Genomic DNA, 55388 nt, shown 5'->3' with positions numbered 1-55388 from the left:
GGTGGAAACGCTCAAACGTTCCCACTCGCCGTGGGGGCGAGGTTGTGGGTCGTCTGACCGCCGGCGGGGGCTGGTCGCGCCCCGCGGCGGAGCCGCAAATGTCACGGCCCCGCGCCCCTTACGTGGCGCTCCTCACGCCGCTTTCCTTTCCACGTACTCCTCGATGTCCGCCATCGGCGGCCTCTCCTCCATGTCCACCGAGTACGTGCGCGGCTCGAAGCCGTGCTCGCCGCGTTCGAACTGGGTCAGGGAGGGGCGGATCATGTGGCCGCGGGCCAGGCGGAGCTGGGCGGTGCGGTAGATCGCGGCGGACATGCGGCCCAGGGCCTGGCCGTCCTGGTGGCGGTGTTTGCGGACGCCGACGTCGACCTGGGCCAGGGCGTCGAGGCCCACCAGGTGCAGCGCGTCGACCAGCATGCCCAGCTCGACGCCGTACCCGACGGGGAACGGGAGCTGTTCGAGGAGGGAGCGGCGGGCCGCGTACTCCCCGCCCAGCGGCTGGACGAAGCCGGCCAGCTGCGGCCAGTGCATGTTCAGGAGCGGGCGGGCCATGAGTTCGGTGACCCGACCTCCCTGACCTGCGGCGGAGCCCAGCGGGCGGTCGTACATCGCCTTGACGAGGTCCACGCCCGGTTCGGTGAGCAGCGGGCCGACGATCCCGGAGACGAAGTCCGCCGAGAACTCCTTCAGGTCCGCGTCGACGAAGGCCACGATGTCCCCGCCGGTGACGAGCAGCGAGCGCCACAGCACCTCGCCCTTGCCGGGGACGGCCGGTATGCGGGGCAGGATCTCGTCCCGGTGCACGACGCGGGCGCCCGCCTCGGCGGCGACCTCGGAGGTGCGGTCCGTCGAACCCGAGTCGATCACCACGATCTCGTCGACGAGCGGCACCTTCCTGGTCATCAGCTCACGGCGGATGATCGCGACGATCTCGCCGACGGTCTCCTCCTCGTTGAGCGCGGGCAGTACGACACTCACCGTGGAGCCGGTGGCACGCTTCGCGGCGATGAGTTTCTTGAGCGGGCGGTCCTCGACGGACCAGGAGCGCGTGCTCAGCCAGCGCTCGACGTCTTCCAGCACGTGCGGCTCTCCCTTGCGTTCTTCGGGATGCGTGTGCCCGCCGCGCGGCAGTGTCGGTTGTGTCACTGTCATCTCGCGGTTCGGACGGCTCTCTCCACCATCCAGGCCTTCGGTTACAGTCTTGAACAACGCTGATGACCATCGCATGTCGGGGGTCGTTGCGTGCACAACCAAAACCACAACCGAATAGCGCTCATCCAGAGGGGCAGAGGGATACGGCCCGTTGAAGCCCCGGCAACCCTCCGGCCGGTCTCGTCCTGATCATCGTCGATCAGCGCAGCGAGGCTCCCGGCTCGGGAAGGTGCCAAATCCGTCTCACGGCGAAGTGCGTCGTGAGGAAGATGAGGAAAGGGCCTCGCCTCCATGGCTGCGCAGACAGTTGCAAGCACCACGAACTCCACCCCCGCCGCGAACTCCGTCGACCTCGGTCCGGCCGCCGCGCTTTCCTGCCGCGAGTGCGGCCACCGCGTCCCGCTCGGCCCGGTCTTCGCCTGCGAGGAGTGTTTCGGCCCGCTGGAGATCGCGTACGACTTCTCGGCCTACGACACCGAGGAACTCCGCAAGCGGATCGAGGCGGGCCCCGCGAACATCTGGCGGTACGCGCCGCTGCTGCCCGTCCCCGCGGACGTGGCCGACAAGCCCAACATCAACCCCGGCTGGACCAAGCTCGTCCAGGCCGACAACCTGGCGCGCGAGCTGGGTGTCGAGGCCGGCAAGCTCTTCGTCAAGGACGACTCCGGCAACCCGACGCACTCCTTCAAGGACCGGGTCGTCGCCCAGGCGCTGGAGGCGGCGCGTGCCTTCGGTTTCACCACCCTCTCCTGCTCCTCCACCGGCAACCTCGCCGGCGCGGTGGGTGCCGCCGCCGCGCGGGCCGGCTTCCGTTCCTGCGTGTTCATCCCGCACGACCTGGAGCAGGGCAAGGTCGTCATGGCCGCGGTCTACGGCGGTGAGCTCGTCGGCATCGAGGGCAACTACGACGACGTGAACCGCTTCTGCTCCGAGCTGATCGGCGACCCGGCCGGCGAGGGCTGGGGCTTCGTCAACGTCAACCTGCGGCCGTACTACGCGGAGGGCTCCAAGACCCTCGCGTACGAGATCTGCGAGCAGCTCGGCTGGCAGCTGCCGGACCAGCTGGTCGTCCCGATCGCCTCCGGCTCGCAGCTCACGAAGATCGACAAGGGTCTGCAGGAGCTGATCAAGCTCGGGCTCGTCGAGGACAAGCCGTACAAGATCTTCGGTGCGCAGGCCGAGGGCTGCTCGCCGGTGTCCGTGGCGTACAAGGCCGGGCACGACGTCGTACGGCCGCAGAAGCCGAACACGATCGCGAAGTCGCTTGCGATCGGAAACCCGGCGGACGGTCCTTACGTTCTCGATATCGCCCGGCGTACGGGTGGCGCCGTGGAGGACGTGAACGACGAGCAGGTGGTCGACGCGATCAAGTTGCTTGCGCGGACCGAGGGGATCTTTGCGGAGACCGCCGGTGGTGTGACGGTGGGGGTGGCGAAGAAGCTGATCGAGAATGGTCTGCTGGATCCGAGTCTGACCACTGTTGTGCTCAACACCGGTGATGGTCTGAAGACCTTGGACGCGGTTGCTTCCGACACGGGGCTGACCGCGACGATCCGGCCGAACCTGGATTCCTTCCGTGAAGCTGGGCTCGGCTAGTCGTTGTTCCTTCGCTGCGGGTCGGCGGGGGCTGGTCGCGCAGTTCCCCGCGCCCCTAAAGACAAAGACTGCGCAGTTCCCCGCGCCCCTGACGGGGCGCTTCGCACCCCGACCGGAGGTCTTACCCCATGAGCGTCAACGTTCGTATCCCCACCATTCTGCGTACCTACACGGGCGGCAAGGCCGAGGTCGCTGCCGAGGGGGCGACTCTTGGTGAGGTCATCTCCGATCTGGAGAAGAACCACACCGGGATCGCCGCCCGGGTCCTGGACGACCAGGGGCAGCTGCGGCGGTTCGTCAACGTGTACGTGAACGACGACGACGTCCGCTTCGAGCAGGGGCTGGAGACGGCGACGCCCGACGGGGCCGGGGTGTCGATCATTCCCGCCGTCGCCGGCGGCTGACCGACGGGAGCGTTGCCGGAGGCTGATCATTACCTTCGGTAACTGCCGTCACCGAGAGTTCATCGAATTGCCCCCTCCGTGAGAGAAGCGGAAGGGGCAATTCTGTATGGTTGAGCGCGGTACAGTTGGGGAACCTGCTTCGATCCGCACGCCGGGCGCATTGAGATCCCGCCCGAAGCCCGACAAGAAGTAGCCAAAGTGCCCCGCCTTTTTGAGCCTTTTATGGCATTCATGGGGCCCGACTTGCCCTGAATCTTCGTGAATTCTTCACATATTCCCGATCGGTCGTGCCCGGAATTCTCGTCGGATTGACCTGTTGCAGACGGCAGTTGGACGGATACATTCAGCCGCGGTCGACGCGTTCCGGCGCACACCCCCAACCGTTGGGGGGTGAGGTCTGACCCGGATCCGCGAAGTGCGGGTCTGTGCAAGGGCCAGTAATAGGGGAGTTAGGCATGGCTCAGGGCACCGTCAAATGGTTCAACGCGGAGAAGGGGTACGGCTTCATCGCGGTCGACGGTGGTGCGGATGTTTTCGTCCACTACAGCGCGATTCAGATGGACGGCTACCGCACCCTGGAAGAGGGTCAGCGGGTCGATTTTGAGATCTCGCAAGGCCAGAAGGGGCCGCAGGCGGACATGGTCCGACTGGCGACCGGCTGAAGCACGCGCCGACTTACTGCAGCGACGTTCTTCTTCCGAAGGGCTCGTACCCCCCGGGGTGCGGGCCCTTCGGCACGCTCACGCGCCGTGTATGCGCTCTCTTCTCACCTGCTCCCACCTGCGGATCATCCTGAGCCGCTTGCACTCGCATGGGTCGAGTGCTAATCATTGGCGTTAGCACTCTGAAGGTGAGAGTGATAACGAGGACCGGGTCGGTGAGGCCCGCAGGCCGGGTGGGGCAAGGAACCACGAGGTCGGCAGGCCGTCCGTCGCGGGCGCGGGCGCGGTCCTGGAGATTCCACCCCAGTCCGGGAGGACCACTTCACATGGCCAAGATCATCGCGTTCGACGAGGAGGCACGGCGCGGTCTCGAGCGCGGGATGAACCAGCTCGCCGACGCCGTCAAGGTCACCCTTGGTCCCAAGGGTCGCAACGTCGTCCTCGAGAAGAAGTGGGGCGCCCCCACGATCACCAACGATGGTGTTTCCATCGCCAAGGAGATCGAGCTCGAGGACCCGTACGAGAAGATCGGCGCTGAGCTGGTCAAGGAAGTCGCCAAGAAGACGGACGACGTCGCCGGTGACGGTACGACCACCGCGACCGTTCTGGCGCAGGCGCTGGTCCGCGAGGGCCTTCGCAACGTAGCCGCCGGCGCCAACCCGATGGCTCTCAAGCGCGGTATCGAGAAGGCCGTCGAGGCCGTCTCCGGTGCCCTGCTGGAGCAGGCGAAGGATGTCGAGACCAAGGAGCAGATCGCTTCGACGGCCTCCATCTCCGCCGCCGACACCCAGATCGGCGAGCTCATCGCCGAGGCGATGGACAAGGTCGGCAAGGAAGGCGTCATCACGGTCGAGGAGTCCCAGACCTTCGGTCTGGAGCTCGAGCTCACCGAGGGCATGCGCTTCGACAAGGGCTACATCTCGGCGTACTTCGCCACCGACATGGAGCGTATGGAGGCCGTCCTCGACGACCCCTACATCCTGATCGCGAACTCGAAGATCGCCAACGTCAAGGACCTGCTCCCGCTCCTGGAGAAGGTCATGCAGTCGGGCAAGCCGCTGCTGATCATCGCCGAGGACGTCGAGGGCGAGGCCCTGTCGACCCTGGTCGTCAACAAGATCCGTGGCACCTTCAAGTCCGTCGCCGTCAAGGCCCCGGGCTTCGGTGACCGCCGCAAGGCGATGCTGAACGACATCGCCATCCTCACGGGCGGCGAGGTCATCTCCGAGGAGGTCGGCCTCAAGCTCGAGAACACGGGCCTTGAGCTGCTCGGCCGCGCTCGCAAGATCGTCATCACCAAGGACGAGACGACGATCGTCGACGGCTCGGGTTCGGCGGACCAGGTTGCCGGTCGCGTCAACCAGATCCGTGCCGAGATCGAGAACAGCGACTCGGACTACGACCGCGAGAAGCTCCAGGAGCGCCTGGCGAAGCTGGCCGGCGGCGTGGCCGTCATCAAGGCCGGTGCCGCCACCGAGGTCGAGCTCAAGGAGCGCAAGCACCGCATCGAGGACGCCGTTCGCAACGCGAAGGCGGCCGTCGAGGAGGGCATCGTCGCCGGTGGTGGCGTGGCCCTGCTCCAGGCCTCCTCGGTCTTCGAGAAGCTGGACCTGGAGGGTGACGAGGCGACCGGCGCCAACGCCGTGAAGCTCGCCCTGGAGGCCCCGCTCAAGCAGATCGCCGTCAACGGTGGTCTCGAGGGTGGCGTCATCGTCGAGAAGGTGCGCAACCTGCCCGTCGGCCACGGCCTGAACGCCGCGACCGGTGAGTACGTCGACATGATCGCCGAAGGCATCATCGACCCGGCGAAGGTCACGCGCTCTGCCCTGCAGAACGCCGCGTCCATCGCCGCGCTGTTCCTCACCACCGAGGCCGTCATCGCCGACAAGCCGGAGAAGGCCAGCGCCGGCGCCGGCGCCGGTGGCGGCATGCCGGGCGGCGACATGGACTTCTGAGCCCCGGCGCAAGCAGCCAAGGCTCGGTAGTTCATCGCGGTAGGCAGTACTTCGCAGTACGCGGTACTTCGCATTGCGCGAACGAGGGCGGCATCCCATTCCAGGGGTGCCGCCCTCGGGCGTTCCGCCGTTCCCGCAGGGTTAGGACGGTGCCGTGATCAGGCGTTCTTGAACGCGTCCCGCAGGCGCATCTCGTTGTGGCCGTTGCCGTCGTAGTCGTCCGAGTACGTCAGCGCCAGCCGGCCGTTCGCGGCCAGGGCCACGGCCGGGCCGCCCTGGCCCCCGCCGGTCACCACGTTCATCCGGGTCGGGACGAGCCGGTCGGCCGTCGTCCCGTCCGCGTTGAAGCCGCGGGCCCAGACGTCGTCCTGGCCGGCGTGCAGGGTCGCGGGGTTGCCGACGACCACGTCGAAGGCCTCCTTCCACGCCACGACGAAGCTGCCGTCGTCGGCGACCGCCACATCGGCGTCGGCCTGGTCGGAGATCGGCCGCTTGGCATCGACGTAGGGGCCGGTCCCGGTGGGCTCCTCGGTCGTCCGCCGGTCCGCGGCCGCGGGCGTGCCGGTCGCCGAGAAGACGCGGTGCTGGATCCGCTGGTCCCGGACCAGGGTGCCGGTGCCGGTGGTGTACTCGTCCGTCCACGCCACGACGAACCGGCCGTCACCGGCCGACGCCACCGCGGGCCTGGTCTGCTGCCCGTCCGTGAGCGAGTTGGCCACCTTGCGGGCCACGGCGAAGCCGCCCGAGGCGGTCAGCTTCGCCACCCCGACGTTGAGGCCGCCGTTGCCGTCCGCGTCCTCCTCCCAGGCGACGACCATGTTCCCGGCGTCGTCGATCGCCGCGTCGGGCCGGCGGTTGGACCCGGCCGCGCCCGAGGCGATCGTGCTGACCTGGACGTCCTGGTAGCGCGCGGCACCGGTCGGCGACCAGCTGCTCGCGTACACCTGGTTGAGGGTCGAGCCGTCGGCGGTGGACTCCCAGGCGACGCCGTAGGAACCGTCGCCGGCCACCGCGACCGTCGGCCGCAGCTGGTCACCGTCACCGGAGGCGTGCGGGCGCGGCAGGGTGGTGACCGTGCCGGCCGGGGTGATCCGGCGCACGGCGATGTCGGCGTACTTGTTGCCGTCGTCGTCCTTGGCCCAGACGACGATCGCGTTGCCCTGGTCGTCCACGCCGACGTCGGGCTTCTGGTGCGACCAGGTGGTACCGGTCCCGCTGTTGCTCAGCAGCTGCTCGTCCCAGAGGGGTACGCCGTCCTTGTACATGCGGATGTACACGTCGGTGCCCAGCTCGGTGTCCGAGGCGTCGTGGCGGTCGCCCTGTTCGTACACGACCGCCGTGTAGACGGCGGAGGTGCCGCCGGAGGCGACGGCGCTGTAGTGCTGGTCGCCGTTCGCTTTCACGTTGACGCGGGAGTAGTGCTGGGATGTCGAGCCGTACTTCGTGGCGTCGATGTCGGTCACGAGGGCGCGGGCCTTGTTGAAGTTCGCGACGAACGCCTGGTAGGTGCCCGCGTCGTCGATGCGCAGGATCGTCTCGTCGTTGGTCTTCAGCGAGCCCGCGGTCCAGTTGTGGGAGCCCGTGTACACGTGCTGGACCTGGGTGCCGTCGTCCTTCTTCCACTCCGTCAGCAGGTACTTGGAGTGCACGGTGCCGCGGTTGCAGGACGAGGTCGCCGTGGCCTTGTAGCGGCAGCCGCCGGGGCGGTTTCCATAGGCCGGGATGTCGAGGCCGGCGAGTTCGTCGACGCCGTTGTTGCCGCCGCCGTCGCTGAGGTCGCGGACGTTCGCCTCGATGGCGCAGCCTTCGGTCCGCTTGGTCTCCAGGGCCTCGTAGACGGCGGGGCGGGTCGAGCGCTGGTCGAGCTCGGCCGCCGCGATCCTGATCTTGCCGTCTTGCCTGCAGTCGACCTGGTCGATGAACGAGGCGAGGATGTCGGCGTTGCCGTAGTGCGTGGCGTCCGAGGCCGTGTCGCGCGGGGAGAAGTACGCCTCGACCGGGGAGTTCGGGTCGCCCGTGGTGTGGTCGTACGTCGTGTGCAGGCTGTCGCCGGCGTGCTCGACCTGGTCGTTGAAGTGGTTGCGGTACCGGGTGGCGAGGGTCGCGTTGCCCGCCACGACGACCGCGTTGTTGATCTCGCCGTCCTGGCCGCCCGCGAGGTTCTGCGAGCTCTGCCAGACGACGTTCTTGCGGCCGTCGGTGAGTGCGTCGAGCACCATGTACTTGTCGTGGTTGATCGCCCGTGTGTCGCCCGAGCCGTTGCCGAGGCAGCCGTTGCTGCACCGGGTGAGGGTCGAGTCGCCCGTCAGCGGCAGCTGGCTCAGGTCGCCGGAGTTCGCGCCCTCCGCGACGATGCGCAGGGTCACACCCCGCGTCTGCGCGGCGGCGAGCTTCTCCCGCAGGGTCGCGCTGCTGAACCAGTACATCCCCATGTAGAGGGTCGAGTCCGGCGCCGCGAGGTCGATCAGTTCACCGGCGCCGGTGCTGATCGAGAAGTCGTAGGCGCTCGTGGGCCTCGGGTAGTTGAAGACCGAGGTGTAGTTCCCGGAGACGACCGTCTCCGCCTGTGCGGCGGTCGTCGGAGCGAGCAGCGTGGCCCCGAGGGCGAGGGGGACGGTGAGAGCGGCCGTCCACCGTATCTGTCTACCCATCTGTTCCCTTGCGTTCGAATGGTGTTGATGGCCACCACACCTTATAGATCACGCGCGCGAACAGGTCGGCCTTGAACGGGTGCGGAGGTGTGGCCGGGATCACGGGGGCCGGTGGCGCGGTGACGGAATGTCCTGGTCGCCGGGGTCGTTGATCCGGGGAGCGGTTCATGCGTATGCACATACCAATGGGAATGTGCATACGTACGCATGGATCCCCCGACCGACCGCTCGACCACTCCACCCCCGAGGAGCCCCTACGTGACTGTCACCCCCTCCGCCTCCCGCGCGGCCGAGATCCTTTCCCGGCCCGTCTCCCTCAACGGTCTGACCGTTCCGAACCGGATCGCGATGGCGCCGATGACCCGGCAGTTCTCGCCGGGCGGTGTTCCGGGGGAGGACGTGGCGTCGTACTACGCGCGCCGTGCCGCCGCCGGGGTCGGCCTGATCGTCACCGAGGGCACGTACGTGGGCCACGACTCGGCCGGGCAGAGGGACGACATCCCGCGCTTCCACGGTGAGGAGCAGCTGGCCGGGTGGGCGAAGGTCGCCGAGGCCGTGCACGCGGCGGGCGGGAAGATCGTGCCGCAGCTCTGGCACATCGGGAGTGTGCGCAGGGCCGGCGAGCCGCCGTTCGCGGACGCCCCGTCCGTCAGCCCGTCCGGCATCCACACGGAGGGCGCCGAGGTCACCGGCAGGGCCATGACCCAGCAGGACCTGGACGATGTCGTCCAGGCCTTCGCCGAGGCCGCTGCCGCCGCCGAGCGCATCGGCTTCGACGGGGTCGAGCTGCACGGCGCGCACGGTTACCTGATCGACCAGTTCCTGTGGGCCGGTACGAACCGCCGCACCGACGCGTACGGCGGCGACCTGGTGGCCCGGACGCAGTTCGCCGCGGAGATCGTGGCCGCGGTGCGCGCCGCCGTCTCGCCGACCTTCCCGATCATCTTCCGCTTCTCGCAGTGGAAGCAGCAGGCCTACGAAGCACGCCTCGCCGAGACGCCGGAGGAGCTGGAGGCGCTGCTGGCCCCGCTCGCCGCGGCCGGTGTGGACGCCTTCCACGCCTCCACCCGCCGCTACTGGCGCCCGGAGTTCGACGGCTCGGACCTGAACCTGGCCGGCTGGACGAAGAAGCTGACGGGCAAGCCGGTCATCACCGTAGGCTCGGTGGGCCTCGACGGCGACTTCCTCAAGGGCTTCCAGGGCGAGGGCGCCCCGGCCAGGGGCATCGACGACCTGCTGGACCGCCTGGAGAGCGACGAGTTCGACATGGTGGCCGTGGGCCGCGCACTCCTCCAGGACCCCCACTGGGCGGCGAAGGTCCTCGACGGCCGGTTCGACGAGCTGGGCGCGTACGACGCGGCGGCACTGGGCTCACTCAGCTGAGCCGACCAACACTGATCGCTGTTGTACGCCGAGGGTGGCACCCTTTCTTGCGGGGGCGCCGCCCTTGGGCGTTGCGCGGGTGGGTCACGCGCTGCGGCCGACCTTCAGCACATGGAGGGTGACGGTGGCGCCGTCGGGTTCTCGGTTGGCCATCGCGAGGGGGTGGTTGGGTCACGTGCGGCTTCCTTGTCTGCGGTTGGCCATCGCGGTGCGGATGTCGGCGGCGTGGGTTCGTACCGCGGAGGCCGTGAGCGGTGTGGAGGCCGGGGTGGGCCCGGTCTCGCCCCGGCACGGGCCGCAGACGCCTCCCGGGAGGGCCTCCGGGCGGCCTGGTGTGCCGCACTTCGCGCACTCCAGTACGCGGAGGGGTGGGCGTCGCGGCGGAGTCGGCTCCGGCTCCCGTTCCGGTGGGAGCTTCGTGGTGAGGCGGGTACGGACGATGGCCGCCGGGCTGTGGACCGGGACCGGGAGGCCCGCCGTCAGGGCCCGGAGTACGTGTTCGTCGGTCGCACCCCTCGCGAACCACTCCGTGACGAGCGGGGCGAGGTCCTCGCACGCCCTGGCGGACAGGGACAGTGACGGGGTCGTACGGCCGAGCGCCGCGAGCAGGATGTACGCGCGGGAGCGGGTCGGGCCGCCCTGCCCGGCAGGGGGTTCCTGTGCTTCCTTCGGTACGTCGCCCCTCGTGAACGCCGCCCACCAGTCGTCGTCCCGCGCCGTTCGCGAGAACCACGTTCGGGTGATCCAGCGGGAGCTTCCCGAGCCGGTCAGGTGTTCGCGTCCCCGGCGCAAGTGGCCTGCCCGCTGGAGGTTGTTGAGGGCCGTGCGGAGTGCGCACTGGCCGTACGGGAGCGTCTTGGCCAGCGTCTTTACGGAGATGTCGGCGCCGCCGGGGAGCCGGTCGATGTATGCGGCGACGGCGGCTTCTCGGGGTGGGAGGTGTGCGAAGTCGTGGGCCGTTCGGGGTAGTTGGTCCGGGGCGCCGCGTTTTCCGTAACCCGGGCTGGCCATCGGGTGCGGCGGGGTCGCGTGCGCGGGCAGGAAGGCAGGACTAGGCTTGGCGTCAGCCATGGGATCGACTCGCATTCGATCTTGTTGGTCAAGCCCCCGCGGGTGCCTGCAAGCGCCGAGCGGGGGCTGTTCGTTATCCGGGCACGCTAGACCCAGGTAACTGTCCGTGGCAAGTCGGTCGCTTCGAGTCAACTCGCAGGGAGGGTGGGCGGGTTGAGGCCCACCACCCAATCCTCAGAGGCAGGGCTCGAAACTCGACGCTTGAGCTTCGGGGCGGCTGTCGGCTAGTCCTGCTTGAGGTTCTCGACGAACGCCGACCATGCCTCGGCCCGGAACTTGAGCTTCGGGCCGAGGGGGTTCTTGGAGTCTCGGACGGGGACGCGGGTGGGGTGGCCGTCCGCTATTTCGAGGCAATCGCCGCCGTCGCCAGCGCTGTAGCTGGACTTGAACCAGGTGGTGGAGGGCAGGTCGTACTCACGGGTGCTGGTCTTCATGCTCGTAATCCTGCGCCACTGACTCCACCAGGGCCAGCGAGCCCTGAGGGGAAAGTGCTGCCGCTTGGAGGAGGTTGAACGTGAGGGCGTGGCGGGCGACCGTGGCGGGGTCGTCCAGCAGTTTGCCCATGTCCAGCCCCTCGACGAAACAGAGCGGCGGGGCGTCTGCGAATTCCATGAGCTTCAAGGAGCCGCCCATTCCGGCATGGTCTCCGGCGTCAAACGGCAGCACTTGCATGATGATCCGGTGACGACGCGCCAGGTCTGCCACATGGCGTAGGGCCTCTGTCATCACTGCCGTTCCGCCGACTGGTCGCCGGAGCGCGGCCTCGTCAAGAACCACCCACAACAGCGGGGTTGTTGGATCGCTGAGGAGGCGAGCACGTTCCATTCGGGTCGCCACCAACTCTTCGATCTCGGCGCCCGAGACCAGCGGCCTGTAGGAGCGGAACAACGCTGCGGCGTACGCCGGGGTCTGCAACAGGCCGGGGATCAGTAGCGGAAGGTAGTGCCTGATCGCCGTAGCAACTGCCTCGGCCTCCGCCGCTTCCTCGAAGTGATCCGGGTACTTGGACTTGGCGAGTGCCTTGCAGTTGCGCTCGAAGAAGCCGTTCGTGTCGAGGATCTCGTCTATCTGGGCGGCGTATTCGAGGTGGAGGCGTCGTGTCCCGGCCTCCAACTGGCCGATGAACGAGCCGCTGACGAACAAGGGCTCGCCCAGTTCGCTCTGGCTGAGGCCCTTCCTCTCGCGGGCGTGACGCAACTCGGCGCCGATCAGCGCACGAGGTGAGGAGGACGGGTCGAGGTCCTTCGGTCCTGCCATGCGCAACTCCCTGTCCCACAGGTGGGGTTGTTGGGGCGCCGTCTCTGGCCAGGTTAGAGCCGTGATGGCCACGCTGTGTGTTGAACGCGAACACTCAGAGTGGAGGCAGGGCGCGATGGAGATGACGTCGAGTCGGCGGGTGCTGTCGACGGAGGAGGCGGTGGCGTGTCTTCGGGCGGCCCTGGAGGGAGCGGGCGTCGCGCTGCCGTCGCTGGGCGTCGATCCGGTGACGGCGGCCACCGGCGAACCGTACGCGCTGGTGGAGTTGGGGCGCTGCAACGTACGGACGGCGGTTCGGCTGGCCGACGCGCTGCGCGCGGCGGCGGGTGGTGACGCGTGAGCCGGGAGTACGCGGTCGACCTGCGCGACGGGCGGGTCGGGCAGGTCATGGGGCGCGAGGGCGGATACGTACAGTTGCGGCCCGTGGGCGGCGGTCGGGAGTGGGACTGTCCGCCGGAGGCGGTGGGCGAGGCTCCGGCGGGGGAGGTGCTGCGGGCGCGGGTGCGGCGGCTCAACTGGGAGGGGCGGCTGCCGTGACCGGGTGGGCGGCCGGACTACAGGCCCGTCGGCGGGGCGACGACCAACTCCGTGTCCGGGTCGTGGTCGGTCGACGGAGGGCCGGCGACGATCAGGGTGGCCCGGGCCCACGGCTGTTCCCGGAGTATGAACGGCAGTTCCTCCAGCAGCCAGTTCGCCACGTGCTCCCGCTGCTCGGGGGAGTCGCCGTCGCGGACGGCCAGCAGGCGTTCCTGCTCGTCGAGGTCACCCTGGATCCACACCGAGGCGTCCAGCCACGGGGCAAGCTCTTCGCGGATGATGCCGGTGCCCTCGACCCAGACGACGTCGGCACCGGCGGGGACGGTGATCGATCCGGGCCGGTCGTGGGTGATCCAGGCGTCGGGGCGGAAGTCCACCGCCTCACCCCGGTGCAGGGGGCGCAGGATGTTCTCGACGAGCACGGCGCCCCAGTCGAAGCAGGCGTGGTTCCAGGCGACGTCGTCGGTGTGCACGACGGCCGAGTCGGGCACCGCCCCGCGCAGCCGCTCGGCCAGGGTCGTCTTGCCGGCGCCGCCCCGGCCGTCGATCGCGATCACCCGCGGACGTCCGGTGACGTCGGGCGATGCGTCGCGCAGCTGCCGGACGGCGTCGAGCACGGTCACCACCCGCAGGCCGGCGGCCTCGGTCTCGCCCGGGTGCAGACGCATCGGCAACCCGTCTCACACGTCGTACTCGTCCGGGATGCGCATCCCGGGGCCGCCGACCTCCATGCCGCGCGGGGCCGCGCGGTCCTTCGGCTCCTCCCAGGCCTCCTGGCGGCCGAGTGCGGTGAGGTCGAGGTAGGGGTAGCCGTTGTGGAACTCCTCGATGCCGCGGCCGAAGTTCGAGTAGGTGTGGAACACCTCGTCGCCCACCCGCAGGAACGCGCTGATGCCCGGCCAGTCGCCGCGCAACTCCTCCGACCAGGGCATCCCTGCCTCGGCGAGCTCGGCCTCGCTGCGGTGGAAGATCTGGACCGGAGCGACGCGGTCGTCGACCGTCGTGTGGAAGTCGTAGTTGAAGTCGCCACCGGCCGAGGAGAACCAGGGGAAGGTCCACCCCATCCGCTCGCGGTACGCGGCGATCTTCGCGTACGGCGCGCGGGTCACCGCGGCCAGCGTCGTGTCGCGGGCGTGCAGCTGCCGCAGTCCGGCGATGCCGTCGGCGGCGGAGGAGCAGCTGGGGCAGCCGGTGTCACGGGGATGCTCGATGCCGTCGGCGTCGATGTCGTACGTCCACATGAAGTGGTGCATGACCAGCTGGGGCCGCCCCTCGAACAGGTCGAGCAGGGACACGGTCCCGTCCGGGCCCTCGAAGGTGTACGGCTTGTCGACGCGGACCATCGGCAGGCGCCGCCGCTCGGCGTTCACGCGGTCGCGCGCCCGGGTGAGCTCCTTCTCCTTCTCCAGCAGTTCCTTGCGGGCGGCAAGCCACTCCTCCCGTGACACCACCTCGGGCAGGTTCCCCATCGTCGCCATCGCGGACCTCCCAGTTGCTCTCGCTACCGCTCTCGTTTCCGCTCTCTGTTCTCGTCGGACTCAAGCCTCGACGAACACGACCGTCTCGTCGAGCGGTGCCCGGCCCGTACGGGTGTATCCCACTGTGGTGTCCTCGAATCCGATCGACATGCCGCAGAAGAGGAGGAGCTCGTCCGGGGGTGCCAGGACCTCCGCGACGGTCCGGTGGTACTTCGCCCACGCCATCTGCGTACAGCTGTGGAGCCCTTCGGCGCGGAGCAGCAGCATGACCGTCTGCAGAAACATGCCGGCGTCGGACCACTGGGCCGGGCCGAGGTCGCGGTCGATGTAGCAGAACAGGGCGGCGGGCGCGCCGAAGCAGTCCCAGTTGCCGGCCGCGGCCCGCTGGCGCGCCTCCAGGTCCTCGCGCGGAATGCCGAGTGCGCCGTAGCGCTGCTCGCCGAAGGCGGACCGGCGCTCGCGGTACGGGGACTTCAGCGCGGGCGGGTACTGCTCGTACTCCGGCTCGTCCCAGGGGTCGCCCGCGGCCAGCCGCTCACCGGCGCGCTTCTTGAGCTCGGCCAGCTGCCCGCCGGTCAGCACGTAGGCGTGCCACGGCTGGAGGTTCGACGCGGAGGGTGCCCAGGCCGCGGTGGTCAGCACGCGCTCCAGCGTCTCCTTCGGGACGTGCCGGTCGGTGAATCCACGCACCGCCCGTCGGCTCGTGACCGCCTCGTAGACGTCCAAGATCGCCTGCCTCCCAGCTGCTCGTCGCATCAAATTCGTTTACGACCGAGACAGTATCATTCGATACCTTCTCGTGTTTAACTGTCGTCGAGTACGAATCCTCGGCCCTTGGTTCCCCGCCTCGGGCCCCGCAACTTCGGAGAAAGTCCATGACCACGCTGCTGCACATCGACTCGTCCGTGCTCCCCGGTGGGGCGTCCTCGTCCCGCTCGGTCGCGGACGCCTTCCGCAAGGCCTGGGAGGAACAGCACCCGGAGGGCAAGGTGATCCACCGTGACCTCGCCGCCGACCCGGTCCCGCACATCACCGCCGCCGCCTGGTCCGCCGGTTTCACGGGCCCGTCCGAGCGCACGCCGGAGCAGGCCGCCGCGTTCGGCGAGCGCGTGAGGCTCATGGAGGAGCTGGAGCGGGCGGACGCCGTGCTGATCGGCGCCCCCATGCACAACTACTCGATCCCGTCGACCCTCAAGGCGTGGCTGGACAACGTGTTCCTGCTCGGCCGCACGGCGGGCGAGACCCCCTCCGCCAAGGGCACCCCGGTCGTCGTCATCGCCAGTCGCGGCGGCTCCTACGCGCCGGGCACCCCGCGCGAGGGCTTCGAGTTCGTGCAGAACTACCTGGAGGCCGTCCTCCGGGGCGCCCTCGGCCTGGACCTCGAATTCATCGTCCCGGAGCTCACGATGGCCCCCCGCAACCCGGCCATGTCCGAGCTGATCCCCCTCTACGAGGCATCCCGTGAGCGCGCCTTCGCGGACGCGACCGCCAAGGCCAAGGCGCTCGCGGAGCGCCTCGCCGCGTAACCCGCCCCGGGCCTGGGAGCGCCTACGCCTCGCCGTCGGCGGGATAGGCGAACCGGGTCAGCAGATCCGTCAGCTGCTCCGGCTCGCCGGGCCCCAGATCGGCAACCAGGCGGTCGGCCTTCGGTGCCGCCGCCACATGGGCCGCGTCGAAGAGCTCGACGCCCTGCGGTGTGATCTCCACCGCCCGCACCCGCCGGTCCCCCGGAACGGACTTTCGTACGGCGAGACCCTTGCGTTCCAGGTCGTCGACGACCCGCATGATTCCGGCCTTGTCCGTCCCCGTCGCTGCCGCCAGGTCCCGCTGCACGGTGGGCCCGCGGTCGACCAGCACGATCAGTACGGCGAAATGCCGCAACTCGATACCCAGCGGCCGAAGCGCCTCCGACATCACCGCGGCCGCTCGCCAGTGCGCCTGCCGCAGCAGCAGACCGAGCGCGAAGGGCGAGGCGTCCCCGGGGCGGTCGGTCGCCCGCGAGGCGGTGGTGGTGGCGGGGTGGGGAGCGTCGGCGGTCATGGGGGCATGGTACCGCTGTCAAATCAATCGATACGGTATCGATTGAAATGGTGTGTGATTACATCAGCTGCGGCCTGGGGTCGCTGTGGCCGAGAGGATCGCTGTGGCGAGCGCCGGGAGGAGTCCGGCAGGGAGGGCGTGTCCCATGCCGGGGATCTCGGTGAGGCGGGCACCCCGGATCGCCTGGGCGATGTGCTGTGCGTGCGGCGGCGGGAACACGGGTTCGGCCGGGGCGAGGATGACCTGTACGGGTACCTCGGTCGTCGCTAGCGCCTCCGTGCGCAGCATGCCGGAGTCGTCGGCGAGAGCGTGTGCGGGTGAGGTGGCGGGGCCGCCGGCATGCTCGATGATGCGCTCTTCCAGATCGCGGAAGTACGCGGCGTCGAAGGGGAGTCGACCGCCGGCCAGTACCCGCCAGTGTGCGACGCGCCAGTCCAGCTCGGCCTCCCGGTCACGCTCCTCGGCGAGGTGGGACCAGATCTTCACTACCTCTGGGGAGATGCCGGGCAGTTCCTCCACCGGGATGCGCGTTCCGTCGGGGCGGGTGTAAGGGGCGGTGCTGAGTGCCGACGTCCCGATTAGCGTGGCGCTCAGCACGCGGTCGGGGTGGTCGGCGATGAGCAGCTGGGCCAGCATGCCGCCGAGCGACATCCCCACGACGTGGGCCCGCTCCACGCCCAGGCCGTCGAGGACCGCGACGGCGTCGTCGGCCAAGTCCGTGATGCGGTACGGCCGGCGCTCGAACGCCCAGGTGGAGCGTCCCGTGTCGCGGTGGTCGTAACGGATCACCCGGTGGTCGACGGCTAGGGCGTCCACCAGTGGTTCGGGCCAGCCGAGGCCGGAGGCGCCCGCGCCCATGATCAGGAGCAGCGGCGGGGCGTCCGCGCTGCCGCGCTGCTCTGTCCAGAGGTGTACGCCGGGGGCTACGGGAAGGCGGAGTTCCATGAAGCGTAACGATACGTCTCGTCTCGCTATCGTGCAAAGGGATTATCGGGAAGCCGGCGATGTCGGCGATCCCGGCCGTCCTTGCGATGTCTGCGATCCCGGTGGTCCCGGCGATGCTTTTCGCGGGCTACAGATTTCCCATCGGTTCGATGTCGATCTTCACCGGGGTGCCCCAGATCCGTAGCACCTCGTAGTCGGTGAACTCGTGCACCAGGCGGTAGGCCATGCTCGGGCGGGGGCCCCGACGCTGGGCGGAGAGGTACAGCTCCGCCTCCTGCTTGTCGCGGCGGGGGGTGCCGCAGAGCTGCCAGGTCTGGCCGGTCCACAGCTCGGGGAGCCAGCGCTGCTGGGGCTGGGGCCGGTCGCCCCGTACGCCGTAACGCGACTTCGTGCGCTCCACGATCTCGTCCGGGGCGGTCGGACGGCCCTGCGGGAACGAGTCGTCGACCTTCGAACGGCGGGCGAGGCGGCGACGGGTCTCGCAGAGCAGGCACAGGTCCGGAGCGTCCTGGTCGACCGGGCCCGTGGGGTGCTCCGGGCACCGCGTGGTCGGGGCCGCTGTCGTGACGGTCTCCTCCAGCAGGTCGAGGGCCCGCTTGAGGTCGGCCTTCACCTCGTGCAGTTTCGCGTCCTGCGTGTCGGAGGACAGGGCGTCCCCGTGCTCGCCGAGCACCCGCAGGGCGCGGCCCAGAGCGGTCAGTTGCGCGTGGTTCACGGTTTTGGCGTCCCTTCCCTTTTGGCTCCTCCACCCTCGCACGACCCACTGACAGTCCGGGGAGAGCCAAGGACTCAGAGGCGGGGTGCCGCTGCCAGGGCCGCTCTCAGGTGGCCGTCGCTCTCCTCCAGGAGGCGGGCCGCCGTCGGGCCGTCCACGTTGCCCAGGATGGTGAGGATGGCGTTCTTGACCTCGCCGTCGGTCGCCGCGAGGGCCGTCTCGATCTCCTCGTCGGAGGCGCCGGTGGCGAGCGAGACGATTCGGCGGGAGCGGGCCCGCAGCTTCTCGTTCGAGGCGCGTACGTCGACCATCAGGTTCCCGTACGTCTTGCCCAGGCGGATCATCGTGATCGTCGAGAGCATGTTGAGGACGAGCTTCTGTGCCGTGCCGGCCTTCAGGCGGGTGGAGCCGGTCAGCAGCTCGGGGCCCACGACCACCTCGATGCCGTGGTCGGCCGCCGCCGCCAGGGCGCTGCCCGCGTTGCAGGACAGGCCGACCGTGAGGGCACCGAGCGCCCGCGCGTGCTCCACGGCACCGATCGCGTACGGGGTGCGGCCCGAGGCGGAGACTCCGACGACCACGTCGTCCGCCGTGAGGTCCAGGGCGGAGAGGTCCTCCACGGCCAGTTCCGCCGAGTCCTCCGCGCCCTCGATCGACGTCGTCATCGCCGCCGGGCCGCCCGCGACCAGGCCGACGACCTCGGAGGGGTCGGTGTTGAAGGTGGGCGGGCACTCGGACGCGTCCAGCACCCCGAGCCGGCCGGCGGTTCCGGCACCCGCGTAGACGAGCCGCCCGCCCCGCCCCATCCGCTCCGCGATGGCGTCGATCGCCGCCGCGATGCCCGGCAGCTGCGCGGCGACCGCGCCCGGCACGGTCGCGTCCTCCCCGTTCATGAGCTTCGCGATGTCGAGCGTCGGCAACTGATCGATCTCGGACAGCTCGGGCCGAAAGGCCTCAGTGGTCAGACTCTCCAACTCGGCCCGCACATCACGGTAGTCGGAGGGGGCGGAGTGCGAGGAGTGAGAGGGGGCGTCGGTGGCATCGGCGCTGGAGGTCATGTACGACGGCTCTTTCTGGTGCTGGGCTGTCTGGTGCTTGATTTTCCGGGTTCGGCCGGGCGGGCCCCGTAAGGGGCGCGGGGAACTGCGCGACCAGCCCCCACACACCCGCAGACAGATAACGGCACCCGAGCGAGCGCTAGCGCGAACCGCTCCGGTGGCGATGGGCCAACGCCTCGTACGACGCCGACAACGCGGGCGCCGCAGTCTCGTACGTCCTCTGCGCGACCCCGATGAACAGACAGTCCACCACCAGCAGCTGACTCGTCCGCGAGGACATCGCCGCCGGCCGCAGCTCGCTCTCCCGAGCCGTGGACGTGGTGAGGATGTGATCCGCGTACTGGGTGACGGGACCGTCCGGACGCCCGGTTATCGCGACCGTCGTGGCCCCGTGTTCGAACGCGACCCGCAACGGCTCGATGACATCCCCCGTCGACCCGGAGTGCGTGATCGAGATCGCCACGTCCTTGGCCCGCAGCTGCACGGCGTTGGTCACCGCGAGATGCGGGTCGCTGTGCGCCTGCGCTATGAGTCCGATCCGCAGGAGCTTCTGGGTGAGGTCCTGCGCGACGAGGCCGGACGCCCCGACGCCGTACACGTCGATACGGCGGGCGGCCGCGAGGGCACCTACCGCCGCGCCGAGCTGGACCGTGTCCAGCCCGGCCGCCGTGTCGGCGAGCGTCTGCTGCTCGTCGTACGCGAGCTTGGCGACCACGTCCGCGATCGGGTCGTCGACCGCGATGTCTGCCGTCACGGCGGGGGCGCGGCCCGACTGCTGCTGGGCGGCGAGTCCGGCGAGGGCCAAGCGGAGGTCGCGGTAGCCGGGGTAGCCGAGGAGGCGGGCCGTGCGGACGACTGTCGCCTCGCTGGTGCCGGTCAGTTCCGCGAGGCCGGTGACCGTGAGGGCCGCGCAGCCGGCGGGGTCGGCGGCCACGGCCTCGGCGACGCGCTGCATGGAGCGGGTCATGGAAGGGGCGAGTGTGCGCACCTTCGCTGCGAGGGCCGCGGGGGCCGGCGGGGCTTCGCCCGCGAAAATTTCCTTCACTTCGTGGGTCACGTATGAAAGATATTTTCGCCACGGGGGAGGGTCAAGGGGGTGGGTGCTGCGTCCGCGGGCCGGTGGGGGCTTGTCGCGCCACGCGGCGGAGCCGCACATGTATACAGCCCGCGCCCCTACGGGGCCCGGCGCCGCGCTGCTCGGTTGGCGCACAATGGACGTATGGATTCTCCGCCCTCTCCCCATCCCATCAGTCCCTTGGAGCAGGCGTTGCACGCGGCGCGGGCGCTTGTGCTTGCCGATCTTGCGGCCGGTGAGGTTGCCGACCCGGACGTCGTCTCGTTCGTCGAGGAGTCCGTGGTGCAGCGGCGCTGGTGGGTGGAGCAGTGGCCGGAGGGGGTCGACTATGTGGCGGGGCTCGTCGCCCAGGACGTACAGGACGCGCTCCTGGAGCGGTACGGGCGGTGGCCGTTGTGTCCCGTCTGCGGTGCCGGTGACCCCCATGCCCTGGAAGTGGAGCCGGAGTTGGGGGCCGACCCGCACTGGGTGTGCCACAAGGCGGGAGTGAAGGTCTCGGCGGTGGGCGCGCTCAAGGCGGCCGGCGGCGGGACCGGTGGGGGGACGCTCTCCTCGTGACCGTCTACATCGACCCGCCCGACTGGCCGGGGCACGGCCGCATGTGGTCCCACCTCGTCAGCGACGTCTCGTACGACGAACTGCACGACTTCGCCCGCCGGCTGGGCGCCCCCGCCAAGGCCTTCGAGCGTGATCACTACGACATCCCCTCGCACCGGTACGAGGACGCGGTCGCGGCCGGAGCGGTGGAGGTCCGCAGCCGCGAGGTGGTGCGGCTGCTGCTCGCTTCGGGGCTGCGCAGACCCAAGGGGCGTGCTGTTCCCGGGAGTTGACGGGCCCGACACCTTTCCGGCATCGGTCGCGGCAGCCGTCGCTCGCGCGGCGATCAGCCCCGCAGCTCGTACGCGTACTGCTCCCCGCCCTCTCCCTCTCCGCCCTCGCCCGCCCCGCTCACCCGGGTGAAGCCCGCGCGTGACAGCACGTTCTGGGAAGGGGCGTTGACGCGGTCCACCGTGGCGAACAGGGACGTGACGTCGTCGCGGGAGAGGGCCCAGGCGGACAGGGTGCGCAGGGCCTCGGCGGCGTAGCCGTTGCCGCGGGCGGACTCGGCCAGGTCGTAGCCGACCTCGGCGCGGCCGTCCTCGTCCGGGGAGCCGTGGAAGCCCATGCCGCCGACCGCGCGGCCGTCCTCGCGGCGTACGAGGACGAACAGGCCGAACTCCGGTCGGTGCACCCCGGCCTCGTACGCCTTCGTCACCATGCCGGCGGCGTCCCGGGTGCCCTCGAAGGGGCCGCCCTCGATCCACTCGAAGCCGCCGGTGCCGCCCGTGCGGAGGTCGGCGGCGGCCGCGGGGGTGACGCCCTGGAGGGTGAGGCGGTCGGCAGGGATCACGAGGTTGTTGTTCCAGCGCCAGGTGGTGAGGGGCGCGCGGCCGGGCAGGTCGCCGCGGCCCGTGGCCCACAGGAGCGTGCGCCAGTGGTCGGCGCCGGGCGCGGGCCTGACCTGCGGGAAGATCCGGGTGAGCACCGCCTCGCAGAGCGCGGCCGGGGGCTCGTACGCGATGCCCAGGCCCTCGGCGATGTCGTGCGTGTGCGCGAGCACCTCGGTGACGCCCATCGCGGCGAAGCCCTCGCGGTTCGCGCTGCGGAAGGGGTACGGGTGGAAGGCGCGGGCCTCGCGCGGGGCGGTGCGGACGGCGGCCGCGAGCAGGGTGCCGGTCGCCTCGACGACCTGGAGGACGTCCTCGGGGCTCTCGCACTCGTCGAACGTGATGTCGAACGGCACGTAACGGTCGGTGGGGAGGCCCGCCAACTGCCCCGCGTACGCGATGCAGTCCGACGCGATGTGCTCCGCCGTCCTACGACAACTCCAGTCCAGACGGCCCGCCTTGACGCTCCAGTCCCGGTCGGCCACCCGCCGCAGCACCGCCACCGCGTCCGCGACGGCCTCTTCCACCTGATCCCCGCCCATAGCCAGCATGCCGGTGACAATAGGTGATCAGTTCGCCGAACGAGACTGATTAATCGGCTCGTTGGCGGCTGTGGCGGCCGTAGAGGCTGCCGTGGCTGTGGAGGCTGCCGGGGCTCCGGCGATCACCACGCGCGAGGCCGCCGTACGCCGGTGCAGGCGCAGCGAGACCGCCGTCACCGCGCCCGCCGTGACCGTCAGGGCCGCGCCCGCCCAGGCCGGGGAGGCGAAGCCGAGGCCCGCGTCGATGACGGCACCGCCGATCCAGGGGCCGCCGGTGTTGCCGAGGTTGAACGCGGCCGTGGTGGTGGCACCGGCCAGGGTCGGGGCCTTGCCCGCGACGTTGAACATCCGGGCGTTCAGGGCCGGGGCCGTGTAGAAGGCGGAGACACCGAGGAGGAAGGCGAGCGTGACGGCGGCGACGGCGTACTGCCCGAGCAGCGCCAGCGCGACCAGCAGCACGGACGAGGCCGCGATACCGGAGAGCAGCACCCCGAAGAGGTGCGCGTCCGCGATCCGGCCCCCGATCATCGTGCCGATCAGCGCCCCGACGCCGAACAGACCGAGCACCACGGGCACCCAGCTGTCGTCGAGCCCGGACACGTCGGTCAGCAGTGGCGCGAGATAGCTGAACGCACAGAAGACACCGCCCGCGGCGAACGCGATCAGCGAGATGGAGAGCCAGACCTGCCGGTCGCGGTAGATCCGCAGCTCCCGCCTGAGCTGCGGCTTCTCGTCGGGGAGCGGGATACGGGGGATGAGCGTGGCCACTCCGACCAGCGCGACCGCGGAGGCAGCGCCGACCGCCCAGAACGCCGAACGCCAGCCGAGGCTCTCGCCCAGGAAGGCGCCCGCCGGGACACCGAGGACGTTCGCGATGGACAGGCCGCCGATCATCACGGCCAGGGCACGGGCCCGGGCGTTCACCGGAACCATGGCGATGGCCACGGCCGCGCCGACCGCCCAGAACCCGGCGCAGGCCAGCGCGCTCACGACACGGGACGCGAAGAGCACGGCGTAGTTCGGGGCGAGGGCGCCCGCGATCTGGCCCACCCCGAAGACCGCGATGAGCGAGATCAGGGTCGTACGGCGGGGCAGCCGGAGCGTCGCCACGGCCAGCAGCGGCGCGCCCACCACCATGCCGACGGCGAAGGCGGATATCAGCAGCCCCGCGCGCGGAATCGACACGTTCATGTCGTCCGCGACGGCCGGCAGCAGGCCGGAGAGCATGAACTCACTGGTGCCCAGTGCGAAGACGGAGAGCCCGAGGACGTAGACGGCCAGGGGCATGCGGGTGCGGGTGGCGGTGCGGGTGGGCGTGGCGGAGCCGGCGCTCGTGGGGACGGGCATATCAGGTGCCAACCTCAGGGATGGGCCTGTCATTCCATCCGGTGCCGTTCAGCCCGTCAACCGGTTGAGCTCCGACTCCAGGTTCAGGCGTGCCGGACCCTCCCATTCCCTTGTCCCGTACGGGGTGTGGAAGAGGCGGGGCAGTTCCAGAAGCTGCCGCAGGATCGCCGCGCGGCCCTCGCGGAAGGCGTCCGGCGGGACGAAGGCGTACTCCTCGCGGACGGCGGCCGTGTAGGCGGCGTACGCGGCCGGGGGCGCGGCGAGGATCGCCAGGTCGGCGTCGCAGAGCACCTGGCCGTTGGGGTCGTCGTCGGCCGGGGCGTGCGTGACGGTGAGGCGGACCAGGCGGGCGACCTCCGCCGTGCCGGCCGCGGAGACACCGGTCTCGGGAAGCGCGCGCTCGGCGAGCCGGGCGGACCGCTCCTCGTTCTCGGAACGGTCCGGGAGATAGACCGCGTCATGGAACCACGCGGCCAGCCGGACCAGGTCCGCGTCGCCCGCGTACTTCTCGTGCGCCTCCAGCACATCGATGTGGTCCAGGACCGCCGTCAGATGCTCGACCGTGTGATACCGCCGCTGCGGCTCGGACCAGCGGGAGATGAGGTTGTCGGCGTAGGGGGCGGGGTCCACCTGGGCCCCGTCGTCACGGGCCCCTTCCAGGGCACGGAACCAGCGGGAGCGCAGGGCGCCAAGCGGGTCGGTGGTGTCAGGGGCGTCGATGTTTGCCATGGGGTCATTCTCCGCCGGTCCACTCTCCATGTACCGGGGGCCCTCAGCGCCCCTTCAGGGGCGCGGGGAACCGCGCGACCAGCCACAGCCGGCCCGCGGCTTTCCACGACCGTACGACCCCGCTCCCCGCGGAGCGCCTAGCGTGGATCCATGACTGCCGCAGACACGCACCCCGTACGCGATCCGGAACTTCCCGGCCGTCTCCTGGCCGCAGAACGGGACGCCCTGATCCCCTTCCTCCGAGGGCGACCCGAGCACGACTTCGAGGTCAGGACCTGCTGTCCGGGCTGGACCGTGCGACACGTCCTCGCACACTGCTCGGCCGCGTTGTCGCGGGTCGTGGAGAGCCGCTACGAGGAGGGGGTGTTCAGCCCCGAGGCGAACGACCGGGACATCGCCGAGCGGTCCGGCCGGTCCCTCGCGGAGATCCTCGACGAGCTGGAGCGGGGCATGACCGACGCGGGCCCCGTGATCGCCAAGGCCGGCGGCGCGCTGGACGGGGTCGGACTCGGCGAGTGGGTGCACGCGGGGGACGTACGGGACGCCTGGGGCGAGCCCGGGGCGTACGCGGGTGCCCAAGTGGGGCCCGCGCTCGACCTGTTGGCGTGGATCACCCGTGACCGGGGGCGGCCCGCCCTGCACGCCGACCTCGACGACGTGGACGAGCCGCTGCTGCTCGGCGCGCCCTCGGGAGACCGGCCGCCCGCCCGGTACATCGGCGACGCGGCCACTCTCGTACGGCTTCACGCGGGGCGCCCGCTGACAGGGACGCGGTACGAGCTGGCGGGGGCGACGGAGGCGGAGCTCGATCTGTTCGGCTGACCCCGGCGGCGGCCCCGGGCTCCGGCCCGGCCGACCGGTCCCGGTCCGTCGGTCCGCGGCGTCGAGCGCGTAGGCTGACTATTGGACTAGACCTGTAGCCGCCCGAGGGAAGAGGTCCTATGAGTGAGCGTGCAGTCCTGGAGGTGATCGCCCTCGGTGTCGAGGACGCGGTCGCCGCCGAGGCCGGAGGCGCGGACCGACTGGAGCTGGTCACCGACATGGCCGCCGACGGGCTGACCCCGCCGGTCGCGACCTTCGCGGGGATCAGGGCCGCCGTCGGTATCTCGCTGCGCGTGATGCTGCGCCTGGCCGACGGTTTCGAGGCCGGGGACGTACGAGGACTCGTGCGGGCGGCGCGGGAGCTGCGGGCCGCCGGGGCGGACGAGTTCGTGCTCGGGTTCCTGGACGAGACCGGGGAGCCGGACCTGTCCGCGCTCGACGCGGTGCTCGCCGAGCTGGACGGCTGCCGCTGGACGTTCCACCGGGCGATCGACCGCGCTGCCGACCGCGACGCGCTGCGCAAGAGCCTCGCCGACCTGCCCGGCCTGGACACGTACCTCACGGCGGGGTCGGCGGCGGGCGTGGACGAGGGCCTGACCACCCTCCTCGCGGAGGCGGCCCGCAGCGGCGAACCGGGGTACGAGCCGCAGCTCCTCGTCGGCGGCGGCCTGCGCCTCGACCATGTGCCGGGGCTGCGGGCCGCCGGTGTCGACGCCTTCCACATCGGGGGAGCGGCACGGCCCGGCGGCTGGGACGTGCCGGTCTCGGCGGAGGCGGTACGGGAGTGGCGGACGGCGCTGGACGTGTGAGCGCTGGGCGCTCCGCTGGGGTGCGGATATGCGTCTGCGGGTGCGTGGGGGCTGGTCGCGCAGTTCCCCGCGCCCCCAAACGGGCCGCTTCCGGACTGGAGCTGTCAGTGTTCCGACAGTTGGGGCGGCAGCGGGGCCCCGTGTGTCACGATCAGGCCCGAGACCGCTCGGGTCAGGGAGACGTACAGGCGGCGCAGGCCGGTGCGTTCGTCCGGTTCGCCGTCGACCACGGCCCGGGGTTCGTCCAGGACCACGTAGTCGTACTCCAGGCCCTTGGCGAGCGAGGCCGGGACCAGGGTGAGGCGGGTGGTGAGGGTCGTCTCCTCGCCGGGGCCCAGGTAGGGGAGCCCGGCCGCCGTCAGGGCCTCGGCAAGGAGCGGCACGCGCGCGTCGGCCGCGATCAGGCCGACCGAACCCTCGTTGCGCAGCAACTCCTCGCAGGCGGCGACCACTTCGGTGTCCGCGGTGTCCGCGGTGGCCGGGCGTACCTCGAAGAAGCCCGGGTTCTCGCGGACCGACGCAACCGGGGTCAGGCCGGGCGCGATGTGGGGGAGGAGCCGGGACGCGTACGTGATGACGTCCGTCGGCACACGGAATCCGGCCGTCAGCTCCTCGACGACCGCGTCCCCCTTGCCCAGGTGGGTCAGCGCCTCGTCCCAACTCCGGGTCGCCCAGGGCGTCGTGCCCTGCGCCAGGTCCCCGAGCACGGTCGCCGAACCGGTCGTGCAGCGCCGCCCCACCGCCCGGTACTGCATGGGGGAGAGGTCCTGCGCCTCGTCGAGCACCACGTGGCCGAGGGAGTGCGTGCGCTGTACGAGGTCGGTGGCCTCGTCGATCAACACGGCGTCCGCGGCGGCCCACTTGGCGGACTTGACCGACCGTACGGGCCTGGCCCAGAGGATCGTCTTCTGCTCGTCCTCGGTGAGGACGCCCTCCGCGTGGATGGCCAGGAAGTCGGCGTCGGAGAGCAGGCGCAGCACGAGCTTCGCGGGGTCGACCGGCGGCCAGAGAGCCTTCACCGCCGCCTTCACCGCGGTGTTGCGGGCCACGGCGTCCTGCACCCGGTCGTCCGGGGCCTCGCCCGACCGCTCCATCTGCACCAGCACGGCGTGCGCGATGCGCTGCGGCAGGGCCTCGCGGGCGGCGCCGTACCGGAGGTCCCGGTCGAGCAACTCCCGGACGATGACTTCGAGTTCGTACGCCGGAACGCGCCAGCGCCGTGAGCCGCGGACCACCATGACCGGCTCGGTGGGCATGGTCACGTGCGAGCGGACGGCCCGGCGCAGCACCTCGGCCATCCGTGCGTCGCCCTTGACGACCGCGGCCGCCGCCTCGTCCCTGCCCCGCACCTCCACATGCGCGACCAGGTCGTCGACCGTGGCCTGCTTGACCTCCAACTCGCCCAGTGCGGGCAGCACTTGCTCGATGTAGTGGAGGAAGGACGCGTTCGGCCCGATGACCAGGGTGCCGGTGCGGGCGAGCCGGTCGCGGTGGGCGTAGAGGAGGTAGGCGACCCGGTGCAGGCCGACCGCCGTCTTGCCGGTGCCCGGACCGCCCTGCACGCAGACCGAGCCGCCGAGGCCGGACCGTACGATCTCGTCCTGCTCGGGCTGGATCGTCGCCACGATGTCGCGCATCGGGCCGACGCGCGGGCGCTCGATCTCCTGCTGGAGCAGCTTGCTGGTGGTGGTGTCCCCCGACGAGTCGGCGGGGTCGGAGAGGTGCTCGTCCTCGTACGCGGTGAGGTCGCCGGCCGTGTAGCCGAAGCGGCGGCGCAGGGCGATGTCCAGCGGGTTCTTCTTGGAGGCCCGGTAGAAGGGCTGGGACACCGGGGCACGCCAGTCGATCACCATCGGGTCCCCGTCGGCGTCGTGCACGTGCCGGCGCCCGATGTAGAAGCGCTCGCCCTCCGCGCCCTCCGCCTGGTCCGCGCCAGGGGAGTGCAGATAGTCGAGGCGGCCGAAGAAGAGCGGGGTGTGCGAGAGGTCCGCGAGGGCCTTGACGCGCTCCTCGATCTGGCGGGAGAGGACCTCCGCGTTGACCCAGTTCGCGGTGACGTCCCGGATGTCGAGCGACTCGACGTCCTCGCGCATCGAGCGGAGGGCGGCGCGGGAGTGGGTGAGGTGGGTGCGCTCGCGGGAGAGCGGGTCGTCGGACGGATCGGGGGCCGACATGGCGGAGTCGGGCGGGGTGGACACGGGTGATGCCTCCGGGGCCTGGAGCCTGCTGCGTGGGTGTGCCTCATCGCCGTATGGCGGGGCTGTCGCCGTATGGCTGAGCTGTGTGCCGACCGGTTTCCGTCCGGACGGCGGCACTCCGCGAGGGAGGCGGGCAAGAGCGGAGATTTTAGGCGAGAGGGGGTGGCGGGGGCCAACCATTTATCGCGGCATCCCCTAGGGGACGCGGTCCCCCTCCCTACGGGGGACGGCTCACTCCGGAGTCGTACGAGGCGACGACGGAGGTTCGGTCCACAGGCCGATGAAAGCGGAGGGGGGAAATTCCACTATGGATACATGAGCACAGCGACCTTCACCCCAGCCCCCGTCAGTCCCGGCCCACCCCCGGGAGCCACCGCCCTCCACGGCAGCCACCGCCACCGCCTCGGCGACACCCTCCGCGCCATCAAGGTCTTCGCAAGCGCCGCGATGGGCGTGGTCCTCCTCGGCGAATACGAGGAGGAAGCAGGCGTACGCCGCCGGTAAGCGCGCCGTTGCCCTTCAGGGGCGCGGGGAACTGCGCGACCAGCCCCCACCGACCCGCACCCTCCCGACGAACCGAACCCCTCCCCACGAACCCCTCACTCAGCTGTCCGCGAGCAACTCATCCGCATCCACGATGCGATACGCATACCCCTGCTCGGCCAGGAACCGCTGCCGATGCGCGGCGAAGTCCTGATCGATCGTGTCCCGGGCCACCACCGAGTAGAAGTGGGCCTGGTGCCCGTCGGCCTTCGGCCGCAGCACCCGCCCGAGCCGCTGCGCCTCCTCCTGGCGGGACCCGAACGTGCCGGACACCTGGATCGCGACAGTCGCCTCCGGCAGGTCGATCGAGAAGTTCGCGACCTTGGAAACGACGAGAACACTGATCTCGCCCTGCCGAAACGCCTCGAAGAGCTTCTCGCGCTGCGCGTTCGACGTCTCACCCTTGATGACAGGCGCGTCCAAGTGCTCGCCCAGCTCGTCGAGTTGGTCGATGTACTGCCCGATGACGAGGATCTGCTGCCCGGCGAAACGCCGCACCAGCGCCTCCGTCACCTTCCGCTTCGTCACGGTCGTCGCGCAGAAGCGGTACTTCTCCTCCGTCTCGGCGGTCGCGTAGGCGAGGCGCTCGGCGTCCGTGAGGTTGACGCGGACCTCCACACAGTCCGCGGGCGCGATGTACCCCTGCGCCTCGATCTCCTTCCAGGGAGCGTCGAACCGCTTCGGGCCGATCAGCGAGAACACGTCCGACTCACGGCCGTCCTCCCGGACCAGCGTGGCCGTCAGACCGAGCCGCCGACGCGCCTGCAGGTCCGCCGTGAACTTGAAGACCGGCGCAGGCAGCAGGTGCACCTCGTCGTAGACGATCAGACCCCAGTCGCGGGAGTCGAACAGCTCCAGGTGCGGATAGACACCCTTCCGCTTCGTCGTCAGGACCTGGTACGTCGCGATGGTGACCGGCCGGATCTCCTTCTTCGTACCGCTGTACTCCCCGATCTCCTCCTCGGTCAGCGAGGTCCGCTTCACCAGCTCGTGCTTCCACTGCCGGGCGGAGACGGTGTTCGTGACGAGGATCAGGGTCGTGGCCTTCGCCTGGGCCATGGACCCGGCGCCGACCAGCGTCTTTCCGGCGCCACAGGGGAGTACGACCACCCCTGAACCGCCGTGCCAGAAGTTCTCCACCGCCTGCTTCTGGTACGGCCGCAGCGCCCAGCCGTCCTCGGCCAGTTCGATGGGGTGCGCCTCGCCGTCCACGTACCCGGCGAGGTCCTCGGCCGGCCAGCCAAGCCTCAGCAGCGTCTGCTTGATCTGGCCGCGCTCGGAGGGGTGCACGGCGACCGTGTCCGGGTCGATCCGGACGCCGACCAGCGGAATGACCCGCTTCGAGCGGAGGATCTCCTCCAGCACGGGCCGGTCGGTGGTCGTGAGGACGAGCCCGTGTGCCGGGTCCTTGCTCAGCGTCAGGCGGCCGTAGCGGTCCATCGTCTCCGCGATGTCGACCAGCAGCGCGTGCGGCACCGGATAACGGCTGTACTGCACGAGCGCGTCCACGACCTGCTCGGCGTCGTGCCCGGCCGCACGCGCGTTCCACAGCCCGAGCGGCGTCAGCCGGTACGTGTGGATGTGCTCCGGTGCCCGCTCCAGCTCGGCGAAGGGCGCGATGGCACGACGGCACTCGTCCGCCAGCTCGTGGTCGACCTCCAGGAGCAGCGTCTTGTCGGACTGGACGATGAGTGGACCATTCACGCGTGCGTCCCCTTCTGCACAGCTGTGCGGTGTGCACGGCCAAACGTCCAGTGTGCCTGATCGTCCACGCCGCACGCCTCGAACCGGGTGACGCCCCGTCCTGTCCTACTGGATGTCTATTCATTCCAATGAGTGGTGGGAATTCAGATTTACGGCCGCGGACCCGAAGAATGGCGATCCCCGCAGGTCACTGCCCCAGGTCACCGCCCAGGGAGAGCCACTGTTGTCCGCACCCGGTCACATCCACAGTCATGCCCCGCCGCACGCGCCTCCGCCGGCCTCGCCGACTGTTCCGCTGCCCGTCGTGTCCCAGCCGTCCACGACGCTCGGGTACGCCCTCTTCGCCACCCGCTGGCTCCAGGCCCCGCTCTACTTCGGACTGGTGGCCGCGCAGGGCGTGTACGTCTACAAGTTCTTCAACGAGCTGTGGAATTTAATCCTCCGGTGCGTGACCGGACAGGCGAACGAGACGTACGTCATGCTCGCCGTGCTGAAGCTGGTCGACGTCGTCATGATCGCGAACCTGCTGATCATGGTGATCGTCGGGGGGTACGAGACCTTCGTCTCCCGCATCGGTCTCCAGGGCCACCGTGACCAGCCGGAATGGCTCTCGCACGTCAACTCCAACGTCCTGAAGGTGAAGCTCGCCACCGCCATCGTGGGCATCTCCTCCGTCCACCTGCTCCAGATGTTCGTGGACGTGCACCACACCTCGCAGCACTCGCTGTTGTGGGGGACGGTGATCCACATGGCCTTCATTGCCTCGGCGGCGATCCTGGCGTACATGTCGGGGCCGATGGCGGAGCACGGGGACCGCTCGCACAAGGGGCACGGGCCGGCGCAGGGGCAGGACGGAGCCGGCGGTGGGCATGCCGGCGCGACGACCGTCCCGGCGGAGTTCTCGACCTCGACGGCGGCCACGCGGGCCCCGGTCCCGGTCTCGATCCCGGCCCAGGCGACGGGCTCGTACCTGTCCTCGTCCCCGTACGAGAACTCCTCCTCGTACGGCGACACCTCCTCGTACGAGAACCGGAATCCGTCCTCCTACGACTCCTACGAGACGGGGGCCGAGACCCGGATCCGTGCCGCCCGTTTTCCCTCCCGGAAGCAGCTGGAGGAGTTCGACGAGGAGCACCCGCGGGACTTCGACCGGGAGGTGCTGGCCCGGCTCGGCAAGCTGGACTTCGTCGCCGCGCGGCGGAACGTGGTGTTCGTCGGGCCGCCCGGCACCGGCAAGACGCATCTCGCCGTCGGCCTCGGTGTGCGGGCCTGCCAGGCGGGACACCAGGTGCTGTTCGCGACCGCCGCCCAGTGGGCCGCGAGGCTGACCGGGGCGCGGGCGGCCGGGCGGCTCGCCGAGGAGCTGGCCGCGCTGGACGCCCACCCGCTGCTGATCGTCGACGAGGTCGGCTACACCCCGTTCGACGCGGACACCGCCCATCTCTTCTTCCAGCTCGTCGCGCACCGCTACGAGCGCGCCTCGCTGATCGTGACCGGCGACCGCCCGCTCGGCCGCTGGGACGAGATCTTCGGCGGCGCCGCCCCCGCGATGGTCGACCGCCTCGCGCACCACGCGGAGATCGTCCGCCTCGAAGGGGACAGCTACCGGATGCGCCGGGCTACTTCAGCGTGGGCAGAGTGATGTTGTTGACCAGCGGTCCCTCGACGCTGACCCCCTCGGTGACGAGCGGTTCGACGGCGGCGACCGGGATGGGCAGCGGCAGCGCGGGCTGGGCGGCGGCGGCCTGCGGGGCGAGCACGCCGATGAGCGCGGCCGAGGCGAAGAGCGTGGCGGTGGCGGCGGTACGGATCGCGGTGCTGGTCGCGGTGCGGGTCCGGAGCGTGGAACGCATGGGGTTTCTGAAGCCTTTCGAACGCTGCTGAGCGGGGGTGGGGGCCCTCGGAGGGGACGGGCCGGACTCGGATGCCGAGTCCGGCCCGCGGGGCGTCGTGGGCGTGCGGGGGCGGCCTCAGAGGGTCAGGCCCCCGCCGAGATCGATACCGATCGCCGCGGCCTGTGACGCGAGTGCGCCGAGCAGCGCGGCGGTACCGATCAGAACGGTGGCGACACGGCGAGCAGTGCGCATGGGACTACCTCCTGGTTGTGTGATCAGGCCGGTGCCCGATCAGGACGTCCAGTGGCTGCCCCACGACTCGCGCCGCGATGCGGGAGGTCCCCGAAGGTCCCTCATGGGTGGGAAGCGTCCGGCGTGGCGTGCATGAACCGCCGCGTACACCCGGACGAGTGAGGCGGGGCGGACCGTCGGCCGGGGGGTGGGGTGCGGTTTCTGGCCGGGCCGCCTCAGGCCTGTTCGTCCGCCAGCTCCGCGACGCCCGTCACGCGGTGCAGTGGGTACGTACGGACCTCGTCCGCGGTGTGGTCGTACGCCGTGACGAAGCCGCCCTCCACCTTGATCGGGGCGATGACGCGCTGGCTGGCGGAGCCCTCGGCGTTGACGTAGCCGATCCAGAGGGTGTCGCCGGTGAGGACGGCGGCCTGCATGGTGGCGAGGGTCTCGGCGGAGGTGGTGCGGGGAAGCGTGCCGTTGCGGCCGGGAGCGGCGGCGGTGGGCTTGTGCGGGGTCGTGGAGGCCAGGTCGCCCGCGCGGATGGCCCGGATCGCGGCGCCCAGCAGGGTGGTGTCGGGGGACGGCGGACCGTCCGGGACCGGCTCGGGCGCCGTGCGCGGGGGCGTGCGATGGGCGTGCGCGCGGGTGATCAGTACGTCGCCCTCGGCCGACTCGGCGGCCGGTGCGAAGCCCATCGAACGCAGTCCTTCGAGCAGTGTCGCCGGGTCGGCCTGCGCGGCCAGCACCGTGGGCGCGAGGCGGCGCAGGCGCAGCCCCTGGGAGCGCTTGTCGGCGATGATCTCGTTCAGCAGGGCGTCGTCGTCGCAGCGGACGTACGCCGAAGCCGAGCCGATCCGCAGGTGGCCGTGTCTGCGCGCCACGTCGTCGATCAGGTAGGTGAGCGGCTGCGGAACCGGCGTACGGGAGTGCTCGGAGAGGAACGTGTGCAGGTCCGAGGCCGAGCGGCCCGCGTCCAGCGCCCGGCGGACGGAGCCCGGTGTGAAGCGGTACACCGTCGCCCCGCCCTTCGACTCCACGTCCGCGAGGACGTCCAGCGTGTCCGCCAGCGGGCGTTGCAGCGGGCCCGGAGCCACCGCCGTCAGGTCCGCCTGGAGGAGGACGTGGTCGAGGGGCTCGGGGAGCAGGGGCGCGAGCAGGCGGCCGGCGCGGGAGGCGGCGGAGGCCAGCTCGGCGGGCGAGCGGGGCTGCGGAGGGGGCGCGGGGTGATGCCTGTGGTGGTGGACGGGGAGTTTGTCGCCCGGTCCTGAGTCCGTCTCCGGGGCGGGTGAGCTCGATTCCGCCCCGATCAGCGCCCGCCCGTGCGCCGACAGCGCCCCCCGCCCGGTGATCCCCAGTGACTCGGCCTCGGACAGCGTCCACCGGGCGAGCCGGGCCCGCAGATCGTCCGAGGAGGCGGCCCCGCGCAGCGCGCGCTCCCAGTGGAGGCGGGCGACGAGGGAGTCGGGGGACGCGGAGGCGCCCTCGGGGAGTGCGGCGAGGAGTGTCAGGACGCGGTGGCGGACCTCCGGGGCGGCCGAGCGGTCGAGGCCCGGGCCCAGCGCGGACAGCGTGCGCTCCTTGGTGTCCCGGCCGCCGATCACGCCCGCCGTGCGGGTGGCGGACAGCCAGGCCGTGGCCAGCCGCGTCCAGCGCTCGGCCGACGGGAGCTCCAGCCATTCGTCGTACGCGGGGGTCGCCGCGTAGCGCTCGTCGGCCTCGCCGTCCGACGCCAACAGGCCTGCCGCGTAGGCGAGTTCGATCCAGAACGCGGCGACCGGTTCCGAGACGTCCAGGGCCACGGCGGTGCGCTTGAGGTCCCGTACGCTCAGGCCGCCCGCGCGCAGGACGGTCGGGCCGCCCTCGTCCCAGTCCTTCAGCAGTTCCTCGACGGTCGCGAGCGCGGTGTACGCCTGGCCGGCCGCCGACGTGTCCACAACCTGTGGACGGTGCGTGGCGGCGGGCTCGACCGCCGGCGGCAGGGGCGCGGTGTCGCGATGGGCGCGGCCCGCCCTGAGATGGAGGGCGACCTCGCGGGGCAGTACGACCGTGCCGGGCGCCGTCGGCAGGAGCAGACCGCGGTCCAGGAGCCAGCGCAGACGCGAGGCGGGATCGGCGGTCACCTGGCCGTAGGGCGGGCCCCAGACCAGCCGGGACAGGACGTCCAGGGAGTCGGGCGCGGCCGTGGCGAGCAGGTCCGCCATCCGGGCACGGTCGGTGAAGAGGGCGGTCAGGGACGCCACCGCCGACACCGCGTCGTGCGTCGTGGGCAGCCCCGCCGCCGTGAGGATCTCCTGGATCCGGCCGGGGGACATGCCCGACGTGGCCTCCGCGACCGTCGGGCCGAGGCCCGTCGGGGACGGGTGCTGCGGCGAGGGCGCGAGCAACTCGCGGGCCGTGCGGACCAGGCGGAGCCGGTCGTCCGGGCCCCACACCAGGGCCTGTTCGCGCAGGGCGGCCAGGGCGTGCGGGAACGCCCCGACGACCGCGGGGTCGTTCTCGTCGCCGGCCAGCAGTGCAAGGAGCGTCTCGTGGTCCGCCGGCTCCGGGGCCACGGCCAGCGCCTCCGCCGTCTGGAGCGTGAACCGGTCCAGGCGTTCCAGGGCGCGGATCACGGAGGCGCGGGTGCCGGCGCGGGTGGCGAGCTGCGTGAGGTCGGTGGGGACGGGCGTGATGAGGTCCGGGCGGGCGCGCAGGAGCGCGGCGAGGGAACCGTCCTCCTTCGCGCGGAGCGCCTCCGCGAGGGACCGCGGGGCCACCTGCTTCTCATCGCTGCTCATCCGCTCAACGGTAGCGGGTGGCGGGCCCGGCAGGGGCCGTGTACCGGGCCCCGGAGCCTGTGTGCCGGGCGGACGCCGGGCGGGCGGAACGTTTCCCGGGCGGCCGCGGGACGAACAGCGTCAGGAGCGTCACGGCACCCCTGGCAGCACTCCACCCGCACCGGTCACCCCGGGCTCCCGGTCAACTACTCGGCAGGTCAAAGGGGTTGGGGGATCCGGAGGATCGGGGGATCCGAGGGCGGACCTCGACTTCGACAAGCCGGTCGCCGTCATCGGTGTCGCGCCCCCGTCCGGGAAGTCCTCCGTGGCGTTCCTCCGGGAAGTGGGGAACCCGCGCGTGTGCGAGCCGACCTGACCCGCGTCCGCGCCCACCCCCCTGCGCTAACGTCGTCCCACGGGGTATTCGACGCACCCGCCCCGGAGGGGACTTCGTGGGTATCGAGAGCGACCAGGTCGTCTACGAGTATCTGAGCCGTGTCGGGGACGTGGCTCAGCAACGGCAGCTGCCGTCGGGCATCCGCATGCGCCTGGTCTCGGAGCTGCGCAACGAGATCGACAGGCGCCGGGCCAAGGCGACCGTCGACAGTCCGGCCGCGGTCCGCCGCATCCTCGAACGGCTCGGCACCCCCGAGTCGGTCGTCGCCGCCGCGAACGCCGACACCGGCGGGGGCGAGGGCCCGGCCGAGCCCCGGGCGGCCGTCCCCACCCAGCGCGCCCAGGAGCCCGAGCCGCGGTCGAAGCGCCTGCGCCGGGTCGTCCCCCGGCCGCGCCCCGCGGAGCCGGACGTCCCCGCGACGGCCGACTCCGCGCCCTCCCCGCCGCACCTCGCGAGCACGGAGGAACTCGGGTCCGGGCAGCCCGACTGGTGGCGGGTGGAGAGCAGCCCGTTCGGGTCGGCGGACAGCGTGCCCGGGTTCACGGGCGGCATCGAGATCCCCGAACTGCTCAAGCCACCGCCCCCGGAGAAGGACGAGCCTGACCCGAAGCCCGCAGCACCCGCCGTCGTACCCGCGCCACCCGTCGAGGCGGCCGAGGCGGACGTGGCGGCCGGGAAGAAGGCCCGCCGCTTCGTCCCCCGGCTGCGCCCCGTCGGCGGCGGCTGGACGAACCCGCTCCTGCTGCTCGCCGCGGCCCTGCTGGTGGCCGGCGCCGCCATCGGGAACCTCGTCATGCTCGGCCTCGGCTGGCTCATCGCCTACCTCTCGCGCCGCCTCAGCCCCACCGAGTCGAAGTGGGCCGTCCTCGGCGTGCCCGGCCTGGTCGCCACCGCGGGCATCGTCTGGCTCTGGGGCCGTACGGAAGGCCGTTGGGGCACGCCCATCGCGGACGGCCGGATGAACGACGCGGTCGCCGAGACCTGGCCCTGGGTCCTGCGCGGCGCGGCTATCGCTTCGGCGCTGTACCTGGTGTGGAGGTCGCAGCGCCCGAGGTAGCGGAGTCCTCCGGGGCGCCCGCCTGGGCCGGGACCTCGGAATCGTCCGCCGGACTCGGGGCTTCGGGGTCGTCCGCCGGGCCCGGGGCTTCGAGGGCGCTCGCCGGGCCCGGGACCTCGGCTTCGCCCGTCGGGCCTGCCGCTTCGCCGTGGCTCACCGCGCTCGGTACACCGGCATCGCCCCGCCACGGGGCCCCGGGCACCACCAGCGGCGACCCGGTCACCGGATCCGGCACGACCACGCACTCCAGCCCGAAGACCTCCCGTACGAGATCGGCCGTGACGATCTCCGACGGTGTCCCGGAGGCGACGATCTGCCCTTCCTTCATGGCGACGAGGTGGTCGGCGTAGCGGGCGGCCTGGTTGAGGTCGTGCAGGACGACCACCACCGTGCGGCCGCGGTCCTGGTTCAACTGCCGCACCAGGTCCAGGACTTCCACCTGGTGCGCGATGTCGAGGTAGGTCGTCGGCTCGTCCAGGAGCAGCAGTTCGGTCTCCTGGGCGAGCGCCATCGCGATCCAGACCCGCTGCCGCTGCCCGCCCGACAGCTCGTCCACGGGACGCTCGGCCAGCGCCGCCACATCCGTACGCTCCATCGCCTCCGTCACGGCCCGCTCGTCCGCCTCCGACCACTGCTGCCACCAGCTCTGGTGCGGCTGGCGGCCGCGCGAGACGAGGTCCGCGACCGTGATCGCCTCGGGCGCGACCGGTGTCTGCGGCAACAGCCCGATCTGCTGGGCGATCCGCTTGGTGGGCAGCTTGGCGAGCGAGGTCCCGTCCAGGAGCACGGCCCCGCCCTTCGGCTTCAGCAGCCGCCCGAGCGCACGCAAAGTGGTCGATTTGCCGCAGGCGTTGGGTCCGACGATGACCGTCACCCGCCCGTCCGGGATCGCGAGGTCCAGCTCGCGCACCACGGTGCGGTCCTCGTACGCGAGCGTCAGCTCACGCGCCGACAGCCTGCTCATGCCCTGCCCCTCCTGCCCTTCGCCATGCTCTGCCTCACGCCTTGCCTCCAGAACGGACGGTACGGCTCCGGACGATGAGCCAGATCAGATACGGCGCCCCCACGGCCGCCGTGAACACCCCGACCGGCACCTCGGTCGGCGAGAACAGCTTCCGCCCCAGCAGATCCGCCAGTACGACGACGACGGCACCGAGCAACGCCGAGCACACGAGCGGGATCTGCGCGGTACGGGTCATCCGCCGGGCGATCTGCGGAGCCAGCAGCGCCACGAAGTCGACCGGACCCGCCGCCCCGGTCGCCACCGAGGCGAGGACGACCCCGAGCACCACGAGCCCCAGCCGCACCCGGTTCAGCCGCACACCGAGCGCCGTCGCCGTGTCGTCGTCCAGACCGACCGCCCGCTGCGCCCGGGCCGCCCACGCGACGGCCGGTACGAGGACCAGCAGCGTCCAGCCGAGGGGCGCGGCCTCCGCCCAGCCGCGGCCGTTCAGCGAGCCCGTCATCCAGATCTGCGCCTGCTGCGCGACCAGGTAGTCGCCCTTCGTCATGAAGAGCGTGGTCACCGAGCGCAGCGCGATCGCGAACCCGATCCCGATGAGCACGAACCGCGTCGCGTGCAGCCCGCCGCGCCAGGCGAAGACGTACACGAGCGCGGCGGCCAGCAGCCCGCCCGCCACCGACAGATACGGCAGGACCGTGTACGACGTCACCCCGAACGTCATCGCGCCCACCGTCAGCGCGCTCGCGCCCTGGCTGATCCCGATGATGTCCGGGCTGGCGAGCGGATTGCGGGCCACGGTCTGGATCAGCCCGCCCGCGACCCCGAAGGCCGCCCCGACGAGCAGCCCGACCACCAGCCGGGGCGCCCGCAGCGTCCCGACCACCAGCTCGTCCGTCGACGGCCGCCCCGCCAGGACCTTCAGCACCTCACCGGGCGCCACGAAGCTCTCGCCGACACAGAGGTACGCGAGACAGGCCGCCGCGAGGAGCAGGGCGAGGCCGGCGGCGACGGCGGTCGCCCGCCGGTGCAGCAGGAAGGTGGCCCGCCGGGCGCGGAGTACGGAGTATCCGGCGGAGGCGGTGGTGGTGGCCCGTCCGGCCGTGGAGGTCCTGGTCGTCGAGGCCGTCGTCACGCCGGTACCGCCTTCCTGCGGACGAGCCCGACCAGGAACGGCACCCCGATCAGCGCCGTCATCACGCCGGCCGGGACCTCGCTCGGCGGGAACAGCACCCGGCCGACGGTGTCCGAGACGAGCAGCATGGTCGGGCCGAGGAGCGCGGCGAGCGGCAGCACCCACCGGTGGGCGGGCCCCACGATCGCGCGGGCGATGTGCGGAACGGCAAGCCCGATGAAGGCGAGGGGCCCGGCTGCGGCGACCCCGACCCCGGTGAGGACGGTGGCCCCGAGCCCGCCGACGATCCGTACCGTCGCGACCCGCTGCCCCAGCCCCTGGGCGACGTCCTCGCCGAGCGCGAGTGCGTCGAGCCCGCGGGCGACCGACAGCACGAGCACGGCCCCGACCAGCAGGAACGGCCACACCTGACCGACGATCTCCGCGTCCCGCCCGGCCAGCGAGCCCACCTGCCAGAACCGGAACTCGTCCAGCGCCGACGCCTTGGTGGTGAGCACGGCGGTGGTGACCGACACGAGCAGCGCGTTGATCGCCGCGCCGCCGAGCGCGAGCTTCACCGGCGTCGCGCCGCCGCGTCCGCTCGACGCGACCGCGTACACCGCGACCGACGCGATGGCGGCGCCCGCGAAGGCGAACCACACATACCCCGTGAGCGTGTGGATCCCCGCGAACGCGATGGCGAGGACGACCCCGACCGAGGCGCCCTGGCTGATGCCGAGGATGCCGGGGTCGGCGATGGGGTTGCGGGTGATGCCCTGGAGGACCGTGCCGGCGAGTGCGAGTCCCGCGCCGACCATGAGGCCGATGAGGGTACGGGGGACGCGCAGGCCGCGTACGACTTCGGCGGCGTCGCTGTGGCCGCCGTTCAGCAGGGCGTCCAGCACGGCGGAGGGTGGGATGGCGCGGGCGCCTACGGCCAGGCTGAACAGGATCGCCAGCAGCAGGGCCAGGACGGCTGCCGCCAGGGCGACTGTGCGTCTGGCTTGCATGGGCTGGTGCTCCGCTGGGCTGGGCGTTGGTTCGGTAAGGCTTGGCTGAGTCTATGTGGCGGTTGTGGTGCGTCGGCTGCGGGTCCGTCGTGGCTGGTCGCGCAGTTCCCCGCGCCCCTTACGGGGCACGATGGCTGGGCACAATGGTCCATATGACTTCTCGTGTGCTGACCGTCGGCTTCGATCTCGACATGACCCTCATCGACTCCCGGCCCGGTATTCACGCCTGCTACCAGGCGCTTTCCGTGCGGACGGGGACGTACATCGATGCCGATCTGGCCATCACGAGGCTCGGGCCGCCGCTCGCTGAGGAACTGGTGAACTGGTTCCCGGCCGAGCAGGTCGAGGCCATGGCGGACGTCTACCGGGAGATGTACCCCACACACGCCATCGCCACGACGCCCGCGATGGCCGGCGCCCGCGAGGCCATAGCGGCGGTACGGGAGGCCGGCGGCCGGGCCATCGTCGTCACCGCCAAGTACGAGCCGAATGCCAAGCTGCATCTCAGCCACCTCGGCATCGAGCCCGACGCCGTCATCGGCGGCCTGTGGGCCGAGGGCAAGGCGGAAGCCCTGCGCGAGTACGACGCGGGCATCTACGTCGGCGACCACACCGGCGACGTACGAGGCGCCCGCACCGCCAACGCCCTGTCCGTGGCGGTGGCCACGGGCCCGTGCGACGCGGAGGAACTGCGGGAGGCGGGAGCGGACGTGGTCCTCAAGGACCTGACGGAGTTCCCGGATTGGCTGGCGGCTCACCAGGGCGCGCCCCTTTAGGGGGCGCGGGTAACTGCGCGACCAGCCACAACCCACCCGCGGCCGACGAACGACCCTTCAGGAACCCTCGCGCGCCTGCCGCCGCCCACGGGCAATCGACTGGAACACCCCCGCTCCCGCGATGAGGAATCCAACCCCCATCAACATGCTCAACCCGAACATGTACGTAGGAAAGGGCGTCGTACCCAGCAACAGTGGGGCAACGGTGACCAGTGTGGCCAAGGCACCGACGAAGAACACGATGGCACCGGCACGGATCAGTCCGTCTCCGGCCGCGGCGGAATTCGTTTGGGTTTTGTCACGCACCCGACCAGGGTAGTTCCCTGCGCGGAGGAACAATCCGGCGACGTCTTGTCAGCAGCCGCCGGACCATTAGCCTTGGTACCGGCGGGTCCGACGACCCGCTGTAGTGCTATCCGGACCCGTTTCCCGAGCAGTTTCGGCCGCAGTTTTCAGACGCAGTTTCCCGACGAGTACGAGGACGAGGACAGACGTGCCTACCGGCAAGGTCAAGTGGTTCAACAGCGAGAAGGGCTTCGGCTTTCTCTCCCGCGACGACGGCGGCGACGTCTTCGTTCATTCCTCGGTCCTGCCCGCCGGAGTCGATGTTCTCAAGCCGGGTCAGCGCGTGGAGTTCGGCGTGGTCGCCGGACAGCGCGGTGACCAGGCGCTTTCGGTGACGATCCTGGACCCCACCCCGTCCGTCGCGGCCGCCCAGCGCCGTAAGCCGGACGAACTGGCGTCCATCGTGCAGGACTTGACGACGCTCCTCGAAAACATCACGCCCATGCTGGAAAGAGGTCGCTACCCCGACAAGGCCTCCGGCGCGAAGATCGCGGGCCTGCTTCGCGCGGTGGCGGACCAACTGGACGTCTAAGGACCTGCACCGCAGGCTCCCGGCACGTGGCTTCTGCGCCCGCACCCCGTCAGGGGGGCGGGCGCGCCTTTAGGGGCGCGGGGCTGTGTACATATGCGGCTCCGCCGCGTGGGCGCGACCAGCCCCCACCGGCCCGCACCCACAATCCGGACCCGGCCACCCCATCGCCCCGTTCACCACCCCTGTTCAGGGAAACGCAAGCGCGTCCGGCGCAAGAGCCGGCACCAGCCCTTCGGCCGCCGCACGCGTCAACAGCCCCCGAACCGCGGCATACCCGTCCTCACCGAGGTCGGCCGTGAACTCGTTGACGTACAGCCCGATGTGCTGGTTCGCGACGGAGACGTCCATCTCCTGGGCATGCTCCATGACGTACGCCCGAGACGCCTCGGGATCGTCCCAGGCGGCCCGCACCGACGTACGGGCGGACTCGGCGAGCAGCCGCAGCGTGTCCTCGCCCAGCGACCGCTTGGCGATGATCGCGCCGAGCGGGATCGGCAGACCCGTCGTCGACTCCCAGTGCTCGCCCATGTCCGCGAGCTTGTGCAGCCCGTAGTTCTGGTAGGTGAAGCGCGCCTCGTGGATCACCAGCCCCGCGTCGACCTTGCCGTCCCGCACCGCCGGCATGATCTCGTGGAACGGCATGACGACGATCTCGCCCACCCCGCCGGGCACGACGTCCGCGGTCCACAGGCGGAACAGCAGGTAGGCGGTCGACCTCTCGCTCGGCACGGCGACCGTGCGGCCGGTGAGGTCCACGCCGGGCTCCCGGGTCAGGACCAGCGGCCCGCAGCCCCGCCCCAGCGCGCCCCCGCAGGGCAGCAGCGCCCACTCGTCCAGGACGTACGGCAGGACGGCGTACGACACCTTCAGGACGTCGGACTCGCCGCGTTCCGCCATGCCGTTGGTGATGTCGATGTCCGCGAAGGTCACGTCCAGTGCGGGCGCCCCCGGGATCCGGCCATGCGCCCACGCGTCGAAGACGAAGGTGTCGTTCGGGCAGGGCGAGTACGCGATCTTCAGCGGCTCGCTGCCGGTTCCGGCACCGGCGCCGGTCTCGTTCTCATTGAGTGCGGTCATGTGGATTCCAACTCTCCAATGCGGGCGCGAGCTTCCCGAACGCCCCGGTGAGTGCCGCGAGCGCGTCCCCGATCCGCCAGGCGGCACGGTCGCGGGGCCCGACCGGATTGGACACGGCACGGAGCTCCAGCACGGGCACGCCGTGCGCGGCCGCCGCCTCCGCGACCCCGAACCCCTCCATCGCCTCGGCGAGCGCCCGTGGATGGCGCCGGCGCAATTCGGCGGCGCGTCCGGCGCTTCCGGTCACGGTGTTGACGGTGAGAACGGCACCGGTACGCGCTCCCGTGACGGCAGCGACCGCTCGTACGAGTGATTCCGGTGGACGGTGGGTGACTGCCCCGAAACCCAGTTCGGTGACCGGGACGAACCCGTCCGCGGTCTCGGCGCCGAGATCCGCCGCGGTGATCTCGTCGGCGAGGACGAGCGACCCGACGGGCGCCTCGGGCTGGAAGCCGCCCCCGATACCGGCGGAGACGACCAGGTCGTACGGCTCGGAGGGCTGTGCGTCGAGGGCGGCTGCCGTGAGCGCGGCCGCGGTCGCCGCGGCGGCGGCCGCGGGGCCCACACCCGCGGCGAGCAGATCGAAGACGGCGGGGCCGCCCTCCGTGGGCGCCACCCTGCTCAGGCTCGCCCCCGGAATCGCGTACTCCCGGGCCGGTGAGGGCGCGAACGCCGCGGCCACCGCGTCCCGTTCGACGAGGACCGCGGTGGCTACGAGGACACGCATGCGCGGCCGATCAGGCGGCTCAAGCGTCGGCGTTCTCGAGCTTGAAGTTCCAGACGCCCACGAACTTCGAGTCGGCCTTGTTCTGCTGGACGATGCTGATGTTCAGCGTCTTCGGCGCGGGCTGGCCCTGCTGGCTCGCGAAGAGGTCGACGCCCTCGAAGGAGTAGTACGTCTTCTTGAAGGGGTCGGTGACGCGCTGACCGTTGATCCACAGGGCCCAGCCCTCGTCCGCGATCTCCGGGTCGACACCGATCCGCAGCGTCTCGCCCTGCGGGACGCTGATCGTGTCGGAGGCCTTCTTGCGGGCGCACTTGGTGGCTTCCGCGCGGCCGATGTTGTCGCCGTCCTTGTAGCACTCGGCCTCGGTGCTGACCGAGTCGTTGCCGATCGTGACGGTGGCCATCGGCGTCGGCTTGTCACAGGCGGACAGGACGAGAAGTCCGGCGGAAACGGCGCCGACGGCGGCGACGGCGCGGCGACGGCGCGCAAGGGGACGCTGGGAGCTCATGCCCGAAGGCTATCGGGCGGGTCCGGCGCCCCACCTACGCGGGTGGGGTACGCGGCGCGCCGCGCTTGTCCTCAGGCGCCGGACGGGCCGAGGGGGGCGGGTTCGTGGGGAGAGGCGCGGGTTCGTTGTGGCTGGTCGCGCAGTTCCCCGCGCCCCTGAAAGACTGCGCAGTTCCCCGTGCCCCTTCAGGGGCCGAGCGCCTCACGCCACCCGCTCGTGCTGCCGCCCCCCGCTGCGGGCCGCGCTCAGCAGCCCCCGGACCGTGGTGAGCCAGCCGGCGGCGACGATCGCGGCGGCCACGGACAGCCCCAGCGTGCCGTTGAGCGGCAGCGCGATGCCGATCGCCCCACCGACCACCCACGCCATCTGCAGGATCGTCTCCGAACGCGCGAACGCCGACGTCCGGACCAGTTCCGGCACGTCCCGCTGGATCAGCGCGTCCAGCGACAGCTTGGACAGCGCCTGCGCGAACCCGGCGAACGCGGCGAGTATCGCGACAAGGATCACCCCGAAGAACACCGCGGCCGTGATCGCGACGCCGAGCACCACCGCGATCACCGTCACGATGATCAGCTCCGGCTTCCGGGATCTCAGCGCCGCCCCGACCGCAGTGCCGAGCGCGTTGCCCGCGCCCGCCGAGACACCCACTATCCCCAGCGAGACCGCCGCACTGGCCCCGGCCAGCGGATGCTCGCGCAGCAGGAACGCCAGGAAGAAGATCAGGAACCCGGAGAGACACCGCAGCGCCGCGTTCGCGACGAGCGCGTGCGTGACCGCCGTGCCGACCGTACGCAGCCCCGGGCGCTTCGGCGTTTTCAGGTGCGGCCCGTGCAGGTGCTGCTCGTCCGCGGCGAGCAGGGCCTTGTCCTCGCCCTTGGCCGAGTCGACCTTGTGCGGGAGCTGGAACGACAGGAACGTACCCGCCACGAAGATCACGAAGGCGCCGTAGAGCGGATAGCGCGGCCCGAGGGCCTGCAGTCCGGCCCCGATCGGGGCGGCCACACCGGTGGCGAGGAGGCCGCCCAGCGTGACCCGTGAGTTCGCCTTCACCAGGGAGAACGCGGGTGGCAGGAGCCGGGGCACCACCGCGCTTCTGACCACGCCGTACGCCTTCGACGCCACCAGGACGCCGAGGGCCGCCGGGTACAGCTCGATGCTGCCCGTGACGACCGCGCTCGACAGCAGCAGGGCCATGAACGCGCGGGCGATGAACGCGCCCGCCATCGCGGCGCGGCGGCCGTGCGGGAGGCGGTCCAGGAGCGGCCCGATGACCGGGGCGAGGAGTGCGAACGGGGCCATCGTGATCGCCAGGTAGAGCGCCACACGGCCGCGGGCCTCGTCCGTCGGGACCGAGAAGAAGACCGTGGAGGCGAGCGCGACGGTGATCATCATGTCGCCGGCGCCGTTCACCCCGTGCAGCTCGATCAGCTTGCCGAGGCCCGACTCGCCCGCGCCGTGCGCGTGTGTCGCCTTTCTGATGCCCCTCGCCGTCCCCGTGAACGGCAGGTGCAGGGCACGCCCGACGGAACGGACGGCCCCGCGCACCGGGCCCGATCCGCTCGTTCGTCCCGCCCCGGCCCCACCGATCCCGGTGGCACCATGGGGCGACCTTGCGGCTGCCACTCCGCAATAGTGCCCCGAGAACGGCGTATGTAGCGCGGTTACCGCGCGTATAGGGGCTGAGTGGGCGCTGTGAGTTCGCCGCTCAGCGGCAGGTTTCGGGGGATTGCGGAGCCGCTCCGGATGGGCGGAGGGGCGAGAATTGGCCACGGAGAGGCGAAGAACTGCCTGTCAAGCGGGCGGAACCGTCCATTGAGGAGCGGGCAAAGCGCCCATCCCGGAGCCCGCAAAAGCCACGCCGAGGAGCGGCGAAGAGACCGCGGTGTAGGCCAAGCGCCGACGAGACGGTAGCGTGCGTAGCGCGCCCGCGGCGGTTGTTCTCGGCCGCGCGCCTCTCGGCCATCCCGCAGAATGGATGACGTAGGTGCGCCCGAGTGCGATCGGGCGCGGACGTCGACGCGGCCCTCCGGTCCGCTCCGTCCGCACCCCCGTCGAGGGACGGCGCACTCGTGAGACGGCGTAGGAGAGAAGCGATACCTGTGAGCGCGACAACGCGAAGCCGAACCCCCGACCGTCTGTGCGCCGAGGCCGTCGACCTCGCCCGGGCCGCCGCCGAGGAGGCCGCCGTGCCAGGCGTCGTCGGGGAGCACGCGGGGATGGTCAGCGAAGGGGATCGCGTCGTCACGCACTTCTTCGAGTGCAAGGACCTGGGCTATCGCGGATGGCGCTGGGCCGTGACCGTGGCCCGGGCCTCGCGGGCGAAGCTCGTCACCCTCGACGAGACGGTTCTGCTGCCCGGCCCCGACGCGCTGCAGGCGCCCGAGTGGGTGCCGTGGAGCGAGCGGCTCCGGCCCGGGGACATGGGCCCGGGGGACCTGCTCCCCACGGACGCGGAGGACCTGCGCCTGGAGGCGGGGTTCTCCGGCGAGGACGAGCCCGCGCCGAACTCGCCGATCTCCGAGGAGATGGCCGAGCTCGTGGAGGCGGAGGACGCCGAGGTCACGGCCGGGACGCCGGCCACGCTGCCCGCCGTACCGACCCGTGGGTCGATCGCCTCCGTCGCCGAGGAGCTCGGGATGCGGCGGGCGCGGGTGCTCTCGCGGTACGGGCTGCATGTCGCCGCCGACCGCTGGGAGGACTCGTACGGGCCCAAGACGGCGATGGCCCAGGCCGCTCCCGCCACGTGCGTCAGCTGTGGCTTCCTGAATCCCATCGGGGGCTCGCTCGGGCAGGCGTTCGGTCTGTGCGCGAACGAGTTCTCGCCGGCGGACGGGCGTGTGGTGTCGCTGTCGTACGGGTGCGGTGGGCACTCGGAGGCCGCGGTCATGCCCAAACCGCCGCGTCCTGCTCCGCCGGTGATCGATGAGACCCGGGTGGACCCGTTCCCCCTGCGTCCGTCGCCGGACTCGGGGTCCGTGTCCGTCGGCCCGGACGAGTCCTCGTCGGAGTTCGGCCACTCCTAGGCTGCCGCCGGCTCGCTGTTGAGTGCGGGTTGCCTGTGGCTTGTCGCGCAGTTCCCCGCGCCCCTGAAAAAGCGGGGCTGCGCCCCTGGCTTTTCGTCTTTGGGGGCGCGGGGAACTGCGCGAGCAACCCCCGCCGGCCCGCGGTGAACCCGGCACATCAGCCACCCACCCCCAGGGGCGCGGGGAACTCCGCGACCAGCACCCACCCACCCGCGGGCGAGGGCCGCCCTTCCCGCGGAGCCCCTGTGAGGGAACCCGCGGTACCTTCTTGCGGCGACCGAGCCACCGCGTGCGGCCGTACAACGTGAGAGGGAGAGTGAACCGTGAGCAAGTTCGTGCGGCCGGCTGCAGAGGGCGCGGACCCGTTCGGGACGGCGCGGCTCCGGCGCGGGGTGCTGGACGCCTGGGCGACGAGCCCGGCCCGGTTCCGCGAGGACGCCAACGCCGAGGAGGACCTGGTCCTCGGCGGATACCGGGACCGGCTGGTGGTCGAGCTCGCACAGAACGCCGCCGACGCCGCCGCCCGGGCCGGAGTGCCCGGCAGGCTCAGGCTCACCCTCCGCGACGGCGTCCTCGTCGCCGCCAACACCGGCGCCCCGCTGGACGCGACGGGCGTCGAGTCGCTCTCCACGCTGCGCGCCTCCGCCAAGCGGGACGACAACGACAGCGCGGTCGGCCGCTTCGGCGTCGGCTTCGCGGCCGTGCTCGCCGTGACCGACGAACCCGCCCTCGTGGGACGGCACGGAGGCGTCCGCTGGTCCCTCGTCGAGGCCCGCGAACTCGCCACCGACATCGCCCGCCACAGCCCCGGGCTCGGCGACGAACTGCGGCGCCGCGACGGCCATGTGCCGCTGCTCCGGCTGCCGTTCGCGGCCGAGGGCACCGCCCCGGACACGTACGACAGCGTCGTGATCCTGCCGCTGCGGGACGCGGCCGCCGAGGATCTCGCCGAGCGGCTCCTCGGCGGTGTCGACGACGCGCTGCTGCTGGCCCTGCCCGGGCTTGAGGAGGTCGTCGTCGAGGCGGGGGACGGGAGCGTACGGACCATCCGGCGCCGCGTCGACGCGGAAGCCGACGGCGATGTGGTCGTCGAGGACTCCCGTGACGGCACGACCCGCTGGCGTACCGTCTCCGCGCACGGCGCCCTGGAGCCCGCGCTGCTCGCGGACCGGCCCGTCGAGGAGCGGCTGCGCCCCCACTGGTCGGTCACCTGGGCCGTCCCGGTCGACGCCGACGGGACCCCGGCCAAGCCCCGCACCAGCCCCGTCGTGCACGCGCCCACGCCCAGCGACGAACCCCTCGGCGTGCCCGCGCTGCTCATCGCCTCGCTCCCGCTCGACACCACCCGCCGGCACGCCGCCCCGGGCCCGCTGACGGACTTCCTGATGCAGCGCGCGGCGGACGCGTACGCCGAACTGCTGGCCGACTGGCGGCCGGTGACCACAGGGATCATCGGCCTCGTGCCGGGCTCGCTCGGCAAGGGGGAGCTGGACGGGACCCTGCGCCAGGCGATCCTCGACCGGCTGCCGCGCACCGCCTTCCTGCCGCCCGCGGTCGAGCCGACCGGAGAGGACGACGAGGACGACGACTCCGGCCTCCCGGAGGCTCTGCGGCCCCGCGACGCCGAGGTGGTGGAGGGGGCGGGCGCCGAGACCGTGCAGGTTCTCGCCGAGGTGCTGCCCAGTCTGCTGCCCGCCGGGCTCGAACGGCGGGCGGAACTGCGGACGTTGGGCGTCGCCCGCGTGCCGCTGACCGAGGCGATCGACCGCCTGGCCGGACTGGAGAAGGACCCGCAGTGGTGGCGGCGGCTCTACGACAGCCTCGCCGGCGTCGACCCGGACCGGCTGACCGGGCTTCCCGTGCCGCTCGCGGACGGGCGTACGACCATCGGGCCCCGGCAGGTCCTGCTGCCCGCCGCCGACGGTGAGCGGGCCGCCCCTGAGGCCCTCGTGCGCCTCGCCCGCCTCGGCCTCAAGGTCGCCCACCCGGACGCCGCCCATCCGCTCCTGGAGAAGCTGGGCGCCCTGCCCGCCACTCCGCGCGCCGTTCTCACCACCCCGCAGGTCCGCGCGGCCGTCGCCGCCTCCCTCGACGACGACGGCGGCGCCTGGGACGAGGACGCCCCGGACGCCGAGGAACTGGCCGACACCGTCCTCGCGCTCGTCCGCGACGCGGGCCTCGAACCCGGCGACGAACCCTGGCTCGGCACCCTCGCCCTCCCCGACGAGGAGGGTGAACTCGCCCCGGCCGGTGAACTCGTCCTCCCCGGCAGCCCGTTCGCCCAGGTGATGCGCGAGGACGAACTCGCCTCCGTGGACACCGAGCTAGCCGAGCGCTGGGGCGAACAGCCGCTCGCCGCCTGCGGGGTGCTGGCCAACTTCACCCTCGTACGCGCCACGGACGTGGTCCTCGACCCCGACGAACTGGAGCCGCGGGAAGGGGAGTTCGCCGAACCCGACGACGCGGGGCTCCTCGACGCCGTGGACGTGTGGTGCGAGGACGTCCTCGACCGGCTGCCCGACTCGCCGGTGCCGCCCGTCGCCACGGAACTCGTCGCCGTACGGGACCTCGACCTGGTGGACGAGGACCGCTGGCCCGAGGCCCTGGCCCTGCTCTCCCGGCCGCCGCTGCGGGACGCCCTCACCCAGCCGGTCCGCATCCTGCTGCCCGACGGGACGCACGAGATCGTCCGCCCGTACACCGCCTGGTGGCTGCGCGGGAACCCGGTCCTCGACGGCCGCCGCCCGGCCGGCCTGCGCGCCGAGGGCGGCGACCCGCTCCTGCACGGCCTGTACGACGCCGCCGACGCCACCGGCTTCAACGACGAGCAGGTCCTGCGGGCCCTCGGCGTCCGCACCTCAGTCGCCGCCCTCCTCGCCGAACCGGGCGGGGCCGCCGAACTCCTCGACCGCCTCGCCGACCCCGACCGCGAGGTCACGTCCGCCCAACTGCACGCCCTCTACAGCGCGTTGGCCGACCTCGACCCCGAACAGGTCACCCTGCCCGACGAGTTGCGGGCCGTGGTGGACGGCCGGGTGACCGTCGTGGACGCGGCCGACGCCGTGGTCGTCGACTCGCCCGACCTGCTGCCCTTCACCGCCGGCACCCCGCTGCTCCCCGTACGCCCGTCCCGCGCCGCCGACCTCGCCGAGCTGTTCCAGGTCCGGCGGCTGAGCGAGTCCGTGACCGGCGAGGTCACGAGCGAGGGCGTCGAACACGACGTCCCGGAGTCCGTACGGGTCCTGCTGGGCCCCTCGACCCCCACGACGTACGTCGAGCACGAGGAACTCTTCGTCGACGAAACCGAACTCGACTGGCGACGCACCCGCGACGGCGTGCTGCACGCCGCCACCGTGGAGGGCGTCGCCGCGGGACTCGCCTGGGCGGCCGGCCAGTGGCCGCGCCGCTTCGAGGTCGGCGCCCTGCTGGAGGACCCGTCCAGGACGGAGGAACTGGCACGGGACCGCTGGTTCGACTGACCACCGCCGTGCGGTTTCCGTGATGCCCGGTCATGTCGGGGGCCGGTCCGTCGGGCAGACCTGAGCAGGTGATGACCTGGCACGACGGCACCGGCTTGAGGGTGAGCCGCAGAGACCCCCACCGTGGGGGGCCTCTGCGTGCCCGGAATCGCGTTCTATCCAGCCGGGGGATCGGTGGACGCCGGGCTCTTGCCGCTCTGGTCAAAACCAGATGCTTGCCCGAGGACAACAACCCACGTGTCCTTCTCGCGCGACATCTGGATGGCGGTACTGAACTTTTTCCCCTGACGGTCCGTGCCCGAGACCTGTGTACTGGCCTCGTCAGGGCCGACATCATGGGACACGTCCATGATCTTGATCTTCAGACCACGTCCGCCGTGCTCTGCGATGATGTCGCGGGCTTCCTGCTCTGTTCCTTCGTGCCCCGATGGAGCGAGTCCCACCAGACTGGTGACATTCTGGTCGTTGAGAGCGGAGATATAGGCTTTAGCGGTTTCCTGTTCCGTCCGCTGTGCATCGGAGGAGCCGTCACTGGAGCAGCCACTCAGCACGACACCTCCGACCAGAGCCGCAACCCAGAGTGTGCCCTTCGGGAAAGTCATGTGCTGCTCCCTTGTCACGTGCGATGCGCGTACCAGGCGGCGTTCGGGTACTTCCTCAGGAGGGTGCTCAGCTTCACATTGTGCTTACTCGGAGTGTGGTACGTAAGATAGATTTCACCCTTACTTCCGCGCTTGGTTACAATCATGGTGTGGTCGATGATGCCATCCCGCTTCCAGTCGGCCTGGAGGACATCGGCCGAAAGAAGCTGCCAAACGTTGCTCAGTATTCTGGTCCGCTTGGAGTGCTTCTTGGCGAACCAGTACCAGTTCTCCGCCCCCGCCCAGGTGTAACTGGTCGTCGACTCGAATGATCCATAGAACCACTTCTTGTTGTCCTTGCGGGTAACGAAGCTTCCGGCCGTGGTGTTCCAGCCACCCGAGCGCATAGCTTGCGATATAAAGTTCGTGCAGTCGCTGCCGTATTTCCGGTAGTCCGAGTTTGCGTTCTTCCAGTACTTGTTCGCGTAGCTCACCATCTTGCCGTAGCTGTAGCCGGCGTTGGCAGCCCTTGTGCCGACCGATCCCTCCGCGGGGTCGGTCTCCAGTGGTTTGTCGTCCTCGACGTCAGTGACTGGAACAGTGCTGCCCCCCGCCTCCAACTGGCCCTCGCTCTCAGCGTCTGAGGGTGTCGCACTGCCGGGCTGGCCGAGCTGGGTGACCGGACCTGGCCCGGTCAGGCTCGCATCGATCTTGTCGCTGTCCAGGAGCCAGCCTCCGTCGGACCCTCGGACGAAGGTCAGGGTGTGAGGCACCGAATACTCCTCGTACTCGGGATCCCCGGCCGGCACGTTGGGATAATAGAGCCGCGCATCCTCCGTGACTTCCATGGTGGCCGCATCGCCCTCCACGGTGGTTGTCACCGGAGTGACGCTCACTTCGGCACGTGAGTAGCCGCCGTTGTCCTGATTGAGTTGCGCGCGAAGGAGGGCCAATGCTGCATATTCCCTTGCGGTTTTGGCCGCGAGCGCAGCGGTCATCTTTCCCTTTGCGGGCGCTGCTGGTGCCGCCTTCTTCGCCTTTTCCGCTCCCTCGGTGGTGATGACGTTCGCGCGTTCCTTGAGATATCCGGACGTGATGTCCATCATTCCCTCGGTGTCGTCGCTCGAAAGCGCTGCCGGGGCGGGCGCCGCCTCGACGTGAGGTGCGGAGAGGCCAATGGTCGCGAGAGAAAGGATGGTTGCGCAATATACGCTTCTAATGCGTGCGTGCGGATGCACAGGATTTCCCCCCGGAATGTTTTTATCGGTCGACGCCATTGATATGTTGGCGATCCGCGAAATGTGAAGATCTTGGTCGGTGAACGGCCGAAATCTGCCTGTATGTGGCCGGTTCGGGTGCGGAATCTCGACCTCCGGCGAGCCCGTCCGGACGCCGTATCCGACGCCCAGGCACTCTCCGCCTTCGCCGTCCCGGCCGTTCATGCCGACGGCTCGCCCTGGCCCTCGCGCGCCGCCGTCGCCAAGACCCGTGAGGCCGGATTCGGCAAGTCGATCGTCGCAGGCACCGGCCAGAAGGTGACCGCCCGGTGACGTTCACCGTCAAGCACAGAGCGTCGAGGTCTACCGCGGCTCGTACGACGAGCCGGCCAAAATCCTCTTCGGTAACGGCGTGGACCCGGAGGCCCCGGACGCCAACTTCAGCAAGGTCGACTACACCGAGAAGGACGGCGTAGCGGGTGACCTCATCGACGTGCGGTGGGTCCCTCGGATGTGTGGGGGTGGGTGGTGAAGATGACCTTGGTCACGTGTACGCAAAAGATTCACCTCGCGTACAACCATTCACCCCCGTCACGCATCTGATCACTCGGGTCAACAGACTCTTGATCACTTCGGCCCCGACGTGAGGACGAATGCCGTCCGGGGCCCCTTTCTCCATCAGGGGAACGCATGCGTATACGTGCCACCGTGGCCGCCGTCACCGGCGCCCTGGCTCTCTCCGCCTTCGCCGTTCCGGCCGCGCAGGCCGACGACTCCGCCATCTCGCGCGCGGACGTCGCGAAGGTGCTCGACTCCGCCCACGCCGCCTCCGGCAAGAGCGGCGCCCGTATCGCCGCCGCCGCGGCCGACGCGCCGTACGCCCTCGACGCGAGCTTCTCGAACGTGAAGGTCAACGGCGGCAAGGCGATCGTCGCCGGCACCAGCAAGCACGTCACCGTCCCGACGACGTTCACGCTGACGCACGGCGCCGACGTCGACATCGCCGCCGCCGACTTCGTCGTCGACCTGGAGATCTACCGCGGTTCCTACGAGTCGCCGGACAACTACCTCTTCGGCGACCTCTACCCGACCTGCACGCCGGTCTCCACGACCGTCGCGTCCTGCAAGGGCACCATCGACGTCCGTCCGGGCGACGGCGAGCTCCGCAACTCCGACGCCGGTACGTGGAACGCCAACGCTTACGCCGTCGCCTTCAACGGCCAGGACCCGACCGCCGACGACTTCGACGTCACCAAGGTCGGTGTCGCCGAGGTCGCCAAGGTCGGCACCACCAAGGTCCAGCGCTTCTCCAAGCTGACCGTCAACGCGTCGCCGGAGCCCGTGAAGAAGGGCAAGACCATCACGGTCAAGGGCAACCTGACGCGTGCCAACTGGGACACGGGCAAGTACGCGGGCTACACCGTCCAGTCGGTGAAGCTGCAGTTCAAGAAGAAGGGCACGACGACCTACCTGGACGTCAAGACGGTCAAGTCCGGTTCGGCCGGCGCCCTGAAGACCACCGTCAAGGCTGCCGCCGACGGTTACTTCCGCTACAACTTCGCGGGCACGACGACCACTCCGGCCGTCAAGGCCGCGGGCGACTTCGTCGACGTGAACTAGCCCTTCCGCCTTACCGACCACTGGCCCCACACCCTGACGGGTGTGGGGCCAGTGGCGTCGAGGGGCCTGGCGGGGGTGTGTTGTTGGGTGCGGGCCGGTGAGGGCTTGTCGCGCAGTTCCCCGCGCCCCTGAATGCAGGGCTGATCCCCTGGCTGTTGTCCTTACAGACAGGCGCTCGCCGCGCACCAGGCCGTCATGATCGCGGACGCCCGCACTCGGCGCCGTCGCGAAGCCGATGCCGTGCACGCCGTGGAGCTGCGCCTGGCCCGGGCCGAGCGCGCGCAGCGGACCACTGCCGGCGATGGTCCGCAGGCTCCGGCGGTCCGCGTACGGCATGAACGAGCAGGCCGGGCCAGCTCGAGGCACTCGCGCGGCACGCCGGTACGGCCCGGATTGCCAGGCCTTGTAAGAGCATCTGGTGACGAAACTCTATGGACACGGCCCGCGACCGGACCACTGTGGGACTGACCTGTCGGGCAGCGACCCCCGACGTACGACAGGCCATTCGGTCAAGGCGGGCACGCCCGGAGCGAGTTGCTGTGCGTGTTCGCTGCGGTATCATTGATCTTGAGCAGTCACCCGAACTTCCGGTGGTGACCCTGGCGTTGGTGGTCCAAGGAAAGACGTCCCGCTTCCTGCGGGGAGATGCAGGTGCAAGGCCTGCCCGGCGCTCAATACAGCCCCGCCTCCGGTACCCGGAGGCGGGGCTTGCTTCCTTTCCGCCGACCGTATGCGTCACGTCACCGTGTCTGATCACCCAGGGGGCCGGCCTTTCCTGCCTTGGATGACCAGTCCGCCTCGATCGACCAGGGCCGCGTTCAGCGCCGCCGCGAAGCCGACGCCACCCACGCGGCCGCCCGTACTCCGGGCCCGAGCTGAGCGTGTCCAGCGGTCAGATGGCCCGGGCGGCGCTCAGCAGTCTCCAATGGCCCGGCGTGGACGTTGGGGGTGGAGCGATCGAGGGCGGCTGGAGGACCATTCGTCGTGTCTGCGCCCGCCGGGCTGTTGCCGTCGGCGGGTGCGTCGCCGGCAGCAGGAGTGGCCGAGGTGGCGCCGGGTTCGGCCATGTTCACCCCGGCTGCGGCGAGTTTTTCGATCATTCTGCTCGCCACAGCACCCGCCTGCCGCTACTGTCCGACGCCCAAAAGTGCGAGCACCTTGGTGACCGCGTCGAGTACCGGCTGCCCGATGGCCCCGACCGTCGCGGCGATGCCCGCGACTGCCATCAGGGCCTGGTGTTGCCTCTGCGAGTCGGTGTCGCCCTCGGGACTGATGCTCGCCAGGGAGTCGTCAATGGCCTGCGCGCTCGGCGCCGCTACCTGCCCACGCAGTTCCTGGAGCAACCGCACCAGTTCTTGCACCGCTTCGTGCAGAACGGGGGACCCCGCCCTGGCTTCTGCGGAGTCGGCGGTGTGTTTCACGATTCCTGTGTGCCCCATTCCGCCGTGAATGCTGACACTGTCACCGAACTGGAAATTGTCACCTGTCATCGGTTACCTCGCTATTCCTACGTTGTTCGCGCCGCCGTACATGTTCACGTTGTCGCCAAATTGATAGCTTCTCGGATTTATGTTGAGAGTTTCGACCCGCACCTGGAATTCTGTACCGGGGTTTTCGATCGCGTAGGCGAGGTCTTGCGTGAGTCGCCTGAGGGCTTCGAGGTTGCTCCCGGCTATCAGGGCGGTCGAATTCCCGTTCGTTTCGATGGCCAGCACGTGGTGCGGTTGGGCCAGCAGGACGGACACGAGGTCCACGACGAGGTAGCACAGCACCGCGAAGCCGAGGGTCATGAAGGCCGCCTGGGAGCCTCCGGTGTCGTCGGCCCCGGGAGATGCATCGTTCGACAGGCTGATAACCAGCAGTACGATGCTGGCGATCGTCAATCTCTTCAGGAAACGAAACACGGCTCTTTTGCGTTCGGGATGGAGGAGGAAGACGTACACCCGAGCGATGTTCTGTAGGGGGTAGACGGCATCCCCGACCCATAGCAGTCTTTTGGTGACCCGCAGATTGACACCGATAGTAGGAAGTGGCCGCGG

General features: G+C 70.8%; 53 protein-coding genes and 1 riboswitch. Of the genes, 21 read left to right on the top strand and 32 right to left on the bottom strand.

What is annotated here, in order from left to right; all coding sequences use genetic code 11:
• Window positions 1-132: 132 nt before the first annotated feature.
• Entirely contained in the window at window positions 133-1080 is a 948-nt protein-coding gene (locus OG718_RS25950) for a glucosyl-3-phosphoglycerate synthase (RefSeq protein ID WP_143639621.1), read from the bottom strand.
• Window positions 1081-1270: 190 nt separating this feature from the next.
• Window positions 1271-1428, top strand: a riboswitch (SAM riboswitch).
• 15 nt (window positions 1429-1443) lie between these two features.
• Between OG718_RS25950 and thrC the strand changes: the two genes are divergently transcribed.
• The 4 genes from thrC to groL all read left to right on the top strand — a co-directional run bounded on the left by thrC (window position 1444) and on the right by groL (window position 5769).
• Window positions 1444-2748 carry a threonine synthase gene (gene thrC / locus OG718_RS25945; protein ID WP_200396698.1) on the top strand — a complete coding sequence of 435 codons (1305 nt, stop codon included), beginning with the start codon at window positions 1444-1446 and terminating at the stop codon, window positions 2746-2748.
• Between the two features lie 128 nt (window positions 2749-2876).
• Window positions 2877-3152 (top strand): ubiquitin-like small modifier protein 1, encoded by a 276-nt coding sequence (locus tag OG718_RS25940; RefSeq protein WP_143639624.1) that lies wholly within the window; start codon window positions 2877-2879, stop codon window positions 3150-3152.
• 455 nt (window positions 3153-3607) lie between these two features.
• Window positions 3608-3814: a cold-shock protein gene (locus tag OG718_RS25935; protein ID WP_007493268.1), complete on the top strand. Its 207-nt coding sequence runs from the start codon at window positions 3608-3610 to the stop codon at window positions 3812-3814.
• A gap of 326 nt (window positions 3815-4140) precedes the next feature.
• Window positions 4141-5769, top strand: coding sequence for a chaperonin GroEL (gene groL, locus OG718_RS25930; RefSeq protein ID WP_143639626.1), 1629 nt, complete (start codon window positions 4141-4143; stop codon window positions 5767-5769).
• A gap of 158 nt (window positions 5770-5927) precedes the next feature.
• Here groL and OG718_RS25925 read toward each other — a convergent pair whose 3' ends face one another.
• On the bottom strand, window positions 5928-8420 hold the full coding sequence (locus OG718_RS25925; protein WP_328845288.1) for a phospholipase D-like domain-containing protein: 2493 nt from the start codon (window positions 8418-8420) through the stop codon (window positions 5928-5930).
• Between the two features lie 207 nt (window positions 8421-8627).
• Here OG718_RS25925 and OG718_RS25920 point away from each other — a divergent pair, with 207 nt between their 5' ends.
• Complete coding sequence (locus tag OG718_RS25920) at window positions 8628-9803, top strand: NADH:flavin oxidoreductase (RefSeq protein WP_143639629.1); 1176 nt, start codon at window positions 8628-8630, stop codon at window positions 9801-9803.
• A 171-nt stretch (window positions 9804-9974) separates the two neighbouring features.
• Here the strand turns inward: OG718_RS25920 and OG718_RS25915 are convergent, their stop codons facing one another.
• The 3 genes from OG718_RS25915 to OG718_RS25905 all read right to left on the bottom strand — a co-directional run bounded on the left by OG718_RS25915 (window position 9975) and on the right by OG718_RS25905 (window position 12131).
• On the bottom strand, window positions 9975-10874 hold the full coding sequence (locus tag OG718_RS25915) for a hypothetical protein (RefSeq protein WP_328845287.1): 900 nt from the start codon (window positions 10872-10874) through the stop codon (window positions 9975-9977).
• 224 nt (window positions 10875-11098) lie between these two features.
• A complete protein-coding gene (locus tag OG718_RS25910; protein WP_143639631.1) occupies window positions 11099-11308 on the bottom strand; it encodes a DUF397 domain-containing protein in 210 nt (69 codons plus the stop codon).
• A complete protein-coding gene (locus OG718_RS25905; protein WP_143639632.1) occupies window positions 11289-12131 on the bottom strand; it encodes a helix-turn-helix domain-containing protein in 843 nt (280 codons plus the stop codon). The genes OG718_RS25910 and OG718_RS25905 overlap by 20 nt, the downstream gene beginning before the upstream one ends.
• 115 nt (window positions 12132-12246) lie before the next feature.
• Between OG718_RS25905 and OG718_RS25900 the strand changes: the two genes are divergently transcribed.
• Together OG718_RS25900 and OG718_RS25895 are read left to right on the top strand one after the other, a co-directional pair.
• Entirely contained in the window at window positions 12247-12471 is a 225-nt protein-coding gene (locus OG718_RS25900; protein WP_143639634.1) for a hypothetical protein, read from the top strand.
• Window positions 12468-12668 (top strand): hypothetical protein, encoded by a 201-nt coding sequence (locus tag OG718_RS25895; protein ID WP_143639636.1) that lies wholly within the window; start codon window positions 12468-12470, stop codon window positions 12666-12668. Before OG718_RS25900 ends, OG718_RS25895 begins: the two co-directional genes overlap by 4 nt.
• Before the next feature lie 17 nt (window positions 12669-12685).
• On the opposite strand, the gene OG718_RS25890 is transcribed toward OG718_RS25895, so the two are convergent.
• Genes OG718_RS25890 through OG718_RS25880 form a run of 3 tightly spaced genes read right to left on the bottom strand, consistent with a single transcriptional unit; the run spans window position 12686 to window position 14872 of the window.
• Window positions 12686-13336, bottom strand: a complete 651-nt coding sequence (locus tag OG718_RS25890; protein ID WP_328845286.1) for a uridine kinase family protein — start codon at window positions 13334-13336, stop codon at window positions 12686-12688.
• A gap of 12 nt (window positions 13337-13348) precedes the next feature.
• The gene (locus tag OG718_RS25885; protein WP_328845285.1) at window positions 13349-14146 is read right to left on the bottom strand and encodes a DUF899 domain-containing protein; all 798 of its coding nucleotides are present in this window, start codon (window positions 14144-14146) and stop codon (window positions 13349-13351) included.
• 60 nt (window positions 14147-14206) lie between these two features.
• A complete protein-coding gene (locus OG718_RS25880) occupies window positions 14207-14872 on the bottom strand; it encodes a nitroreductase (RefSeq protein ID WP_143639642.1) in 666 nt (221 codons plus the stop codon).
• Window positions 14873-15021: 149 nt separating this feature from the next.
• Between OG718_RS25880 and OG718_RS25875 the strand changes: the two genes are divergently transcribed.
• Window positions 15022-15672 (top strand): FMN-dependent NADH-azoreductase, encoded by a 651-nt coding sequence (locus OG718_RS25875; RefSeq protein WP_328845284.1) that lies wholly within the window; start codon window positions 15022-15024, stop codon window positions 15670-15672.
• Window positions 15673-15694: 22 nt separating this feature from the next.
• Here the strand turns inward: OG718_RS25875 and OG718_RS25870 are convergent, their stop codons facing one another.
• From OG718_RS25870 to OG718_RS25850, 5 genes are all read right to left on the bottom strand, one after another.
• Window positions 15695-16186 (bottom strand): MarR family winged helix-turn-helix transcriptional regulator, encoded by a 492-nt coding sequence (locus OG718_RS25870; RefSeq protein WP_143639646.1) that lies wholly within the window; start codon window positions 16184-16186, stop codon window positions 15695-15697.
• Window positions 16187-16249: 63 nt separating this feature from the next.
• Window positions 16250-17131 (bottom strand): alpha/beta fold hydrolase, encoded by an 882-nt coding sequence (locus OG718_RS25865; RefSeq protein WP_328845283.1) that lies wholly within the window; start codon window positions 17129-17131, stop codon window positions 16250-16252.
• A 127-nt stretch (window positions 17132-17258) separates the two neighbouring features.
• Window positions 17259-17846 (bottom strand): hypothetical protein, encoded by a 588-nt coding sequence (locus OG718_RS25860; RefSeq protein ID WP_143639650.1) that lies wholly within the window; start codon window positions 17844-17846, stop codon window positions 17259-17261.
• A gap of 74 nt (window positions 17847-17920) precedes the next feature.
• On the bottom strand, window positions 17921-18904 hold the full coding sequence (gene murQ, locus OG718_RS25855) for an N-acetylmuramic acid 6-phosphate etherase (protein WP_328845282.1): 984 nt from the start codon (window positions 18902-18904) through the stop codon (window positions 17921-17923).
• A gap of 139 nt (window positions 18905-19043) precedes the next feature.
• Complete coding sequence (locus tag OG718_RS25850; protein ID WP_143639654.1) at window positions 19044-19961, bottom strand: MurR/RpiR family transcriptional regulator; 918 nt, start codon at window positions 19959-19961, stop codon at window positions 19044-19046.
• 162 nt (window positions 19962-20123) lie between these two features.
• On the opposite strand from OG718_RS25850, the gene OG718_RS25845 reads away from it, so the two are divergent.
• Complete coding sequence (locus OG718_RS25845) at window positions 20124-20537, top strand: hypothetical protein (RefSeq protein ID WP_143639656.1); 414 nt, start codon at window positions 20124-20126, stop codon at window positions 20535-20537.
• Window positions 20534-20809, top strand: a complete 276-nt coding sequence (locus OG718_RS25840; protein WP_143639658.1) for a DUF4031 domain-containing protein — start codon at window positions 20534-20536, stop codon at window positions 20807-20809. Before OG718_RS25845 ends, OG718_RS25840 begins: the two co-directional genes overlap by 4 nt.
• 53 nt (window positions 20810-20862) lie before the next feature.
• Here OG718_RS25840 and OG718_RS25835 read toward each other — a convergent pair whose 3' ends face one another.
• From OG718_RS25835 to OG718_RS25825, 3 genes are all read right to left on the bottom strand, one after another.
• A complete protein-coding gene (locus OG718_RS25835; protein WP_143639660.1) occupies window positions 20863-21957 on the bottom strand; it encodes a GNAT family N-acetyltransferase in 1095 nt (364 codons plus the stop codon).
• An 18-nt stretch (window positions 21958-21975) separates the two neighbouring features.
• Entirely contained in the window at window positions 21976-23235 is a 1260-nt protein-coding gene (locus OG718_RS25830) for a Cmx/CmrA family chloramphenicol efflux MFS transporter (protein WP_328847833.1), read from the bottom strand.
• Window positions 23236-23343: 108 nt separating this feature from the next.
• Entirely contained in the window at window positions 23344-24024 is a 681-nt protein-coding gene (locus OG718_RS25825) for an HD domain-containing protein (RefSeq protein ID WP_143639662.1), read from the bottom strand.
• A gap of 150 nt (window positions 24025-24174) precedes the next feature.
• On the opposite strand from OG718_RS25825, the gene OG718_RS25820 reads away from it, so the two are divergent.
• Together OG718_RS25820 and OG718_RS25815 are read left to right on the top strand one after the other, a co-directional pair.
• Window positions 24175-24846 (top strand): maleylpyruvate isomerase family mycothiol-dependent enzyme, encoded by a 672-nt coding sequence (locus OG718_RS25820; RefSeq protein ID WP_143639664.1) that lies wholly within the window; start codon window positions 24175-24177, stop codon window positions 24844-24846.
• Window positions 24847-24965: 119 nt separating this feature from the next.
• Entirely contained in the window at window positions 24966-25655 is a 690-nt protein-coding gene (locus OG718_RS25815) for a copper homeostasis protein CutC (protein WP_143639666.1), read from the top strand.
• Window positions 25656-25759: 104 nt separating this feature from the next.
• Here the strand turns inward: OG718_RS25815 and OG718_RS25810 are convergent, their stop codons facing one another.
• The gene (locus OG718_RS25810; protein WP_328847832.1) at window positions 25760-27829 is read right to left on the bottom strand and encodes a HelD family protein; all 2070 of its coding nucleotides are present in this window, start codon (window positions 27827-27829) and stop codon (window positions 25760-25762) included.
• A gap of 339 nt (window positions 27830-28168) precedes the next feature.
• On the opposite strand from OG718_RS25810, the gene OG718_RS25805 reads away from it, so the two are divergent.
• Window positions 28169-28357 carry a hypothetical protein gene (locus tag OG718_RS25805; RefSeq protein ID WP_143639669.1) on the top strand — a complete coding sequence of 63 codons (189 nt, stop codon included), beginning with the start codon at window positions 28169-28171 and terminating at the stop codon, window positions 28355-28357.
• A gap of 99 nt (window positions 28358-28456) precedes the next feature.
• Here OG718_RS25805 and OG718_RS25800 read toward each other — a convergent pair whose 3' ends face one another.
• Complete coding sequence (locus OG718_RS25800; protein ID WP_143639671.1) at window positions 28457-30100, bottom strand: DNA repair helicase XPB; 1644 nt, start codon at window positions 30098-30100, stop codon at window positions 28457-28459.
• A 304-nt stretch (window positions 30101-30404) separates the two neighbouring features.
• Between OG718_RS25800 and istB the strand changes: the two genes are divergently transcribed.
• Window positions 30405-31742, top strand: a complete 1338-nt coding sequence (gene istB / locus OG718_RS25795; RefSeq protein WP_328845281.1) for an IS21-like element helper ATPase IstB — start codon at window positions 30405-30407, stop codon at window positions 31740-31742.
• On the opposite strand, the gene OG718_RS25790 is transcribed toward istB, so the two are convergent.
• Both OG718_RS25790 and OG718_RS25785 read right to left on the bottom strand, forming a co-directional pair.
• A complete protein-coding gene (locus OG718_RS25790) occupies window positions 31720-31953 on the bottom strand; it encodes a hypothetical protein (protein WP_260695346.1) in 234 nt (77 codons plus the stop codon). The genes istB and OG718_RS25790 overlap by 23 nt on opposite strands.
• A 449-nt stretch (window positions 31954-32402) precedes the next feature.
• On the bottom strand, window positions 32403-34946 hold the full coding sequence (locus tag OG718_RS25785) for a helicase-associated domain-containing protein (protein WP_143639673.1): 2544 nt from the start codon (window positions 34944-34946) through the stop codon (window positions 32403-32405).
• Window positions 34947-35377: 431 nt separating this feature from the next.
• Here OG718_RS25785 and OG718_RS25780 point away from each other — a divergent pair, with 431 nt between their 5' ends.
• Window positions 35378-36379 carry a hypothetical protein gene (locus OG718_RS25780; RefSeq protein WP_143639674.1) on the top strand — a complete coding sequence of 334 codons (1002 nt, stop codon included), beginning with the start codon at window positions 35378-35380 and terminating at the stop codon, window positions 36377-36379.
• Here OG718_RS25780 and OG718_RS25775 read toward each other — a convergent pair.
• From OG718_RS25775 to OG718_RS25765, 3 genes are read right to left on the bottom strand one after another with little or no spacing between them, the layout of a single operon-like run.
• Window positions 36330-37343 carry an ABC transporter ATP-binding protein gene (locus OG718_RS25775; RefSeq protein ID WP_328845280.1) on the bottom strand — a complete coding sequence of 338 codons (1014 nt, stop codon included), beginning with the start codon at window positions 37341-37343 and terminating at the stop codon, window positions 36330-36332. The genes OG718_RS25780 and OG718_RS25775 overlap by 50 nt on opposite strands.
• Before the next feature lie 34 nt (window positions 37344-37377).
• On the bottom strand, window positions 37378-38475 hold the full coding sequence (locus OG718_RS25770) for a FecCD family ABC transporter permease (RefSeq protein WP_143639677.1): 1098 nt from the start codon (window positions 38473-38475) through the stop codon (window positions 37378-37380).
• Window positions 38472-39464 (bottom strand): FecCD family ABC transporter permease, encoded by a 993-nt coding sequence (locus OG718_RS25765; RefSeq protein ID WP_143639679.1) that lies wholly within the window; start codon window positions 39462-39464, stop codon window positions 38472-38474. The genes OG718_RS25770 and OG718_RS25765 overlap by 4 nt, the downstream gene beginning before the upstream one ends.
• A gap of 152 nt (window positions 39465-39616) precedes the next feature.
• Between OG718_RS25765 and OG718_RS25760 the strand changes: the two genes are divergently transcribed.
• Window positions 39617-40240: an HAD family hydrolase gene (locus OG718_RS25760; protein ID WP_306938701.1), complete on the top strand. Its 624-nt coding sequence runs from the start codon at window positions 39617-39619 to the stop codon at window positions 40238-40240.
• Window positions 40241-40297: 57 nt separating this feature from the next.
• Here the strand turns inward: OG718_RS25760 and OG718_RS25755 are convergent, their stop codons facing one another.
• A complete protein-coding gene (locus tag OG718_RS25755; protein ID WP_143639682.1) occupies window positions 40298-40546 on the bottom strand; it encodes a hypothetical protein in 249 nt (82 codons plus the stop codon).
• A gap of 187 nt (window positions 40547-40733) precedes the next feature.
• Between OG718_RS25755 and OG718_RS25750 the strand changes: the two genes are divergently transcribed.
• Window positions 40734-41117 (top strand): cold-shock protein, encoded by a 384-nt coding sequence (locus OG718_RS25750; RefSeq protein ID WP_055610283.1) that lies wholly within the window; start codon window positions 40734-40736, stop codon window positions 41115-41117.
• 186 nt (window positions 41118-41303) lie between these two features.
• Here the strand turns inward: OG718_RS25750 and OG718_RS25745 are convergent, their stop codons facing one another.
• The 4 genes from OG718_RS25745 to OG718_RS25730 form a co-directional block, all read right to left on the bottom strand.
• Entirely contained in the window at window positions 41304-42194 is an 891-nt protein-coding gene (locus OG718_RS25745) for a 1,4-dihydroxy-6-naphthoate synthase (protein WP_328845279.1), read from the bottom strand.
• Complete coding sequence (locus OG718_RS25740) at window positions 42178-42921, bottom strand: futalosine hydrolase (RefSeq protein ID WP_328845278.1); 744 nt, start codon at window positions 42919-42921, stop codon at window positions 42178-42180. Before OG718_RS25740 ends, OG718_RS25745 begins: the two co-directional genes overlap by 17 nt.
• A gap of 19 nt (window positions 42922-42940) precedes the next feature.
• The gene (locus tag OG718_RS25735) at window positions 42941-43429 is read right to left on the bottom strand and encodes a hypothetical protein (protein WP_143639685.1); all 489 of its coding nucleotides are present in this window, start codon (window positions 43427-43429) and stop codon (window positions 42941-42943) included.
• A gap of 201 nt (window positions 43430-43630) precedes the next feature.
• Entirely contained in the window at window positions 43631-45052 is a 1422-nt protein-coding gene (locus tag OG718_RS25730; protein WP_143639687.1) for an MFS transporter, read from the bottom strand.
• 476 nt (window positions 45053-45528) lie between these two features.
• Here OG718_RS25730 and OG718_RS25725 point away from each other — a divergent pair, with 476 nt between their 5' ends.
• Entirely contained in the window at window positions 45529-46452 is a 924-nt protein-coding gene (locus tag OG718_RS25725; RefSeq protein ID WP_143639689.1) for a DUF3027 domain-containing protein, read from the top strand.
• Window positions 46453-46775: 323 nt separating this feature from the next.
• Window positions 46776-49931, top strand: coding sequence for a sacsin N-terminal ATP-binding-like domain-containing protein (locus OG718_RS25720; RefSeq protein ID WP_328845277.1), 3156 nt, complete (start codon window positions 46776-46778; stop codon window positions 49929-49931).
• A 155-nt stretch (window positions 49932-50086) separates the two neighbouring features.
• On the opposite strand, the gene OG718_RS25715 is transcribed toward OG718_RS25720, so the two are convergent.
• Together OG718_RS25715 and OG718_RS25710 are read right to left on the bottom strand one after the other, a co-directional pair.
• Window positions 50087-50533: a hypothetical protein gene (locus OG718_RS25715; protein WP_328845276.1), complete on the bottom strand. Its 447-nt coding sequence runs from the start codon at window positions 50531-50533 to the stop codon at window positions 50087-50089.
• Window positions 50534-50547: 14 nt separating this feature from the next.
• The gene (locus tag OG718_RS25710) at window positions 50548-51750 is read right to left on the bottom strand and encodes an amidase domain-containing protein (protein ID WP_328845275.1); all 1203 of its coding nucleotides are present in this window, start codon (window positions 51748-51750) and stop codon (window positions 50548-50550) included.
• A gap of 102 nt (window positions 51751-51852) precedes the next feature.
• Between OG718_RS25710 and OG718_RS25705 the strand changes: the two genes are divergently transcribed.
• Entirely contained in the window at window positions 51853-52062 is a 210-nt protein-coding gene (locus OG718_RS25705; RefSeq protein WP_328845274.1) for a hypothetical protein, read from the top strand.
• A 357-nt stretch (window positions 52063-52419) separates the two neighbouring features.
• On the top strand, window positions 52420-53349 hold the full coding sequence (locus OG718_RS25700; RefSeq protein ID WP_143639694.1) for a hypothetical protein: 930 nt from the start codon (window positions 52420-52422) through the stop codon (window positions 53347-53349).
• 1127 nt (window positions 53350-54476) lie between these two features.
• Here the strand turns inward: OG718_RS25700 and OG718_RS25695 are convergent.
• Complete coding sequence (locus tag OG718_RS25695; RefSeq protein WP_260695348.1) at window positions 54477-54770, bottom strand: hypothetical protein; 294 nt, start codon at window positions 54768-54770, stop codon at window positions 54477-54479.
• 72 nt (window positions 54771-54842) lie between these two features.
• Window positions 54843-55358 carry a DUF6232 family protein gene (locus OG718_RS25690; protein WP_328847831.1) on the bottom strand — a complete coding sequence of 172 codons (516 nt, stop codon included), beginning with the start codon at window positions 55356-55358 and terminating at the stop codon, window positions 54843-54845.
• Window positions 55359-55388 lie beyond the last annotated feature (30 nt).

This window comes from Streptomyces sp. NBC_00258, from assembly GCF_036182465.1.
GTDB lineage: Bacteria > Actinomycetota > Actinomycetes > Streptomycetales > Streptomycetaceae > Streptomyces.
Note: the sequence above shows the minus strand (reverse complement) of the source record. Positions and strands in the feature narration are given on the sequence as shown.

What these genes read in the sequence shown, in the direction of transcription:
- OG718_RS25865 (WP_328845283.1), bottom strand. Translation starts at nt 17,131, where the DNA reads ATGGAACTCCGCCTTCCCGTAGCCCCCGGCGTACACCTCTGGACAGAG.
- OG718_RS25700 (WP_143639694.1), top strand. Translation starts at nt 52,420, where the DNA reads ATGCGTATACGTGCCACCGTGGCCGCCGTCACCGGCGCCCTGGCTCTC.
- OG718_RS25825 (WP_143639662.1), bottom strand. Translation starts at nt 24,024, where the DNA reads ATGGCAAACATCGACGCCCCTGACACCACCGACCCGCTTGGCGCCCTG.
- OG718_RS25715 (WP_328845276.1), bottom strand. Translation starts at nt 50,533, where the DNA reads ATGACTTTCCCGAAGGGCACACTCTGGGTTGCGGCTCTGGTCGGAGGT.
- OG718_RS25885 (WP_328845285.1), bottom strand. Translation starts at nt 14,146, where the DNA reads ATGGCGACGATGGGGAACCTGCCCGAGGTGGTGTCACGGGAGGAGTGG.
- OG718_RS25870 (WP_143639646.1), bottom strand. Translation starts at nt 16,186, where the DNA reads ATGACCGCCGACGCTCCCCACCCCGCCACCACCACCGCCTCGCGGGCG.
- OG718_RS25760 (WP_306938701.1), top strand. Translation starts at nt 39,617, where the DNA reads ATGACTTCTCGTGTGCTGACCGTCGGCTTCGATCTCGACATGACCCTC.
- OG718_RS25765 (WP_143639679.1), bottom strand. Translation starts at nt 39,464, where the DNA reads ATGCAAGCCAGACGCACAGTCGCCCTGGCGGCAGCCGTCCTGGCCCTG.
- OG718_RS25705 (WP_328845274.1), top strand. Translation starts at nt 51,853, where the DNA reads ATGTGGCCGGTTCGGGTGCGGAATCTCGACCTCCGGCGAGCCCGTCCG.
- OG718_RS25940 (WP_143639624.1), top strand. Translation starts at nt 2,877, where the DNA reads ATGAGCGTCAACGTTCGTATCCCCACCATTCTGCGTACCTACACGGGC.
- OG718_RS25925 (WP_328845288.1), bottom strand. Translation starts at nt 8,420, where the DNA reads ATGGGTAGACAGATACGGTGGACGGCCGCTCTCACCGTCCCCCTCGCC.
- thrC (WP_200396698.1), top strand. Translation starts at nt 1,444, where the DNA reads ATGGCTGCGCAGACAGTTGCAAGCACCACGAACTCCACCCCCGCCGCG.
- OG718_RS25875 (WP_328845284.1), top strand. Translation starts at nt 15,022, where the DNA reads ATGACCACGCTGCTGCACATCGACTCGTCCGTGCTCCCCGGTGGGGCG.
- OG718_RS25745 (WP_328845279.1), bottom strand. Translation starts at nt 42,194, where the DNA reads ATGACCGCACTCAATGAGAACGAGACCGGCGCCGGTGCCGGAACCGGC.
- OG718_RS25935 (WP_007493268.1), top strand. Translation starts at nt 3,608, where the DNA reads ATGGCTCAGGGCACCGTCAAATGGTTCAACGCGGAGAAGGGGTACGGC.
- OG718_RS25740 (WP_328845278.1), bottom strand. Translation starts at nt 42,921, where the DNA reads ATGCGTGTCCTCGTAGCCACCGCGGTCCTCGTCGAACGGGACGCGGTG.
- murQ (WP_328845282.1), bottom strand. Translation starts at nt 18,904, where the DNA reads ATGACCTCCAGCGCCGATGCCACCGACGCCCCCTCTCACTCCTCGCAC.
- OG718_RS25805 (WP_143639669.1), top strand. Translation starts at nt 28,169, where the DNA reads ATGAGCACAGCGACCTTCACCCCAGCCCCCGTCAGTCCCGGCCCACCC.
- OG718_RS25890 (WP_328845286.1), bottom strand. Translation starts at nt 13,336, where the DNA reads ATGCGTCTGCACCCGGGCGAGACCGAGGCCGCCGGCCTGCGGGTGGTG.
- OG718_RS25905 (WP_143639632.1), bottom strand. Translation starts at nt 12,131, where the DNA reads ATGGCAGGACCGAAGGACCTCGACCCGTCCTCCTCACCTCGTGCGCTG.
- OG718_RS25835 (WP_143639660.1), bottom strand. Translation starts at nt 21,957, where the DNA reads ATGCTGGCTATGGGCGGGGATCAGGTGGAAGAGGCCGTCGCGGACGCG.
- OG718_RS25915 (WP_328845287.1), bottom strand. Translation starts at nt 10,874, where the DNA reads ATGGCTGACGCCAAGCCTAGTCCTGCCTTCCTGCCCGCGCACGCGACC.
- OG718_RS25790 (WP_260695346.1), bottom strand. Translation starts at nt 31,953, where the DNA reads ATGCGTTCCACGCTCCGGACCCGCACCGCGACCAGCACCGCGATCCGT.
- OG718_RS25845 (WP_143639656.1), top strand. Translation starts at nt 20,124, where the DNA reads ATGGATTCTCCGCCCTCTCCCCATCCCATCAGTCCCTTGGAGCAGGCG.
- OG718_RS25810 (WP_328847832.1), bottom strand. Translation starts at nt 27,829, where the DNA reads ATGTCGGCCCCCGATCCGTCCGACGACCCGCTCTCCCGCGAGCGCACC.
- OG718_RS25775 (WP_328845280.1), bottom strand. Translation starts at nt 37,343, where the DNA reads ATGAGCAGGCTGTCGGCGCGTGAGCTGACGCTCGCGTACGAGGACCGC.
- groL (WP_143639626.1), top strand. Translation starts at nt 4,141, where the DNA reads ATGGCCAAGATCATCGCGTTCGACGAGGAGGCACGGCGCGGTCTCGAG.
- OG718_RS25900 (WP_143639634.1), top strand. Translation starts at nt 12,247, where the DNA reads ATGGAGATGACGTCGAGTCGGCGGGTGCTGTCGACGGAGGAGGCGGTG.
- OG718_RS25735 (WP_143639685.1), bottom strand. Translation starts at nt 43,429, where the DNA reads ATGAGCTCCCAGCGTCCCCTTGCGCGCCGTCGCCGCGCCGTCGCCGCC.
- OG718_RS25785 (WP_143639673.1), bottom strand. Translation starts at nt 34,946, where the DNA reads ATGAGCAGCGATGAGAAGCAGGTGGCCCCGCGGTCCCTCGCGGAGGCG.
- OG718_RS25820 (WP_143639664.1), top strand. Translation starts at nt 24,175, where the DNA reads ATGACTGCCGCAGACACGCACCCCGTACGCGATCCGGAACTTCCCGGC.
- OG718_RS25830 (WP_328847833.1), bottom strand. Translation starts at nt 23,235, where the DNA reads ATGCCCCTGGCCGTCTACGTCCTCGGGCTCTCCGTCTTCGCACTGGGC.
- OG718_RS25910 (WP_143639631.1), bottom strand. Translation starts at nt 11,308, where the DNA reads ATGAAGACCAGCACCCGTGAGTACGACCTGCCCTCCACCACCTGGTTC.
- OG718_RS25920 (WP_143639629.1), top strand. Translation starts at nt 8,628, where the DNA reads ATGGATCCCCCGACCGACCGCTCGACCACTCCACCCCCGAGGAGCCCC.
- OG718_RS25815 (WP_143639666.1), top strand. Translation starts at nt 24,966, where the DNA reads ATGAGTGAGCGTGCAGTCCTGGAGGTGATCGCCCTCGGTGTCGAGGAC.